Source organism: Sporosarcina limicola, from assembly GCF_014873855.1.
Taxonomy (GTDB): domain Bacteria; phylum Bacillota; class Bacilli; order Bacillales_A; family Planococcaceae; genus Sporosarcina; species Sporosarcina limicola.
Genome location: NZ_JADBEL010000006.1, coordinates 1 through 57,671, shown reverse-complemented (window position 1 = coordinate 57,671; position 57,671 = coordinate 1). Strand labels below are relative to the sequence as shown.

Genomic DNA, 57,671 nt, shown 5'->3' with positions numbered 1-57,671 from the left:
GTCGGAAAAAGAGTATTGCGTTTTCGCCATGCAGATAGGCAACATATCCCAGCCATTCTTTTCGATTTCCTGAAGGTTCTTCAATGCCTGATCCGTGAAGACAACGCCACTTCCACCATATACTTTCTGGACAATTGAACCTACTTTGTCACTTACGGATTGTTCGACACGATAGAGAGGTGCGAAGTTATTCGGTTCATTCAACAAGCTTAGTACCTCTTGCGCCAATGCGACACCACCTTCTCCCCCATGCTCCCAAACATCGGTCAATGCAATACGCACTTTGTTCGTTTTACACCATTCCATAATCGCTTCCAGTTCCGCAGGCGAATCCGTTATGAAACGATTTAGAGCGACTACAGGCTTAACACCAAAGGCAAGTATCGTCTCGATGTGCTTCGCCAAGTTCTCCATACCATTCATGACCGCTTCTACATTTTCTCCAGCTAATTTCCCTTTTGGTACACCCCCATGCATCTTTAACGCACGGACGGTAGCAACAAGGACAACAGCATTCGGAGCAAATCCTCCTTGGCGAGCTTTAATATTCATGAATTTCTCAGCACCCAGATCCGATCCAAATCCCGCTTCCGTAACAACAATATCAGCCAACGAACGTGCCGTGTTTGTTGCTATTAACGAGTTACAACCATGCGCAATGTTTGCAAATGGCCCCCCGTGGATCAAAGCAGGTGTTCCTTCGATTGTCTGAACAAGATTGGGCTTGAAGGCTTCTTTCAAAAGAAGCGCCAGTGCACCTTGGACACCGAGATCGGAAACGGTCACAGCTTCTTTGCTATACGTATAGCCGATAACAATCCGGGAAATTCTTTCTTTTAAATCATCTAGACTTATTGCTAGACAGAATATCGCCATGATTTCAGAAGCAACCGTGATGTCGAATCCGTCTTGCCTGGGTACTCCTTGTGTAGGACCACCAAGTCCAATCGTGATATTGCGAAGCGCACGGTCATTCATGTCAAGAACACGTTTCCAAGTGATTCTACGTGGATCAATTTGCAGCGCATTCCCCTGGTGAAGATGATTATCAATTAGTGCACTGAGGGCATTATTAGCCGTTGTGATGGCGTGAATATCACCGTTGAAATGTAGGTTGATCTCTTCCATCGGTAAGACTTGTGCATATCCACCGCCTGTGGCTCCGCCTTTCATGCCCATGACGGGACCAAGAGAAGGTTCACGTAAAGCAATCATCGTCTTTTTCCCAAGCTTGGACAATGCATCAGCCAAACCGACTGTAACAGTCGATTTCCCCTCTCCTGCTGGCGTTGGACTAATTGCAGTAACAAGGACAACTTTCCCGTTCGCACTATCTCGTGGTAGCTTGGAAACATCGATTTTCGCCTTGAATCTGCCGTACGGTTCAACTGCCTCTTCCGGAATACCAGCCTTTTCAGCAATCTCCCAAATCGCTTTCATCGTTGCCTTTGATGCAATTTCTAAATCTGTTAATGGAACAACTTTTTCTGTCAAATCTGCCCCCACCCTTCATGCCTTTAGTATACCTCACATTCACATAATATTCCAACACACTTTATGATTTCTAAAGTACTTTCCTATTCAGTAGAAAGCCGCCTTTATTTATAAATGCTTAATGCCACTTTACCAAAATGTCGGCTTTCTTCAACATGTTCAAACGCTTCCAATGCGTCGTCTAGTTCGAAAACTTTATCAATGACTGGATGCATCCTATATTTTTCAATATATGCCATCATCTCACGTAGCTCTTCCCGACTTCCCATCGTCGAACCAATTAATTGGTACTGTCCATAGAAAAATGCACGCAAATCCAAGTTGACTGTATCCTCTGTCGTTGCACCAAACACGACCATTCGACCACCTTTTTTCAATACATCGAGAGAACGGTTAAAAGTTGCCCGTCCGACACTATCGATAACGAGGTCAATCTTTTCATCTACTAGCTCATTTTTCCAATCGGCATTCGTATCCAACGCAACATCTGCCCCTAACTCCAGCGCTTTTTTCCTTTTTTCTGCATTCCGTGACGTCACAATGACACGAGCACCTCTATTTTTGGCAAATTGAATAAGAAACATTGCTACACCACTACCCGCTCCGGGAATAAAGACGGTTTCCCCTGCTTTCAACTCCCCTTTTGTAAATAAAGCACGATAACCCGTCAGTGCAGAAAGAGATAGGACAGCAGCTTCCTCCCATGATAAAAACGCCGGTTTCTTTTCAATCTGCTCTGCAGAAATAACAATCTTTTCAGCAAAGGTGCCGTTATCAGGCATCCCAAGAATATCAAAATCTTCCGGTGGCACATCACTGTTCGCATACCAGCGGAGCGCAGGATTGATGATCACTTCATCCCCCACTGAAAACGCCATTACCCCTTCACCAATCGACTCGACAATTCCCGCACCATCGGATCCCAATGTCAATGCATTCATTGCACTGCCTCTTCGCACAGGTATGTATAGATCACGTCGGTTCACCCCTGCCGCACGGAGCGCGACAACAACCTCACCTATTCTCGCAATCGGCTCCTTCATTTCACCGATTCGCAACCTTCCCTCTTCATGAACAAATGCTTTCATAACTCTCATCCTCCCTGAAAATATCATCGAGATACTTCCTACATCATACACAAAAATAGTATAGTTTCCACATTTCCCACACTAATGAACGCAAAAAAAACACAGGGGCCATTTGCTCACTGTGTTTCCTTTGTTAATTCTTTTTTCGTAATGTCACAACAATGATTTCCGGTTGATTAAAAAGTCGTATTGGAACGATACTGTTCCCCAAACCTCTACTGACAACCATTCGATTACCGTGCTTTTCATGGATACCCGATGTATATTTCGGGAACCATCCCTGTCCTGGAGAGACGAGACCGCCGATTCCTGGAATCCTAAACTGGCCTCCATGGGCATGCCCGCTAAACGTCACGTCAACTCCATGAGCGGTGTAGATATCAAATGATTCGGGACGGTGCGATAGCAGTATTTTGAACATATCATCGGGAACATTTTTAAACGTCTGTATGATTGAAGCTTCAACTACCTCGTCATCTTCCAGACTGCTCGACAGCGGATCCTCAATTCCTCCAATCGCGATATCGCTACCCGGGAACGATTTTATGATATGTGCTTCATTGGATAAGACAATGACACCCAACTTCTCTAGTCTATCTTTGATGTGTTTCGAATCACCCGTGGCAATTTCATGATTGCCCGTCACATAGTAAATCGGCGCCACGAACTGAATTTCTTCAATTAGACGGAGACTTTTTTTAAGATTATACCGATTGCTGTCGATAAAATCTCCAGTGATGAATATCGCACCAGGAGTAGCCATTTTCACTTTGTTGACAAGTTCAATATGATTATCCCCGAATTCCGCATCATGCAAATCCGAAATCTGGACAATCCTGAAAAGGTCAAATCCTTTAGGAATTTTATCTGAAACGACTTCATAGTGAGTCATGCCTACCGTCGTATTTTGTCGATGTATAAAAAGTACGACGAGAATTAGCACGATAATGCGGAGAAGCCAGCGAATTCCACTTTTCCGTTTGCCGCTAGTTGTTTTCTTTACTTCCATCACATCCAGCGTTTTTTTAACTTTGCAAGCTCTAATAGTTCAAGCACATCTTTTTTTGGTAGCTCCGTCAAAATTTCAAACAATTCCCTCTCAGCAAGTCTCCTGCCTTTTCCGCTTCTATATTGGTCTTTATTTAAAGCATCTACCTCAGTGTATAATTCCTCCGTACGACTTGGCTGTTTATCTGGTTCATCATCACGCTTAATATTCTCTCGTAGTTTATCAAAAAGCATATCACTATTTGAAGAACCCGTACTTTTAAACGCATTTGAAGTATGTCGATTGCCAAGGATTAGTTCATCAGTCGACACATTAAAACGTTCCGAAATTTTCGCTATCCAAGCAGCTGACGGAGCATTTTTCCCTTTTTCCCAATCCTTTATTCTACTTGCTGATGTCCCAATCGCCGCACCAAATGCCATCATTGATAGCCCACGTTGCTCCCGTAATGTTTTCAAACGTACACCAAAGTCCTCTTTATTCCAATCGTTCACATTTACTCCCCCTTGATCTTTCATTCTCTATCTCTATTATTTTTTATTTTACTGATTATGTCAACACATTTTTATTTTTCCATAAAGAAAGACTTCCATATGTGCGGAATATTCATCAATCGTTAATGGTTCTAAGATTTTCTAAAGTATTGAAATAGTGGTCTTGTAACGTACAAAATATATAAATGTCGACGTTGCCAAGACTAATAGTTCATCCAATCATCGACATGAAATCGTGCTTTAGACTGCATTTCTTCGACCGTAGGGACCCTTATAGTCAAATGCGGGATAAAACTTGTTAATAACCTGTTTTCTGACGATCATAGTTTTCTTCATTTTTCTTTATATATGCATTTATGATATCTTCATTGGAGAAACCAAGTTTTTCAGCTATCGCCCCATAATGAATCCAAATCTGTTTATACGCATCCATGGTAAGTTCTAATAGAAAACTATGAATCACACCAGTCGTTTTCAAGAATAACTGGGTTAAATCCCCTTCTACTTTTCCTTCAGGCCATTTTACAAGCGTGTCAAATCCTTTTTCAATACCTAGGGATAGGAGGAAATGAATGGAGTCCACGTACTCTTCCAATATCACAGCATCATCCGACGGCCCTTTTAAGCTCCAAAATTTAAAACAACGAGTTTCATTCGCGAGTTCTGCAAGCTCGATTAGAAGTGCTAATCCTTTTTCTTCGAAAACTCCAGTCTGTTTATCCCGATTATTTTGGATAAATGAATCCAGTTTACTCTGCATAGAAAATAATTTTGTCAATTGCATGAAAAAACCTCCACTAATTTTCGACTTTTTTGAAACCAAATTGTCTAGTCATCCGTATATGAGAGTAATAATTATTTAATTAGGGGGTCCTACTATGGGATTACTGATCCGCTTCGTTATCATCACCTTTATCGTTTACCTGTTCTACCGCGGGATTCGTTATCTATTAAACCCGAAGCGTAAGCTTGACGAAGCCTATGAAGAAGAGAAATATTTCTTTTATGATGATGTGAAAAATGTACGAAAAAACTTCTTCATTACGTACAAAGGTGCATTATTTGAAGGCGAAAAGTATTTGGGAACAAAAGATGATTCAATTGATGTTGTATCCATTTTCATTTGGGTAAAAGATGAAGCAAAACTTCAAGGATTCACGAAGGACGATTTTTATTTCCTGTCTTCCGAAGTCCTCTCTAACTACTCGAAAGCCCAAATTAGTTGGAAAAATCCGATTGAAGAATTATTAAGTACATGACTGAAGCCTGTTGTTTGAACGGGCTTTTTTTATACCTCCTTTACTCCCGACAAGTTTAAACCAAGAAGGTAAAGGATACCGATTCCGTGAGCAATTGCTAAAACAAGGAATCCAATTCGAAATGATGTATGTCTCGTCTTATGCCGGAATGTCTGCATACCGAAGTAAGCCCCTATTCCACCCCCAAGCAATGCCAATAGCCATAAACTTTTTTCTGAAATACGTTGTCCATGTTTTTTTGCCTGACGTTTGTCAAATCCCATTGCGACAAAAGCCCACACCGACATGATAAGGATCCAAATAAGAATCACAGTTTGCATTTCTTATCACCCTCTTTCTCTATCGTCATTTTACACCAAATATGAATAATAATGAAAGAAAAACCATTGAATTGTACTATAAAAACTATGAAACAAACAACCATTTCATCAAAAAAGCCGCCTTGCACCCAGATTTTCTCTGGGCTGCTTCGGCAGCTTAACTTGTCATTCTTATTTTTCGATTGATTTTTTTGCTACATCTGTAAGTTGGGTAAATGCTTGAGCGTCAGTCACTGCAAGATCAGCAAGCATTTTACGGTTAACATCGATACCAGCCACTTTTAAGCCGTGCATAAGTGTGCTATATGACAGTCCGTTTATGCGTGCAGCTGCATTGATACGTGTAATCCAAAGTCTACGGAAATCACGTTTTCTTTGACGACGGTCACGATATGCATAGTTAAGTGATTTCATGACCTGCTGATTTGCGACTTTGTAAAGTCTATGTTTTGAACCATAATACCCTTTTGCTAATTTCAATACTCGTTTATGACGTCGGCGCGTCACCGTTCCACCTTTTACGCGTGGCATAGTTCATTACCTCCTGCTTTTCTGTTCGATTGTTTGTTGATAATTATTTCATGTAAGTGATCATTTGGCGAATACGTTTGAAGTCGCCTGAAGAAACAAGTGAAGCTTTACGCAGGTGGCGCTTCGCTTTTGTCGGTTTGTTCGCAAAAAGGTGACTTGTGTACGCACGGCCACGTTTCAGTTTACCACTTCCGGTTTTTTTGAAACGTTTCGCTGAGCCGCGGTGAGTTTTCATTTTTGGCATGATCTGTTCCTCCTAAATCTTTCGTTGTTACTCTTTCTCGGCAGTTGGTGCAAGCACTAGGAACATGCTGCGACCTTCCATTTTCGGTCTTTGTTCAACCGTAGAAACGCCTTTACACGCTTCTGCAAAGCGATCAAGGACACGCTGTCCGATTTCCTTGTGCGTAATCGCACGTCCACGGAAACGGATAGAGCATTTCACTTTATCGCCTTTTTCAAGGAACTTGACGGCGTTACGTAATTTCGTTTGGAAATCATGCTCGTCGATAGTCGGACTTAACCGAACTTCTTTGAGTAGAATGATTTTCTGATTCTTACGTACTTCACGATCCTTCTTCTGTTGCTCAAATTTGAACTTCCCATAGTCCATGATACGAGCTACTGGGGGTTTCGCTTGTGGAGCGACAAGGACGAGATCCAAATTCACACGTGTGGCAATTTCAAGCGCCTCTATGCGGGATTTGATACCTAGCTGTTCACCGTTATGATCAATGATTCGCAGCTCGCGGGCACGGATGCCCTCGTTGACGTACATGTCTTTGCTAATAGTAATCCACCTCCGGATATTGTCTCGCGAATACATGGTTTGGGTATACCGACCATTCGGGCGGACCCACAGGTTCATCCAATAAAAAAAGGTAGACAAATTTGATTTGTCTACCCGCGTATGTGTACGTGCATCAAGATGCACGGCACGTTCACTCATGTGTTAACCTGTTAACAACGGTTAGGCGTCAATCAGGTGAGAAGCGGGTAGCCTCTTCTTATACCACAAACTGTATTCAGTCATTACTAACCTTATTTACTTTATCATAAGATAAAAAGATTGTCAACGACTTATTAAATAGTTGATACTTCATCTTTCAATTTAGCAAGAAACGTGTCGAACGGTATGCTTTCCGATTTCTGTTCGCCATATTTACGGACATTCACTTCGCCACTTTCGACTTCTTTGTCACCGATAACGAGCATGTATGGCACTTTTTGCATTTGTGCTTCACGGATTTTATAGCCTATTTTTTCTTCACGGCTATCAATGTTGACACGGAATCCCGCAGCAATGAACTTCTCGCGCACGTCATTGGCATAGTCGAAATGAACATCCGGTGATACCGGTATTACTTCAACTTGAACGGGTGCAAGCCATGTTGGGAATGCCCCTTTATATTCTTCAATAAGAAATGCGACGAAACGTTCCATTGTTGATACTACACCACGGTGAATAACAACTGGACGATGCTGTTTACCATCTTCGCCGACATATGTCAGGTCGAAACGCTCTGGAAGAAGGAAATCGAGTTGAACTGTCGACAATGTCTCTTCCATACCGATAGCAGTTTTCACTTGAACATCGAGTTTCGGACCATAAAATGCAGCTTCCCCGTCCGCTTCTACATAATCCAATCCGAGTTCATCCATCGCTTCTTTCAACATGCCTTGCGCACGATTCCACATTGCATCATCATCGAAATATTTCTCTTTATCTTCTGGATCACGATAAGAGACACGGAATGAGTAATCCTCAATGCTAAAGTCTTTATAGACGCCGATGACCAGTTGTACGACACGTTTAAACTCTTCCTTGATTTGATCGGGACGAACGAATATATGTGCGTCGTTCAATGTCATTCCACGAACCCGTTGCAGACCGGATAGTGCACCAGACATTTCATAACGGTGCATCGTTCCTAGTTCTGCGATACGAAGCGGTAAGTTTCTATATGAATGAATGCCATTTTTGTAAATCATCATATGGTGCGGACAGTTCATTGGGCGAAGGACGAGATCCTCGTTATCCATGCTCATTACAGGGAACATGCTATCTTGGTAATGATCCCAATGGCCCGATGTTTTATAAAGTTCCACGCTTCCTAACACAGGCGTGTAAACGTGATCATAGCCGAGTTTTTGTTCTTTATCGACGATGTAACGTTCGATGATGCGTCGGATTGTGGCTCCTTTAGGCAACCATAGAGGTAAGCCTTGTCCTACTTTTTTTGAGTTCATGAAAAGATCGAGTTCTTTACCGATTTTACGATGATCACGTTCTTTCGCTTCTTCAAGAAGTCGGAGATGTTCTTGTAAATCTTCTTTCTTAAAAAATGCAGTTCCGTAAATCCGTTGTAGCATTTTATTATTTGAATTACCTCGCCAATAAGCGCCTGCGATGCTTAGCAGTTTGAATTCCTTTAATTTCCCTGTAGCAGGGACGTGAACACCGCGGCAAAGGTCAAAGAAGTCGCCTTGTTCGTAGATAGATACTTGCTCGCCTTCAGGAATTGCTTCCAAAAGCTCTAGTTTATATTCATCGTCAATCGCTTTGAAACGCCTTTCCGCTTCTGTGCGAGATACGTCGTGGCGGATGATCGTGTTATTTTCACCAATAATTCTCTTCATCTCTTTTTCAAGTTCAGGCAAGTCTTCCGCCGTGATGGGTTGCGGAGAATCGATATCATAATAAAAACCATTCTCTATAGTGGGGCCAATACCTAGTTTCGCATCTGGGAATTTCCGTTTCACTGCCTGCGCAAGCAGATGGGCTGTACTATGACGTAAAATTTCAAGCGCTTCAGGCGATTGGGGTGTGATAATTGCAATTTCGCCGTCTTCCTTAATCGGCGTTTTTAAATCAATTAGATTGCCACTGAACTTTCCTGCCAACGCACTCTTACGTAAGCCTGGGCTAATAGAAGCTGCCACATCTTCCATTGTTGTGCCTTGCGGGAACTCCTTCACCGCTCCATCCGGAAATTTTAGCTTAATCATGTCTATCATTGTCATACACTCCTTTTATCTTTTCTGAAAAACAAAAAAGCCCCATCCCTGGAAAGGGACGAAGCTTTCGCTCGCGGTTCCACCCTTGTTCCTTCAATCCAACTAATAGTCATTTGGATTGATGAAGCTTTGCATCGGCTAACGGACCGGAACCGTCGACAGTTACTTTGAAAGTTCACCATCGCTGCTCTAAGGTGGTAAATCGATTATCTGTCCTTAAAGGGCTTCCAGCCAATGGCCCCATTCTCTGTAGGTTGACAAATCGACTATTGTCCTCATCACTGCATTTCAGATTATTAATTAAAATCGAGTATACGCCTGAATTCAATTAAAAGCAAGCCCCTTATTCAAAACCCGTCGAAAATCTCCACGAATTTGCTCTTTATTTTCCACGCCTATTTTCCCCTTCAAGTTGCACTGGGCTACTGATCATACGTACCCTTTCCATAATCCGTGCAGCTTTCACCACTTCTTTTTCACCACGTTGTGTATAGGTTAAGTGATGCTCCAGTTCATCGTAACTAAGGTTTGACGTGAAAAATGTTGGCAGTTTTTCAGCCATCCTAAATTGCAAAATTGTTCCGAGCACCTCATCACGTGTCCATGCAGACATTGTTTCTGCACCGATATCATCGAGCATGAGTACTTGCGCATTTTTCACGAATTCAATTTTTTCATTCAGCGACTGATCTTGGATTGACTGCTTCATATCCCGTAGAAATTCCGGAACATAAACAGCAACTGTACGGATTCGTCGATTAGCTAGTTCGTTTGCCAATGCGCCTAGGATGAACGATTTACCTATTCCAAATGGGCCAAAAAAGTATAGTCCACGTTCCGGAAGTGTACCGGTTTCATCATAGACATTCAAAAAGTTTTTCGCTGAACGGACAGCTGTCACCCTACTGTCATCGTAAAATATATCAATATTTTGAAGTTTTGCTGCCATGACATCTTTTTGCATATACATGCTGTCAACCATCCGTGAAATAGCGCGTGCATCCTCGTCTAGGAGTTTACTCGAACATTTTATATATTCCACATCTATAAGTCCACGTGATAGGACTAATTTCGGTTCAAAACCTTTCAGGAGGTTCGTACAACCTATGAGGTCCGAACATTTTCCACAATCATGGGAGGCAGTGGCATATTCGTATAATTTACCTAAACTACGGTCTACAACGTCTTTGTCAATTTCGTCTGAATGGTCCGACAGAAATTGTTGAACGCCTGGACTCCCCATCACTTCATTGCGCAGTTCTTCATAACGCGCAGCAAAAGCGGGAGCTTTGACAACCCGTTTCAATGTTTCACTTATCGGTTCCAATTCATTTCACCCCGTTTCCTGTGACTCCTAGTTCCTCCAAAAGTTTACGACGTTCTTCTGAGATGTCAGTCGCTTGTTTAGCAGATTTCTCCTTTTGTTTATCGTCTTTTTTATAAAACCATTCCGGCACTTTCTCTTCACGAGTCGGTTTCCATTTCGCTGTCGGTTTCTGTCCTTCATTTTTCCATTGGATATATTGGTCATGCTCTTTCCTTGAAATCTCCATTGCTGCCCTTACCGTCTGCACTTTTTTATTCATCCAATGGGAGGCAATCCGCTCAACATACTTGTTCGTGATTTTCCCATCATTACGAAGATGAACATATTGGAGAAGTACATTGACTACGCCCACTGGCAAGTCATGGGTATTGACAAGCCTTTCAGCAAGCTGAACATCAACAGATAGAGGTTCCTTGCCATTAATATCTCGAAGCATTTCAATAGGTGCAGTATTTTCAAGATAATCTACCAATTCATCATCTCGCGTCAAAAGTTCTGCTTGTTTCTTCGGAACTTCTTGGACATAAACTTTATGAAGTATCGGCGCTTCTTTCGAAACGTTCATTTTATAAAATTCAGCAGCGGCTTTTCGTAATCTCTCATCCGGTAACTTAAGATCTTCATCAAGTGCCATCATGATAACTTTCTGCATATCAAGCGAGGTCAGTGAGTAAAGGAATGCGAGTTTTACTATCGTTCCCTTCGAAACCGATGATAATGCAGTTTTGGGAACCATCTGCTCGGATAACCCTGAACGAAGAAGGTCAAAGTCGAAGTCCGAATTCAAAAATGGGACGCCTTTAGGTTCGTTTCGTCCTTCGAATTGCATTTCTCCAAAGTTTTCTATGCTATACCCCTGTTGAATGGGCGTGTATACATCAAGAAATGTCCGTGAAACATCTTCAAATCCCTTTTCATATCGAGCATCTAGTGAAAATCGGGTTCTTAAATTACGATAAGACTGCTCTCCGATTTTACTGAAAAGAAATGTCGATAATAGCGGATCTGCAAAAAAAGCCTTAGCATCCAAAGGTGGGAGTAGCTCATAAACAAATGCCCTTTCATCGTTATCTTTCTTCCTGTATGTACGCAATAATCCGATTGCTTCAAGAGAGATACGCGCTTCAAAAATCGTACCAAGCGGCATCGTTAAAATATTCATAAGGTGGTAGTGATTGTACTCATGTCTGGATTCCTGTTCGGCATCTGCCCAAAGCGTCATGAAAAAACTCATCGCGCCTGGGCCGATAAGTGGTTGATAAAATAATGTGAGGAGTTGCCGATCGTAATCCGAAAACGGATGTAGCAACCTAATTTTATATGCATCTACCGGCTGTAATTCTTTGTATAGGACTGTCATCGGAACCCCCCCTTTCTAGTTGAAAATCAAATTTTAATCTTTCTTTCGTTTCTGCAAACTTTGTAATTCATCTATGAACACAGTGACATCTTTGTATTGTCTATAGACTGAGGCAAACCTGACATAAGCAACTTCATCGACATCTGCCAGCTTTTCCATGACCATTTCTCCGACGTCATCCGAATTTATCTCCACGGTGCCAGCGCTTCTTAACTCTTTTTCAATCAAATAGACTATATTTTTCAAATCTTCAAGTGATACTGGGCGTTTTTCACACGCGCGTATTAGGCCCCTAAGTACCTTTTCACCACTAAATTCTTCCCGTGAACCTTCCTTTTTAACAACGACTAAAGGCATTTCTTCTACTTTTTCAAATGTCGTAAAACGAAACGCACATTCTTCACATTCCCTTCGGCGCCGAATAGACCTATTTTCCTCGGCAGGCCTGGAATCGACAACACGGGTTCCATTGTACTGACATGCTGGACATTTCATTATTGTATCCTCCGCTTTTCCATATATTATTTTAATTATAACAGAAATTAGCCTTTAATATCGAAAAAGCGATGAAAAGAGTTATACAATCGAAATAAAACCGTTCCGTAAATCGACAAGTTTCGACTTACAGAACGGTTTCTTTCACCTATTATGCATCCATTTTTGTTTTCAATGCTTTAGCAACTTTTTTCGTCAAGTCGACAACACGTGCGGAATATCCCCACTCGTTATCATACCATGCTAGTACTTTCACTTTGCGAGTTCCCATGACCATCGTGGAAAGACCATCAATAATCGCGGAATCCGTCGTCGTATTGAAATCGATAGAAACAAGCGGCTCTGTAGTGAAACGGAGAATGCCTGCCATATCGCCATTAGATGCCAACTTGAATGCATCGTTTACCATTTCGACTGTAACGTCTTTTTTGACATCTACAACGAGATCGACTAGTGAAACGTTCGGTGTCGGAACACGTAACGCCATTCCGTGGATCTTCCCTTCAAGTTCAGGTAGTACAAGTGCCAACGCTTTTGCCGCCCCTGTCGAAGTCGGGATGATCGACTGTGCACATGCACGGGCACGTCGAAGATCCTTATGTGGATTGTCCAAGTTCTTTTGGTCATTCGTATAGGCGTGAATAGTTGTCATCAAACCATTTTCGATACCAAATGTATCATTCAACACTTTGGCTACAGGTGCAAGACAGTTCGTCGTGCAGCTAGCGTTTGAAATGACATCATGCTTGTCGATATCCAATTTATCCCCGTTAACACCTAAAACGATTGTGACATCTTCATTTTTACCCGGTGCAGACAAGATGACTTTTTTCGCGCCCGCCTCAAGATGAAGAGCCGCTTTGTCACGTGCATTGAATTTACCTGTCGCCTCTATGACAATATCAACCCCAAGTTCTTTCCAAGGTAGATTGAGTGGATCGCGATCCGAAACGATTTTTACACGTTTCCCATTGACAATAAGCGCATCTTCTTCCGCAATGATGTCACCTTCGAATATGCCGTGAGTCGTATCATATTTTATCATATGAGCAAGAGTTTCCGATGGGTACATCGCATTCACCGCTACGATTGTCACTTCATCTTCCATTATCATCTGACGAAAAACCATTCGTCCAATTCGTCCGAACCCATTAATTGCTATAGAAGTTGTCATAAATAAAATCCTCCTGCATGTATGTTATACTTTTTATCGTTTATCCGTTCATTAGTATAACATATCTAGTACTAGAACATAGAGCTTGTGATGACATTCAGAACATTCTACTTTTAATAATTGAGCTAAGGCTTCGCATTCCACTCCGAAAGAATATGTGCAAGCTGTTGTTGTGTCTCTTCTATAGTTCCATTATTACGCAAGACCGCATCCGCTAACCGTTCCTTCTCTTGTATCGGCAATTGGGAACTAATCCGGGCATCAGCTTCTTCTTCGGATAGACGATTTCTTTTCATAAGTCTTTCTTTCTGAATGTCAGGAGTAACGGAGACAACGATGATTTTATCCACAAAGGACTGTAGCTTACTTTCAAATAACAGCGGTATGTCCATGATAACCGTGTTCGCCCCATCCATGATCCACTGTTCTTTTTGCCTACTCATTTCTTTACGGATAGCCGGATGAATAATTCTGTTCAATTTCATCCGCTCTTCTTCATTGCCAAAAATGCGTGCCCCAAGAACCTCTCGATTAAGGGAGCCACTCTTAGTTAGTACATCCTCGCCGAAATGCAATGCAATATCTGCCAATACAACACTGCCTGGTTCAACGACAAGACGTGCAATTTCGTCCGCATCCACGATAGGAAATCCCCTTTTTTGCAGTATGGCGGAGACGGTACTTTTTCCGCTCGCAATACTTCCTGTCAAACCGATAATCATGGGTCAACCTCCTACTCTGCGATGATTATTTCTGACAAGATGGGCAGTAGACAGATGTTCTGCCTGCTATTTTCATACTAGTTGTCATTTCACCGCATTCATAACAAACTTTCCGGCCGTACATTTTAAGCCTATCCTGCATCGTTCCTGCTTCGCCATTGATATTGCGATAATCTGAAATGGAACTGCCACCCGCATCGATGCTTTCCTGCAGAACATTGACAATAACCACGAACAATTCCGTCCTCCGCTTCAAACTAATCCGATCCACTGTCCTTGCGGGATGTATTTTCATTTTAAAAAGTGCTTCTGTTGCATAGATATTGCCGCAACCCGAGATGATATGCCCGTCCATAATAACCTCTTTGATAGGCTTCCGCGCGTATTTTGGTGTATCAGCCATCCTAAGAAAATGGGTGAGCGCACTCGCGTCAAAAGGCTCAGGCGCCATTTTTAATAGAGGCGGATGATCCGCTTCACAATCAATAAGTCTCATTTCCCCGAATCGGCGGATATCCGAATAAACGAGCAGACTACCATCATCCATTGTAAAGACAACATGGACGTGGTTGCGAAACTTCATTTCCCTAATTTCTTCCAGAGATTCGACTGCAAACCATGCCCCCGTCATGCCAAGGTGACTGACGAGGAGACAAGTGTACCCGTCTTTTATTAGATGAAAATAGATATACTTACTTCGGCGAGTGACATTCGTAATCGTCATCCCGACCATATCGGCAATAAAATCTTCTGTTGTAATCCCTTTCAAAACGGCCTCTTTGCCAAGTAATTTTGACTGTTTGACCGTATCTGAAATGGTTATCTCACGGGTTGTCCTTCCTGTCGCGACAGGTGCTAGTGCACGGACAACCCCTTCAACTTCCGGTAATTCAGGCATTTCTTCCCCTCACTTCGTTTCGTACCATGACAATCCGAAAGCCCAATCGACTTTAAGTGGCACATCGAGCATAATGGCGGATTCCATCACTTCCGGTACAATTTCTTTCAGTTTCTCAATCTCTTCTTCAGGAGCTTCAAAGATCAGTTCATCATGTACCTGAAGAAGCATACGTGTCTGCATCCCTTCATCCTTGAGTCTTTTAGCCATATCAAGCATCGCTTTCTTTATGACATCCGCTGCACTCCCTTGAATCGGTGTATTCATGGCTGTCCGTTCCGCAAAGCTTCGCAAATTAAAATTGGAACTCGTAATTTCAGGTAGATAACGTCTGCGATTCAGTAATGTTGTCACATAGCCGTTCCTCTTTGCCTCTGCAACGATATCAGCCATATACTGTTTTACCCCTGGGAAGTTAGCAAGATACGTGTCGATGAATTTCTGTGCATCTTTTCGAGTAATATCGAGATTTTGAGACAGTCCATAATCACTAATGCCATAGACAATTCCAAAGTTCACCGCTTTCGCAGCGCGCCTCATATCCGACGTCACAGCATCCTCCGTCACTCCAAACACATCCATCGCCGTCCTTGTATGAATATCAGCGCCGTCACGGAATGCTTCAATCAGTTTTTCATCATGGGACATATGTGCGAGAACGCGTAACTCAATCTGTGAATAATCCGCTGCGAACAAGTACCAGCCGGGTTCTGACGGTACAAATGCTGCACGAATTTTCCGTCCTTCTTCAAGCCTCACAGGGATATTTTGCAAGTTCGGATTGATGGAACTAAGACGCCCTGTTGTCGTAAGTGCCTGTTGGAACCGGGTATGGATTTTCCCATCCTCATGGATTTCTTTCAATAATCCTTCTATATACGTTGAATTCAGTTTTCCTAGTTGACGGTAATTTAGAATATGACTGATGATTTCATGCTCACTTTCAAGCTTTTCAAGTACATCAGCGGCTGTAGAGTAGCCTGTTTTCGTCTTTTTGATAGGCGTTAGCCCTATTTTTTCAAACAATAGGACACCAAGCTGTTTAGGTGAGTTAATATTAAATTTTTCACCGGCGATATCATAAATATCCGCTTCAAGTTTTGCTAACTTCGCAGTAAGTTCTGTACCAATCACCTGTAATGTTTCGCGGTCCGTCTTGACTCCAGTGGATTCCATCTGACCAAGAATCTTGGCAAGCGGTAGTTCAAGTTCATGGTACAGATTATATTGGTCGTTTTCTTGCAACTTCTGCTCGATAATAGGGCGCAACTCCCAGATTGCCTGCGCTTTCCTAGTCGCATGTTCGGCAACTATCGATTGATCAGGTAGCGCTTTTTTTGCACCTTTTCCATAGACCGCTTCATCTTGCCTGACGTCTGCATTCCCGAACTCACGTGTGATTGAAGCCACATCAGTGTAGGTTGTCGAAGGATTGACGATGTACGTAGCAAGAAGTAGGTCGAATTCAAATCCATCCGTTTCAATTCCATAACGTGCTAATGATGCAAATGCCGCTTTTGAGTCCGATGTGTATTTCTTGTTACTTGAATCCTGCAACCATTTCCTCAAAACGGTTGATTCTTTGGCAATTGCGAACGGGATATAGAAATTGCTTAGCTCATTCGCAATACTAATTCCAAGAATATCTGCTGTTAAATAGTTCTCATCCATCATTTCTATATGGATAGCCATTTCTTCAGAAAGCTGCGATTCCTTCAACTCTGCGATCACTGTGACATCGATATCTTGTAGTACTTCTTCTGCTTGTGGAGCGATTTTTTCAAGAAGTGTCCTGAATTTCAACTCTTGGTAGATGCTCGTCACTTTGTCCATATCCGGCCCTGTGTAAGCCAGGTCATCTACTGAAACGGTAATTGGTGCATTAACTTCGATTGTCGCAAGCTCTTTGCTCATGAACGCTTGGGCTTCATTCACCGTCAAATTTTCTTTCAGTTTTTTAGCCGTGATGTTATCGATTGATTTATACACGTTTTCGACTGATCCATATTCGATTAGAAGCTTGAGAGCTGTCTTCTCTCCAACGCCTGGGACACCTGGGATATTATCGGAAGCATCGCCCATCAATCCCTTCATATCGATGATTCGTAAGGGTTCAATGCCGTATTTCTCCATGATATGTTCAGGCGTATATTTCTCCATATCTGTTATCCCTTTACGGGTGATGAAAACGGTCGTATTGTTGCTTGCAAGTTGCGTCAAATCCTTATCTCCTGAAATAATAACCACCTCGGAACCGGCGGCGTCGCTTATTTTACTCAGTGTGCCGATAATATCATCTGCCTCGTAGTTATCTAATTCATATTGAGGGATATTATAGGCATCTAATAGCTTACGCAAATAAGGAAACTGCTCGGACAGTTCCGATGGTGTTTTCTGACGTCCACCCTTGTACTCCCCGTACGTTTTATGCCTAAATGTCGTCTTTCCCGCATCCCAGGCGACAAGAATATGCGTTGGTTTTTCATCGACAAGAATATTTTGTAGCATCATCGTAAAACCGTACACTGCGTTCGTATGGATTCCATTATCATTTGTTAGTAGTGGCAAAGCGAAAAACGCTCGGTAAGCAAGGCTATTTCCGTCTAGTAATACTATTTTCTTCTTCGTCATGCGCGTTTCACTCCTATTCATAAAAAAACGTCATCTTCATTCATCTTACCACGTGGGTGAGAAGAAATGAAAATGACGTCCCTTATCAAAATGTCCACATCCAAGTGACCCCTTAAGGTACATGGTTGCTGTTTTCTTTATTGTAAATAACCCGTTAGTACTTTAGCATACGGCGATTCGGCAGGAATGATAATCATCGTGTCTTCGCCAATTGTTTTCGAATACGACTGAAGTGTACGATACAAATTATAGAACTCAGGATCTTTTGAGAAGGAATCATTATAAATTTTTGCCGCTTCTGCTTCTCCCTCAGAATGAATGACGGCGGCTTCTTTCTTCGCCGTCGCTAGCATTTCTTGTACTTTGCGGTCTGTTTCCGCTTCAATTCGCTGCTTGTCGGCATCCCCTTCAGATAGATACTTTTGAGCGATTGATTGCCGTTCTGAGATCATCCGCGTATAAATTGATTGTTCGTTCTCTTCTGGAAGATCAATCCGTTTCATACGGACGTCAACAACTTCGATTCCAAAGTTCCCTTCGTTTAGATATTCATTGACACGTTCTGTGACACGATCATTCAGATTTCCACGCGAAGAGTCTCCATCATTGACAACATCGACATACTTGAGCTGACCTAGTTCCGTTCGGACGACAGAATAAATAAATTCTTCCATCCGCATTTCAGCATTGACAATATTACGCGCATTTGAAATCATTTTCTCTGGATCTGTGATTCTCCAAACCGCATAGTTATCAATGATGATTCGCTTTTTGTCCTTGGTATTAATCTCCTCTTCCGAAACGTTATGAGTCATATGGCTTTTTGGTAAGGTCGTCACACTTTGGATGAATGGAATTTTCATATTGATGCCTGGATCTTTCACAACCCGCTTGATCTCACCAAATTGGCGAACGATCCTGTATTCGTCCTGTTTAACAATATAGACATTGGCTACCAAAATGAGTACGAGTGCGAAAATGATAGTAATACCAACTGCGAGTTTCGCGTATTTTTTCACTTCGATGGGCGCTTTTGGCATTTTAACGGAACCTGGTGTTGACGGACTTTTTGTTTTCTGCTTCGCTCGCTGACGTTCAAGGAATTTTTCTTCAATGCTTTTGAACGGATTATTTTCGTTCGTCATTAGTTTCCACCCTCTTCCTTAGTCGTTTCCACTGGTGGAGGTGTCTGGTTTTCCAATTGCTGCAACGGTAAATATTTTACGGTTTCTCCATTATCATTCATGATATAGATTTTAGCTTTTGGCAGCACTTGTTCAAGCGTTTCAATGATTAATCGTTGACGAGTGATTGCTTTATTCTTCAAGTATTCTGCATGTAAATTATTAAAAAGTGCGACATCCCCGCGTGCCTGTTCGATACGTGCGGTTTTTTGACCGCTTGCCCGTGACTTGACGGCATCCTTTTCACCGATTGCTTCACTTTCCTTCTGATTCTCATATTTCTGTGCTTCGTTTATTTTCGTTTCTTACGTTTCACGTGCGTCTGTCACTGCTGTGAATGCGGCCCGGACTTCGGCGTTAGGTAACTCCACATCTTGGAGCTTGACACTTTGAACAATAATTCCTATATCATATTTCTTAATTAATGATGCAAGCAAATCCTTCGTTTTCGCTTCAATTTCCGCTTTTCCATCTGTCAATGCTGCATCTATTGTAGAACTTCCGATAACCGATCGTATGGAAGCCGAAGTTGCATCCCGCAGAATTTCTTGTGGATTTTGTGCGTTGAATAAGTATTTCTGGGGTTCAGTGATTTTCCACTGGACAACCAAATCGGTGAGGACGATATATTCATCCCCCGTAATCATTTTCGTTTCTTTATCATAAGACACAAGATCACCACTCTTATCCTGCTTATAGCCGAACCGAAGACTGTACGTCTCTTTTGATAGTACTTCCGCCTTTTGAATCGGCCATGGTAATTTAAAATGAAGTCCTGAATCTGTGATGGTGGTATCTGCTTTACCGAACGTGATAACGACAGCCTGTTCGGATTCATCAACTGTGTACCAAGTTGTGAAGGCAATGATTAGTAAGAAAAAGCCCAAAATCACCATTCCCATAGCGGTTGCTATTCGACGTGCGCTCATTAAAAAAGCCCCTTTCTCTCTATGTATATATCTTTTATACGTATGAACGAATTGAAAGTTTCATATTCAACGAAATGAAAAGAACGATCCCTAGTTATTGGATCGTTCATATCTTCTTTCGTATTGGAAGTTGGATACGGAATGTCGTCCCTACACCGATCGTACTTTCGACATCGATTGTACCACCGTGCGCTTCGATTAAATGCTTGACAATCGCTAAGCCAAGTCCCGTTCCTCCCGAATCCCGGCTTCTAGCACGGTCCACACGATAGAACCGTTCGAATAGCCGTGGTAGTTGGGATTGTTCAATACCAATCCCTTCGTCAGTAACATCAATGGCCACGTTACTTCCAGATTTAGTTCCTGAAATGATGACTTTCGTCTGTTCTTTCGAATAATTAATTGCATTTGACAGAAGGTTTACCATTACCTGAATAAGTCGGTCCGCATCTGCCTCGATAATGAGATCTCCCTGAATCTCTAAAACAAGGGAAATCCCCTTCCGTTCAAAGTTTCCTGAAGTAATCTTCAACGCGTCATCCATTACTTCTTTTACATTAATAAATGCGTATTGCAGGGAAAATCCTTCCCTTTCCATTCCCGACAATTCTAGTAAATCATCAATTAAAAGATGTAATCTGTCGCTCTCTTTTTGAATAATTTCAAGAAAATCCTTCAAAACTTCAGGTTCATTCATAGCCCCATCAAGTAATGTTTCAGTAAATCCCTTGATGGAGGTGACAGGTGTCCGAAGTTCATGTGAAACATTTGCAACGAAATCTTTTCTTACTTCCTCAAGATGAACAAGTTCAGTGATATCATGCATGACGACGACGATTCCAAGCCAGTTGCCATGCAGACCAATTACAGGTGCCCCGTAAACACTCATATAGTAAAGAGTGCCCCCTGCATCTATTCTGACCTGTTTTGCATGAACTTGTTCTGTCATAAATACATCTTCAATTAACTTTTCAATAGCCGGTGGTAATTCAAGATCTTTAAAAGTCTTGCCAAGAATTTCTTCTTTTGAAAATCCGAAAGTCTTTTCAAATACGCGATTTACAAGATTAACTGCACCTTCACGACCAAACATAAGTAGTCCGCTACCCATACTCTCAATTAATGTCTTCAATCGTTCTTTTTCCATTATCCGTAGTGTAGACATCTCCTGTAAATTGCTTGCAATCTTATTTATCGCAACTGCTAGTTCAGTGTCATATTCAGGATCATCTGTCTGTGCCCGGGCAAGATAATCTCCCTGTGCAAGTTGAATCGCTATTCTTGTCACTTTATCTATCGGCCTAGCGTATTGAAGCATCATTCGAGCGGCCATGAATAAGGATAATACGAATGCAATAAGTAACGTCATAATAAGATAAATCCAGTACTTCCTATGCAAATGAAGATTGATATCATCTATAAACAATGGGAAAAACTGACCTAGAACTATACCAAGACCAGTTAGTAGAACCGAGAGTAGTATAGCGCACGCAATTACGAGACGAGAATAGAGATCTCTCCTCACGCTTTCTGCTCCTCAAATTTATAGCCAATTCCTCTCACTGTCTTAATGAAAACTGGTTTCTTAGTATCTTTTTCGATTTTCTCACGTAAATGACTTACATGAACATCAACAATCCTTGTGTCTCCAGCGAAGTCATAGTTCCAAACTGCACTCAAAAGTTGATCTCGCGAAAGAACTCGGTTTTTATTCTGCATGAAATAAACCAGTAACTCAAACTCTTTCGGAGTGAATTCTAGTTCAACTTTATTTAAATAAACTTCGTATTGTTCAGGATGGATGGTTAATAAACCAGAACTTAGAACCCCTTTATCGTCAGTGCGATTTGTCCAGTCACCACTACGTCTTAAAACTGCCTTCACACGCGCTACGACCTCACGAGGGCTAAACGGCTTCGTCATATAATCATCTGCGCCAATCTCTAATCCGAGCACCTTATCTAACTCGTCACCTTTAGCTGTTAGCATGATGATGGGAATATCAATCCCGCGCTGCCTTAACGTTTTGCAAACATCGATTCCATCCATCTTTGGCAGCATTAAATCGAGCACTATCAAATCTGGTTTTTCAGTTTCTGCTTTCAGGACTGCTTCTTCCCCATCTGCCGCAGAAACTGTTTCATATTGTGCTTGTCTAAGATTGTATTCGAGTAACGTTCTAATCGGTTGCTCATCATCGACTATTAAAATTTTCTTTTTATCTGAACTCATCTACCATCAACACTCCCTATCAATCGTAACAGTTCAAGTTTAACAATAATCAGAAAAAAAATCGAGTAGCAGAAGCTACTCGATTTTTAAAGATTTTATTACGCAAGAACTTTCATAACTGCCCTAACAGATTCAGCAGAATTGGATAGTGCTGCTCTTTCTTCGTCAGTCAATTCAAGTTCAATTATTTTTTCGATTCCGCCAGCACCAAGCACTGTCGGAACGCCTATATAAATGCCATCAAGACCATATTCACCTTCAAGGTATGCAATTGAAGGAAGTACGCGCTTCTGATCTTTCAAAATCGCTTCAGCCATTTCAACAAGTGATGCTGCTGGTGCATAATATGCAGAACCGTTACCAAGAAGGTTGACAATTTCTGCTCCACCTTTACGTGTTCGGTTAACGATTTCTTCAAGTCGTTCAGCAGGAATTAATGTTTCAAGTGGAATGCCGCCCGCGTATGAATAACGTACAAGTGGTACCATGTCATCGCCATGTCCACCAAGTACGAAACCAGTAATATCTTTAACAGACAAGTTCAACTCTTGTGCAACGAACGTACGGAAACGTGACGTATCAAGAACTCCTGATTGTCCGATTACGCGTTCTTTCGGGAAACCTGATTCTTTGTATACTGTGTACGTCATTGCATCAACAGGGTTTGTCAATACGATGATTGTTGTGTTAGGAGAATGCTTTACAATTTCAGCTGTTACAATTTTCATGACTTTTTGATTCGTTTGAACAAGATCGTCACGGCTCATACCTGGTTTACGTGCAATACCCGCTGTGATGATGACGATATCAGAATCCTTTGTATCTGCGTAATCTGAAGTTCCAATAATATTTGCATCGAAACCTTGTATCGGAGCAGCTTCAAGCATATCGAGCGCTTTCCCTTTTGTCGAATTTTCCATTGGTGGAATATCGACGATAACCACGTCACAAAGTTCTTTTTGAGCAAGGAGGAATGCTGTAGTAGCACCTGTAAAACCAGAACCAATAACTGAGACTTTTTTACGTTTCATTGTCATAAGAAACTCCCCTTTTAATGTAGGTTCAACTATGTAAGAGGAGGACAAGCCCCCTCTGCTTATACGGTTAATCTTTAAATGTTATAGATTTTTAATCAATTCATCAGCGAACTCAGATGCTTTAACTTCTGTTGCACCATCCATCAAACGTGCAAAGTCATAAGTTACAACTTTCGAAGCAATCGTTTTCTCGATTGAAGCAGTGATCATCGTTGCTGCTTCGTTCCATCCAAGGTGCTCAAGCATTAAGACACCTGAAAGAAGGACTGAAGAAGGGTTTACTTTATCAAGTCCTGCATATTTCGGAGCAGTACCATGTGTTGCTTCGAAAATTGCATGACCCGTTAAGTAGTTGATGTTCGCACCAGGTGCGATACCAATTCCGCCAACTTGCGCAGCAAGTGCATCAGAAATATAGTCACCGTTTAGGTTCATCGTTGCAACAACGTCAAACTCTTTCGGGCGAGTCAAGATTTGTTGAAGGAAGATGTCAGCAATCGAATCTTTTACGATGATTTTACCAGCTGCTTCTGCGTCAGCTTGTGCTTTGTTCGCAGCATCTGTTCCTTCAGCGTCTTTAATTACATCATATTGGTTCCATGTGAAAACTTTATCGCCGAATTCTTGTTCAGCAACTTCATAGCCCCAGTTTTTGAACGCGCCTTCAGTGAATTTCATGATATTCCCTTTGTGAACGAGCGTCAATGATTTACGGCCTTCTTTAATGATGTAGTTAAGCGCAGCACGTACAAGACGTTTTGTGCCATCTTCAGAAATAGGTTTAATACCAATCCCAGAAGTTTCAGGGAAACGAATATTTTTAACACCCATTTCATTTTGTAAGAAGTCGATTACTTTCTTCGCTTCTGGAGTACCTTCTTTGTACTCAATTCCTGCGTAGATATCTTCTGTATTTTCACGGAAAATAACCATATCACAGTCTTCAGGACGTTTAACTGGTGAAGGAACACCTTCAAAGTAACGAACTGGACGTAGACAAGTATAAAGATCTAACTCTTGACGAAGTGCCACGTTCAATGAGCGGAATCCGCCACCGATTGGCGTTGTAAGTGGACCTTTGATAGCAATTAAGTACTCGTCAATCGTATCAAGTGTTGCCTGCGGAAGCCATTCTCCAGTTTCGTTAAATGCTTTTTCTCCCGCAAGTACTTCCTTCCAGATAAGCTTTTTCTTACCATCGTATGCTTTTTCAACAGCAGATTCCAAAACGCGTGAAGCTGCGTTCCAGATGTCCGGACCTGTTCCGTCACCGATGATGAAAGGGATTGTTGCGTGATCAGGAACGTTTAATACACCATTAGTTACTGTGATTTTGCCATTGTTAGTCATTATTAATTTCCTCCTAATTTCAAAATCATAGGCCCACATATATCTATGTCGCACTACTCATTCTTATATTATCGTTCGTTGATTGGTACGTACTTTTGCATTCCAGGTCCTGTGTAATCAGCACGTGGACGAATTAGTCTGTTGTTTGCATACTGTTCAAGTATATGCGCAATCCAACCAGATACGCGTGAAACTGCAAAGATTGGTGTGAACAAGTCGTGATCAATACCCAATGAGTGATAAACGGATGCCGAATAAAAGTCAACGTTTGGTGGCAAGTTCTTTTCGCCCGTCACGATTTCTTCAATCTTATCGGACATGTTATACCATTTTTCTTCGCCACGAAGTTCAGTCAATCGTTTAGACATTTCGCGAAGATGTTTCGCACGTGGATCACCTTTACGGTAAACACGGTGTCCGAAGCCCATGATTTTTTCTTTATTCGCAAGTTTTTCTTTGATGTATGCTTCGACTTTATCTTCAGAACCGATTTCCATCAGCATTTTCATCACTTGCTCATTTGCGCCTCCGTGAAGGGGGCCTTTAAGTGCTCCGATTGCAGCTGTAACACCGGAGTACATGTCTGAGAGCGTCGCAACACAAACACGCGCAGTGAATGTTGATGCATTTAGCTCGTGATCAGCGTGAAGGACAAGTGCCTTGTCAAGTGCTTCAATTGCAATCGCCTCTGGGTCTTTCCCAGAAAGCATGAACAAGAAGTTTTCAGCATAGCTAATACCCGCTTTTGGTGCCACGGGTTCTAGGCCTTTACGAATTCGTGCAAATGCAGTAACAATAGTAGCAATTTTCGCTTGCAACTTAATCGCTTTTTCGTAGTTTGCCTCATCGGACATATCTTCAGCTTTGTCATCGTATAATCCAAGAAGAGATACTGCAGTTCTTAGCGCAGCCATTGGATGAACTTCTTTGATTGGATACGTTTTAAAATGATTAAGCACTTCCTGCGGAACTGACATATTGTCTGCCAACTGTTTTTTCAACTCTGCAAGTTCTGCATCTTTCGGTAGACGTTGGTGCCAAAGAAGATAAATTACCTCTTCAAAGCTGGCATTCTCTGCGAGATCGTCAATGTCATAGCCGACATATGTAAGTGTGTCATCAATGATGGAACTGATGGCGGACTGTGTCGCTACGACTCCTTCCAACCCTTTGGTTGATGTCATGTGAATCGCTCCTTCTTTCAGTATGGCCGTTCAGTTCTGAAAAAAAGATAAGGACGGCCAATCTGCTTATAATGGATACCTATCCAAAATGCTTACATCGTCCATTATAATCAATTTAGTCCCCTTTGGGAATGGAAACGCCTATTTTTGTTTTTAATAGTGTAAAAAGGGGGCGTAAAATGTCGAAAAACCACCATAGTCAACAAGTTTTTCGCACAATTTTCATTAAATGGCTTCCTGTCATTTTAACTGGAATCGTCATTTTCACTGTTCCTCCCGCAGCCATCGCAATTATTATTGCCTATTTCACGGCTCCCATACTTTCATCCGTCCGCTCAATGACGAGAATTCCTTTGACAATTGCAACACTTTTTGTCATGGTACTTATGCTGTTTCTTTTTGGTGCTTTCACTTTTATTGCTCTCCACGGCCTCATTGATACCGTTCCTGCTATCGAACGTCAAATTGAGCCATTTACGAAGAATACCGATTTTGCAGGCAAACTTTTTGCTATCCTCGAAGAAAAAGTTGTACAGTACGGACATGCAATTTTAGAGTATGCGGTTTCACTGATTAGCACTGTTTTTCAACAATTGTTCAGCTTATTTATTTTTCTTGTTGCCTATTTTTTTGCTTTACGTGAATCCGGAAAAAACCGTTTTTGGTTTCTCATCTATTTTCCCACCACTATTCGCAAACCCGCGAGAAGGATGTTTTTAGAAGCCGGTAAACTGATTGGGACTTTCTTATCAGTAGAAGCTCGGTTATTTCTTCTTACATTCACAATCATTACAGTTGGATTCTTCTTCCTACGGTTCGATTCACCGGTTGGAAACGCCTTTCTTGTTTCTCTAGCAGATAGTTTACCGTTTCTTGGAATAGGTTTGTTTTTTCTACCTATGGCCGCATTTTTCCTTTATACAAATAACATGTACGTCGGGATTTCTCTCATCTTACTTTATCTATTCACCCTGACGACACGTCAAATGGCGGAGTCCTATATGTGGGCTTCCACGTTCCAATTGAAACCCATCCATGCATTCTTCATAACGGCTTGTTCAGTCTATCTGTTTGGGTTACCCGGTATTTTACTCACGCCATTCCTTCTTTTTGCCGCACTGAAAGTTAAACAACATCCTTTGTTTAACTCATGACAATACGGCCATTCTTCATCTTTTTATAGAGCCATTTCTGGATGATTGGCCGGATACTATTTCTTGGGCCACTGAATAATAAGAGAAAGCCGATGAAATCCGTTATGAAGCCGGGCATAAGCAGCAAAATACCTCCAATGAGAATACAAACACTATCAATCAGCGCATCCCCAGGTGTCTCCATAGTCGCCATCCGTCTTCTAAATTCAGTCAACGCTTTCATACCTTGTCGTTTAGCGAGATACGCACCCCCTATCCCTGTCAATAAAATAATTGAAATCGTTGGAATCAAACCTAGTGTTTTTCCAGAATAGATGATTAACGCAAATTCCGAAGTCGGTACAACGATGAAAGCAAGCATAATCCATTTCATAAATACATTAACCTCCTAAAAAGGCTGCTTGCCGAGTTCTTTCGGAAGCAGCCTTTTGATAATTAGCTTAGAGTACGCTAGCGCGTCCATTATAAACTACGCCCGATTCAGCATCCATCGTGATTTCAGTGCCATGTCGGATAATCTCTGTAGCATTTTCAATTCCTACGATAACTGGTATACCAAGACTAAGTCCTACAATTGCGCCATGGCTTGTCAGTCCGCCTTCTTCTGTGATAAGACCCGCACATTTTTCAATAGCAGGCATCATATCCCGATCAGAAGCGTTTGTTACAAGAATTGCCCCTTCCATATCGTACGCCAATGCTTCTTCTGCATTTTTGGCTACAACCGTTCGACCGTAAGCGACACTCTTACCAATCCCTTGCCCACGCGCAAGCATATCGCCAATGACATGAATCTTCATCAAGTTCGTCGTCCCAGCTTTACCAACAGGAACGCCCGCAGTAATGATGACAACATCCCCATGACCTACGTATTGATGTTTAACACTTTCTTCAATCGATTCTTGTAAAATTTCATCGATTGACTCTACCTTTTGTCCGACAATCGGGTAAACTCCCCAGACTAGGGTCAGTTTTCTTGAACAAGTCTCGGAAGACGTAACGGCGATGACTGGGCAACCTGGTCTATATTTAGCAATCATTTTAGCTGTATGGCCACTTTCAGTCGGCGCAAGAACCGCTTTCACTTTCAAATTAATAGCTGTGTAGGCTGCAGCTTGCCCAATTGCTTCCGTCATATTGCCTTCTTTTTCACGTCGACGCACAGAGACAACAGAACGGTAATCGATTGCATTTTCTGTCGTACGTGCAATCCTGTCCATCGTTAGAACGGATTCGACCGGATAGATTCCAGCAGCCGTTTCCCCTGACAACATGATTGCATCGGTTCCGTCCAGTATCGCATTTGCCACATCACTCGCTTCTGCACGTGTAGGGCGTGGATTACGTTGCATGGAATCTAGCATTTGTGTAGCAGTAATTACCGGTTTTCCTTCTTTGTTACATTTTTCAATCAACTTCTTTTGAACAAGTGGTACTTCCTCAGCAGGAATTTCCACACCAAGATCGCCACGCGCTACCATGAGGCCATCAGAGACATTGATAATTTCATCAATATTATCGACACCCTCTTGATTTTCGATTTTCGGAATGATTTGCAAATGTCCGCCATTGTTATTCTCTAAAAGTGCACGAATTTCCATTACATCAGAAGCACGTCTAACGAACGACGCAGCTATGAAATCGACGCCTTCTTTTATTCCAAACAAGATGTCCGCTGCATCCTTTTCAGTCAACCCTGGAAGTTGAATAGAAACACCTGGAACGTTGACACCTTTTTTGTTTTTTAATGTCCCTGAATTGACTACTAATGTATGAATAAGTCCAGATCCTTCATCTTTCCCAGTCACTTCGAGTTGGATTAGACCGTCATCCAAGAGAATGACAGCACCCTCTTCAACATCTGTAATAAGTTTGTCATAAGTGACAGAAAACACATCTTTATTCCCTTCGACTTCTGTCATAGAAATAGCAATTTTCTGTCCTGTAATAAGATCAATTTGACCATTTTCCATAGAATGGGTTCTAATTTCAGGTCCTTTCGTATCCAGCAAAATACCGACAACTTTTCCTTTATCACGCGATACTTTTTTAATCGTGTCAATACGCGCTTTGTGTTCTGCATGATCCCCATGAGAAAAATTCAAGCGCGCAACATTCATGCCTGCATCAATCAGTTGAGCTAGTAATTCTGGTGACTCACTTGCAGGTCCGATTGTACAGACTATTTTTGTCTTCCTCATCAACTATCGCCTCTTTTACTATTATTGAACAAATTATTAAATTGATAATTCCCTGGACAGTTTGTACATTTCCACGTCAAAGACGTTCGGTTTTTCAAAAACATCTTTTAAATCATAGTTTACCACCACATGATTTCGCATGCCAATTGCTAAACCTCCACGTCCTTCTTTCAAAACCTCGACTGCTTTTGCACCATACTGACTTGCGATGACACGGTCACGTGCAGAAGGAGAACCTCCACGTTGGATATGTCCTAGTACAGATATACGCGTTTCAATCCCCGCCTCGACTTTTAAGCGTTCGGCAAGTTCAGCAGCCGACATTACCCCTTCCGCGACCACGATGATGCTGTGCCTTTTCCCACGACCTGTACCGCTTTTTAAACGTTCTATAATAGCAGGTAACTCATACTTTTCCTCAGGGATTAAAATGGTTTCAGCCCCTCCTGCAAGGCCCGACCATAACGCAAGATCTCCCGCATTACGGCCCATCACCTCGATGATGAACGTTCGTTCATGTGAAGTTGCTGTATCACGAATCTTGTCAATTGCATCAATAACTGTATTCAACGCCGTGTCAAAACCGATTGTAAACTGTGTACCATTGATGTCATTATCGATCGTTGCGGGAACACAGACACATGGACATCCAAGTTCCGTCAGTTCTAACGCTCCCCTGAACGAACCATCCCCACCAATGACGACAAGACCTTCAATGCCATTCAATTTCAACTGTTTCATGGCTTTCTCGCGGCCTTCAATCGTCCTAAATTCTTCACTTCGAGCTGAGCGAAGCATCGTTCCGCCACGTTGGATAATGTCACCTACCGAGCCAAGTTGCAGAAGTTCGATTTTCCCTTCAATCAATCCTTGATAGCCATTGAAAACACCCGCCACTTCAAGCCCCTCGTAAATTGCCTTCCTTACGACCGCACGGACAGCTGCATTCATGCCCGGCGCATCTCCTCCACTTGTCAAAACAGCAATTTTCTTCATTACATTCACCCCTACAATTTATCGCTAATTCTTTCAATGAATCACGAAAAGATGCGGTCACCCGCATCCCTATTATTCTGAAAAGACTCCGATTCCGCGGAATTTCATGTATCGATTCTCAACAAGCTCTTTTCCATTCATTGATCCTAAGCTTTCCAATGAAGCACGGATTGCATCCCTAATATATATAGCTTGTGCTTTCGGGTCACGATGTGCGCCCCCAAGAACTTCGGGAATCATATCATCGATAATTCCCATTTCTTTCAAATGAGGTGCCGTTATCTTCATAGCTTCAGCCATCTGTTTCCCAAGAGAAGAATCTTTCCACAAAATAGAAGCCGCCCCTTCTGGTGAAATAACCGAGTACCATGAATTCTCAAGCATAAGAATGTGATTAGAGACGCCAAGCCCCAACGCTCCACCGCTGCCTCCTTCGCCTATGACAATCGAAATGACTGGCACTGTAAGTCCCGCCATCTCAACAAGGTTTCGAGCAATCGCTTCGGCCTGGCCACGCTCTTCAGCTGCCTTCCCCGGATAAGCGCCTTTCGTATCGATGAAACAAATAATCGGACGATTGAATTTCTCCGCTTGTTTCATAAGACGTAGTGCTTTCCGGTAGCCTTCTGGATGAGGCAAACCGAAATTTCGTTTCACATTCTCTTTTGTATCTCTCCCACGCTGTTGACCAATGACTGTTATTGGCGTCTTGTCGAACGAAGCGATTCCACCAACAATTGCTGCGTCGTCAGCATACGTTCGGTCCCCATGCAACTGCATGAAGTCTTCAAATAACGCATCGATATAATCAAGGGATGTCGGACGCTCAGGATGCCTTGCCACTTGGACTCGATCCCATGCTTCCATGTTCCCGTATATTTCTTTTTCCAAGTTTTTCAACCGATTTTTGAGCGTTTCAACTTCGTCAGATAAATCGATTGAATTGGTCTCTGTGAAATCCTCTAGTTCTTTGATTTTTTCACGTAGTTTGACGATTGGTTCTTCGAATGTCAACGTTTTACTCACTTCAGTTCCCCCCCTTCACATGAAGTCGCAGAATCCTCGACAGTATTTTCTTCATTTCTGCGCGGTGAACAACTGCATCCAACTGTCCGTGCTCAAGAAGGAACTCTGCGGTTTGGAAATCGTCGGGTAACTTCTCCCTGACCGTTTGTTCGATAACCCGTCTGCCAGCGAATCCGATAAGTGCTTTTGGCTCAGCAATATTAATATCGCCCACGGATGCAAAACTTGCTGATATGCCCCCTGTTGTCGGGTGGGTCATAACAGAAATAAACAATAGCCCTTTTTCTGCATAGCGTTTTAGCGCAACACTCGTTTTCGCCATCTGCATAAGTGATAACACACCTTCTTGCATCCTAGCGCCACCACTTGCTGAAAAGATGATCAATGGAATTCCAAGTCCCGTCGCTTTTTCGATTGCGCGTGTAATTTTCTCTCCAACAACGGATCCCATTGACCCCATACGAAAGTGGGAATCCATTATCGCAACAACAACTACATGCCCATCGATTTTACCTGTTCCTGTAAGAACTGCTTCATTCAAACCGGTCTTCTTGGCATCCGATTCGACTTTCTCGGTGTAGCCTGGAAAGTTAAGCGGATTCTCAGTTTTCAAATGATCATCCATCGACTCGAATGATCCTTCATCAAAAAGACAATTCACCCTTTCGTACGCTGTCATCTTCAGATGATGATCGCATTTTGGACATACCTTCATCGTCTTCATCAGATCTTTGGTTAAGATTATATGTTTACATTTCGGACATTTTGTCATAATCCCTTCCGGAACATCATTTTTTGCATCAGTAGAAGGAATCGTCATTGTTGTCTTCTTCTTTTTGTTTTTCATGAATATATCCCGAATCATTCCTCTTTTTCCCCTCTTTCCCCTTCAACTAGTTCTATCCATTCCGAATAGGCTTCCAGCGTTTTCTCTTCAGTGCCTTGGTGCAAATTCTCCAGTAAACTCTTAACGATGTCTTTTTCACTAACGCCCGTCATTTTATCAAACGGAACTTTGCTATATTGTTTCAATAAAAACCAGATTTTCAAAGATAATCTGTTCCCAGTTGCAACAATCATTTCTCGAATAACATCTTCACGAAGAATTTCCCCATCCAACTCGATTTTAGCGAGTAAACTTTCCCATACAGGCAAGGTATGTAATGCGCTATCCTTGCAAACCGACACAATCGCAGCTTTTTCATGAATCCTACGTGTCTTTTGTACATCGCTAATAGAGTCAGGTTGTTGCATGATAAATGCCGCAAGAACTTCAACAAGTTGATGTTTCTTAAAATCTGCTAGGAATGTCCCTTCTCCCCGTCGTGTTTCGATGAGTCCAAGTAGTTCCAGACTTCGTAATGCTTCGCGTATCGTAGACCTTCCTGCCTGTAGCCGCTCTGCCAATTCCCGTTCCGACGGTAATTTACCACCCGTTATAATGCCTTCTTCTTTAATAATCGATTTAAGTTCACCGACAATATCAAGAAACATTTTCGATGGAGGTTTTGGTTTCTGCATAATGGGCTCCTCTGAAATTCAACATGAGTATAAGTGGTCAGACCACCTCTATCTATAAGCATACAGAAAAGAATGAACTTCGTAAAGTGGGAAATGGAAAGGGTTAAGTTCATAACAAGTTTCCCGATTCATTAAAAAGGCTTGTCCACACTATTAACAAGATTTTTATTTACTTTCTGTCCGCTGAACGAGTATTTGCGCCTTTCCTCTACGACGTTCAACAATCCCTTCAACATGAATCATCGCCATTTCGATAAGATGAGAACTCGAAGTAGTGTATTGCTTCGGGAAAAATGTACAGGAAATCTGATCCGTGTTATCTTGAACCGTAACAAATGCCATCGATTCCCCTTTTTTCGTACGAATATGCTTAATCTCTATAATAAGACCTACGATTTTCACAGATTTCCGATCCGGATATGTCAAAACCGAAGAAATATCCCCGTATTCTCCAAGCACCCTCTTTTTAACTTCTTCTGCAGGATGTTCAGAAAGATAGAAGCCGAGCACTTCCCTTTCGTATTCCAGCAACATCATTCGTGGCATCGTTCCACCAGGAGAATACTTTGGACTTGCAACTGAAAAAAAGGCTTCACTTAATAAGTCACCCTCTTGGTCTGGTCGAACGAATAATGCGTGTGAAATTGCCGCATTGATTGAAGTGAGAAGTACAGCCCGAGTTTCCCCAAAATCATCAAGAGCTCCCGCTTTTATGAGTGGGCGAATTGCTTTCTCGGTAAAATAACTCCCCCCAAGATTAGCCGCCATATCGAATAGCGTCTTCCATTTCCCACTAGTCTTTCTAGCTGCTTTAAGGGCATTATAAAATATCGGTGTAACGCCTTTGATGGCACTAAGCCCAATACGAATCGAATCCTTTTCAACTGCATACATATACTTACTCCGTTTGATAGAAGGGGGTAATATCTGTACATTGCGTGATTCAGCTTCACGCATTAACGCCATTGTCTTATCATGATTCCCTGTGGTTGATGACAGAAGACCCGCATAAAAGTAGGCTGGTTTATTCGCTTTTAAATAGGCAAGACGGTAGGAAATAAGTGAATAGGCAACAGCATGACTTTTTGGAAATCCATAATCCGCAAATTTTACGATAAGATCATAAACTTCGATGGCTGCACTTTCTGGAAATCCATTATTCACCGCATTTTGTGTAAAATGAACGCGTTCTTCCTGAAGAATATCACGGTTCTTTTTACTAATCGCCCTTCTCAATAAATCTGCTTCACCCATTGTAAACCCAGCTATATTGACCGCAATCTGCATAATTTGTTCTTGATAAACAATGATTCCGTACGTTTCCACCAATACCGATTCGAGTTGCGGATGCGTATAGGCGATGGCCTCATTATTATTCTTCCTCCGGCTAAAAAGTGGGATATTGTCCATCGGTCCCGGCCGATACAATGCCGTTATAGCAAAGATATCTTCGAACCTATTTGGCTGGACGATTCGGAGTGTATCTCTCATCCCGTCTGACTCAAATTGAAAAACCCCCGCCATATCACCAGACCTGAAAAGTTCAAATGTTTTTTCATCATCCAACGGGATTTTCTCGAAATCTAAGCGGACCCCGGTATCATAAGTCATCATCGCCCTGATACGGTCTAATAAAGTTAGATTACGTAGACCCAGAAAATCCATTTTCAACAATCCTTGTTCTTCCACATCGCCCATCGACCATTGCGTCAAGTAAATTCCATCCGCGCCATCTTGTAGAGGAACCGTCTCGACAAGTGGGATTGGAGATAGAATCACACCCGCCGCATGTGTTGATGCGTTCCGCGGCAATCCCTCAAGCAACGTTGCTGCATCGAACCACTTGCTCCGTACAGGATCGATTGCAATCCAGTCACGAAGCGCTTTGGACTCCCTAATGGCATCTTCTAGCATCACGCCATGTCTATTCGGAATTTCCTTCGATAGAAATGCCATCTCTTCATTCGAAAAATCAAATACGCGTGCGACGTTACGCGTGACAGACCGTGCAGATAGCGTACCGAATGTAATGATTTGTGCAACATTTGCTTTGCCATATTTTTGCGCTACATAGTCAATCACTTCCGCACGACGATTATCCGCAAAGTCGATATCGATATCAGGCATGCTCACTCGCCCCGGATTTAAGAATCTTTCAAAAATAAGACCGTATCTTACAGGATCAACATCTGTGATTCCAAGCGCAAAGGCAACCAGTGAACCGGCGGAAGATCCTCTCCCAGGACCAGTCAATATATCGTGTTTTTTAGCATAGCGAATAAAATCTTCGACGATGAGGAAGTAATCAGCAAACCCCATCTGACAAATGATTTCAATTTCATAGCGTAGGCGATTTTGATAAGATTCTTCTATACTTCCAAGTCGACTTTGCAGCCCAGCTACACAGTTCTTTTCGAGTAAAGTTGTAGCTGTTTCACCTATCGGAACTGGAAATAACGGCATCAATGTTTTACTTGGTGGAAGGGTCGCATTGCATGATAATAGGATTTTTGCTATGTTTTCAAGCCACTCGGGTTTGTCTGAGAACCATTGTCCAAGTTCGCTCTCTTCGGGGACATATGCGTCTTTAACCATACTTACAGGCCTTGCAGGATCATTCAATTTGAAACCTGTCCGTATCGCCTCTGCAACCTCATATGCGAAAGCATCTTCTTTTGCTACATAACGGGATTCATGAATAGCGACGATGGTCGTATTCGTTTCCCCTGCAATCGCTTCAATTCCACCTTCGTCTGGATGGATTGTTCCGCCCCGTCTGCCAACCCCAATAAACACGATAGAGTTTCCACAACCATTCATAATACGGTGGAATTCTTCCTTAGTGCGCAGTGTATCCCACGAAACGTCCGTTAATGGACAGATTATAATACAGCCCGCACTATACGCTTTTAACCATTGAAGGGGTAGCATCCCGGAATCCCTCGTCGAAATTGCACTACTCATTTTTAGTAGGTTTCTAAATCCCTCATCGTCTTTTGCATAGACATATAAAAGGACCACTTCCCCTTCACCAACATCCAGCAAAACGGACAATCCGATAACAGGATGAATCCCGTGTTTTACCATCACTTTATAAAATGAACGGATGCCATATAATTTGGAGTTTACGATTGCAACAGATCTAGCCCCTCTCCTTTGCAGAAGCGGGGCTAGACGATCAAGTTTTATAATTCCACGTAGAAGGTCTGCGCCGGTCACTACTTGCGGATAGACAAGTTTCAATGCAATCCCTCCGCTCAATTATTTCGTAGCACAAAGTTCCTTTAATTTTTCAATCACCTGATCCGCTTCTTCCCATGAATAAACGGACGCTCCAGAAGCAAGAGGATGTCCGCCGCCTCCAAATTCTGCAGCAAGTGTATTGATAACGGGGCCTTTCGAACGTAACCTCACCCGGATTTGATCTTCCTCTTCGATGAAAATTGTCCATGCGCAAATCCCTTTAACATTCCCTAACGAACCAACAAGCTGAGATGTATCTGAAGCTGTCACGTTAAATTCGACAAGTATTTCCTTATTCAACTTGATGAAAGCGGCTCCGTTGTCGTCCATCGTGAAGTTCTGATAAATATATCCTTGCAGATGAAGTAAGTCACGTTCGACCTCATACATACTTGTAAACAACGCTGTACGATCGAAATTATATTTGATGAGTTCGCTTGTTACTTCGAACGTTTTAACAGTAGTACTTGGGAAAATGAAACGACCCGTATCCCCTACAATTCCCGCAAATAGGAGTCTAGCAGCATCTACGTTCATTTCCCAACCAAAGGACTCTTTACCTTCTTTAAACAAGGATACAATCATTTCGGAAGTAGAGCTTGCAGTCGTGTCAACCCACTTCACGTCGCCATAAGGATCCGCATCAGGATGGTGATCGATTTTCATAAGCAAATCACCTTCCATATAAAACTCTCCGTCTATCCGTTGTGTGTTACCAGTATCGGTGACAATAACTAATGCTCCGTTGTAATCCTCCCTATTGACTTGGTCTTGTAGAGCTAAGTATGAAAGTGATTTTTCATGCGCCCCAACAGCATAGATCTGTTTTTCGGGATAATTCGCCCTTAACAACTCCTTCAACCCTACTTGAGATCCATAGGCATCTGGGTCAGGTCTTACATGACGATGGATAATGATCTTATCGTACTTTTCAATTGTGTCAATGATTTGTCTTTTCAATTCCGATTCCTCCAAGCTTCGATATATTCCAGTCGCAATCTGTTTCAAAAGCCGCTACAATGTAAGAAGTTCTGTATGTAATGGAGGGCTTTCATGCAAAGTTTAAATTTAGGTTTAATGTCGAATTTCATTTTCGTATGTCTCATTATCGTTTCTGCGGTCTTCTATTTTTATTTCAAAACACGGCAATTCCGCACGAGTCACATGTTTCCGATTCGCAAAAAAATGTATGCAAGTATGGCTGGTTATTCCCTCGGCGGGTTGCTGCTATTCTTCGGAATCAATCAACTCATCCTATTCAGCGGATTAGCGACATATGTAATCGCCACCATTTTCATCGTATTCGGGGCCTATGTCCTCATATATAATTACCGTACCTATCAACATTATAAACGTTTCGTTGCGGAAGAAACGGAACTAAACAAAAACTGATGCGTTTCAAAAGCATCGGTTTTTCAGTCTACAGGATGTAGATCATACAGCCAAGAAGGGATTGAACATCATCCCTCTCGGCTGTAACACGTTGTGGTGAACTTAAGCTGCTTTCACTTTCAGACACTTGGGCTTTTACCTTAGCGTTCAAACAGCTGATACATAATCATTGCCTTTGCAACAATCTCACCTTCAGTAAAGACATCAAAATCAACTTTGGCAAATCTCCGGCTTATATGGAGAATACGGGGTTCTATTACGACTAAACTTCCAAGTTGGACGTGTTTGATGAAATAGAGTGTCATATTTTCAGGAACACTTTCTCCACGTTTCCGCATTTTCACTACTCGATTACCTACTTCTGTTATAAGGGTCGTCATAGCCCCATACGACAATGAACCAAACTGATTCGTTACTTGAGGGATAACTGTGAATTCGAATAGATGCGGTTGATCTGGAATTATCTTTATCTGATTTTTCACAATGTCATCAATTGTCTCACCTTGTTGAGGTTGGCGTTGTGTCATTTGAAATGCTTTCAAGACATCCTGTCGACTTATAATCCCTACAAGCAGTCCCGATTCTGTAACAACAGGCATTAGGTCAATGCCTTCCCAGATCATACTGTGCCCCGCGGATGCTACGCTCGTCTTCCCTGTTACAGTAATCGGATGACGCGTCATCACCTTTTCAATCAATTCATCTTCCGACTTCCCGATTGCATCCCGTGAAGTAATGATTCCCACAAGATTCCCATTACTTTCAACAACTGGATAACCCGAATGGGATGTCTTATGATTTACGTCATTGAAATGAGTTACTTTTTCTTTCGCTAACAATGTGATTGTTTCTGTTAGTGGCGTCACGATATCTTCTACTAGCAGAATTTCTTTTTCAATTAACTGATCATAAATTGCTCTATTTAACATCGTAGCAACGGTAAATGTATCGTAACTTGTTGAAATAACGGGTAGCTCCAGTTCGTCAGCTAATTTTTTCACGTCATCGGATGCATCAAAACCACCTGTGACAAGCACAGCTGCACCTGCTAAAAGCGCCGTTTCATGTGCCTTTAATCGGTTTCCGACAATCAATAAGCTCCCTGCGTCAATATACCGCATCATATCTTCTAGTTGCATTGCTCCGATAACAAACTTCGTCAACGTTTTATGTAGACCATCACGTCCACCTAGTACAAGTCCATCAACAATATTAAGCACTTCCGCAAACGTAAGCCGCTCAATATTCTCCTTTTTTTTCTTTTCAATCCGGATTGTGCCGACACGTTCAATCGTATTTACAAACTTCTGATTTTCCGCTTCTTTAATCGCGCGATAAGCCGTCCCTTCACTGACGGAAAGAGCTCGGGCAACTTGCCTAACTGATATTTTTTCACCAACTGTAAGTCCTTCAATATATCGTAAAATCAATTCATGCTTTGTCGACATGTCTTCACCTTTTTCTCTATCATGACCTAAAAGTCATTTTACCACAAAGTACTTGAAAAAAGCGCAAGCAGTCAATCAGAGGGGAACATGACACCTATCTACCTCTTTTTATCTTCCACAATCTTATTATACTAAAAATTTAGTCCGTAGTTAGATACGAAAGCAAGAAATCCTCTTTTTTGTTATAATAGTACTATACGAAAAGGAGGAGATTTAATTGGGTAAAATTAAAGAAATTCAACAGTTCCTACAGAAGGAGAACATTGACGCAGCATTCATCACGACACCTGATAACGTATTTTACGTATCCGGTTTCCATAGCAATCCACATGAACGGCTTCTTGGCGTCATGGTATTCAAAGATGCGGAACCGTTTATCATATGCCCATTCATGGAAGTTCCTGATGTGAAGGCGGCAGGATGGTCTTTCGAAGCTGCTGGTCACGAAGATACAGAAGATGCGTGGGATGTCGTTATGGACGCTGTTCGCAAACGTAGCGCTCTTCCTACTTCAATTGCAATTGAAAAATCACACTTAACTGTGGAGCGTCTTGAGCGGATGGGACAATTGTTCACTGGGACTGAATTTTTTCGCCTTGATGAGCAACTAAACAACATGCGAAATATTAAAAGTGAAGATGAACTTGTCAATTTGCGGAAAGCAGCGGAATTAGCTGATTATGCAATCGAAGTCGGTTGTAGGGAAATTGCGGAAGGTAAAACAGAACTAGAAGTACTCATGGCTATCGAATTTGAAATGAAGAAAAAAGGTGCAGAGAAAATGTCGTTCGATACAATGGTTCTATCCGGACTGAAAACAGCATCTCCACATGGGACTCCGGGAGACCGCAAAATTCAACAAGGAGATTTCATTCTTTTTGACCTTGGGGTTGTCTATAACGGCTATTGTTCAGATATGACAAGGACCGTTGCGTTTGGGGAACCTACAGCTGAAATGCGAGAAATTTATGAAACAGTTAGAGAAGCTGAACAGGCCGCAGTCGACTTGGTACGCCCTGGTGTCAGAGCAATGGATATCGACAAGGCTGCTAGAGATGTAATCGATGCGGCAGGATACGGAGACTATTTCACTCATCGGATTGGTCACGGACTAGGAATCTCTGTCCATGAGTTTCCTTCGATGACAGGTACAAATGAACTTGTCATCGAAGAAGGAATGGTCTTTACAATTGAACCAGGTATTTACCATCCTGAAATTACAGGCGTACGGATTGAGGATGATGTCGTCGTTACAGCAGATGGTGTGGAAGTTCTCACTAAGTTTCCCAAAGAACTTCTAATTATCCAACCATAAAAAAATGTTGTCCGCATAGATAGGCATGCGGACAACATTTTTATTATTATTTATTCAATAATGTTTCTGCCGCCACATACTCAATTCCTTGAGCGTCCGCTACAGCTTTGTATGTTACATGACCTTCCAAAGTGTTAATGCCTTTTTGAAGTGAAAGATTATCTAAACAAGCTTGTTTAAACCCTTTATTCGCAATTTGAAGTGCATATGGAACTGTAACGTTTGTTAGAGCTGTTGTTGATGTTTGTGGTACTGCACCTGGCATATTCGCAACTGCATAGTGAACAACACCATGTTTCACATAAGTTGGTTCATCATGCGTTGTAACGCGATCTGATGTTGCGAAAATACCACCTTGGTCGATTGCGACGTCAACGAGGACAGATCCTGGTTTCATCGATTTCACCATCTCTTCTGAAACTAGTTTCGGTGCTCTTGCTCCAGGGATCAATACTGCTCCGACAACAAGATCTGCATCCCTAACAGATTCAGCAATGTTGAAAGGATTTGAAACAAGTGTTTGAATGTCATTACCAAAAATTTCATCCAACTGACGCAGACGATCTACAGATAGATCGAGTACAGTCACTTGCGCACCCATACCGATTGCAATACGTGCAGCATTCGTACCCGCTTGTCCACCACCGATTACCGCTACTTTACCACGGGATACGCCTGGAACTCCTGAAAGTAGAATTCCTTTTCCGCCTTGTGTTTTTTCAAGATATTGTGCACCAATTTGTGTTGCCATACGTCCAGCAACTTCACTCATCGGCGCTAAAAGTGGTAGTGAATTATTCGGTAGTTGAACAGTTTCATAAGCGATACCGACTACTTTCTTATCAAGAAGCGCTTTCGTCAATTCCAATTCAGGAGCAAGATGTAAATATGTGAAAAGGATAAGTCCTTCAGAGAAATAACCGTATTCAGATGCTACTGGTTCTTTCACTTTCATGACCATTTCCGCTTCCCATGCTTGTGCAGCGGTTTCTACAATTTTCGCCCCAGCTGCAATGTAATCTTCATCTGTAAAACTTGAGCCTAAGCCTGCGCCCTTTTGGATGAATACTTCATGACCAGCAGATTTCAGGTTAAAAGCTCCTGCCGGCGTCATTGCAACACGGTTTTCATTATTCTTAACTTCTTTTGGAACACCAATACGCATTGTTTACTCCTCCTATAAAAATATAATTTTTTCGTTGGTCGTCCGACTATTTCACGTGCAGACCAATGCACAGATAATTTTATCAGATAGTAACTAATATTGCTTCAATAATATAATCCGCCGAATATTCAGAAGATAAAATACGTAATTATTCGACAACCTTATACAAATCCTCTCATAAAAACTGTAACAACTTTGTCGAAATTACAAATTTATATTTTTTTCTTTTTTAGATTAAGAGGATTTATTAATTTCAATACCGAAGAAGAAGTAGTATAACAACTATTATAATAGATGGAGTGATGAAAATGACACTAGTATACAAACAAATTCTAGTTGCTGTTGATGGGTCGGAGGAATCTAAGTGGGCTTTCAAAAAAGCGGTTGCGATTGCTGATCGAAACGAGGCAACCTTAAACTTAATCAATATTATCGACACACGTTCATACGCAGCAGTTGAAGCTTATGATCGATCAATTGCAGAGCGTGCACAAAAGTTTGCTGAAGAGCTGCTTAGCGATTACAAATTAGAAGCTGAAAAAGCTGGTTTACAACATGTCAAAGTTTTCGTTGAGTACGGTTCTCCAAAAACGATGATTTCACGTGACCTTTCAAAAAGATTAGAAGCTGACCTGATTATTTGCGGAGCAACAGGGTTGAACGCTGTTGAACGTTTCCTAATTGGAAGTGTTTCTGAAAATATCGTTCGTTCTGCAAAATGTGACGTTCTAGTCGTACGTACACCTGAAGAATGATTAAAAAGAGCTACCCTTAAAATGAGAGGGTAGCTTTTTTTTATTATATTATTGATTGCAGCTTTATAATTTGCGAAGAACAAACTTACTCCCCAGCCCATAGATCAATTTTCTGAAGGAAAAGCGACATGGCTTTCTTGTCAGTCATACTCGGAACTTTCGCTAGAAGGACATCAGGTGTCACTTTCATCTCAGCGAAGGGTTTTTGAAGGATTAATATACTTTTCACATACGCTGCATTTTTAAATAACGAATCAGGCAACTGAATTACTGCCCTGATAATGGTTCGTTTTTTTAAAAACGGATGCAATAAAGCCGCTTGTTCTGATTCGAACAAGTTTGCTGGAATAATGAATAATCCATACCCCCCTGGTTTCGTATGATTCATTGATTGCTCGATGAACAGGTGATGCGAGTAGGCATGGCCTTCAGTCGGCATTAATTCGTATTGAAGTGCATTATCATCATCTGGATAGTACCCTACAGGCAAGTCGCTTACTGTAATATCAACCGGGTCGACGAGTAACGGTCGAAGTGCATCCTGAACATAGAACGTAACAGGATGTTCCAATAGTTCTGCCGTAACTGCTGATAACCGTACGAGTAAGTCGTCAATTTCTACGGCGGTTGCAGTAACTTCATTACCGATTGCATTCATGACCGTATAGAGTAAATTCCCTGTCCCAGCAGCTGGATCTAAGAGTGAAATATCCTGATTACCTTTTGCTAATTTACCGGCTATATGCCCAATAAGCATGCCCATCGAATCCGGGGTCATTTGGTGGTGTGGCTGCGCATTTCTCTTCATTCCTTTTAGGACTGCAAGTTGAATACCTCTTCGAATTTCCTCTTTTGTCGGTATTTCCGAAAGTGCAGGTTGCGCTCCACCAGACAGCCATTCACGGCAGGCTTCGATTACCGCTTCGAGGTATAGCTTTTCAGATTCCTCTGTATACGTATCAATGAATGCGAAAATCTTTTCTGTATTCGTCGTCATTCTCATCCCTCTATTTACAAAACCCACCCGTCTCCGAGTGGGTTTCACGTTATTTCATTAATTGTTTTACAGCCTCAATCGCCTTTTCATAATCCGGGTGATCTGTACCTTCGCCAACATACTCAACATAGGTCACTTTATCATCTTTATCGATGATGAATACAGAACGTGCAAGCAGACGAAGTTCCTTAATAACAACACCATATGCTTCGCCGAATGACAAATCACGGTGATCGGATAATGTCTGAACATTTTTCAGTCCTTCCGCTGCACACCATTTTGCTTGAGCAAACGGTAAATCTACGGAAATCGTCAGAAGTTGGACGTCATCTCCAAGAGACGAAGCTCCTTCGTTGAATTTCCGGGTCTGTGTCGAACAGACACCCGTATCGATTGAAGGGATTACACTAATGAGTCGAATCTTACCTTTCGAATCTGCAAGTGTTACTGGACTCAAATCGTTTGCAAGTACTGTAAAGTCAGGCGCAATATCCCCTATTGCAACTTCTTTTCCGAGCAATGTAACAGGATTATTTTTGAATGTAACGTTAGCCATTATGACGCCTCCTTTTCACCCTATCTTACTAAATAACAGTCCCTTCTTGCAACTGTTGTCCATCGGTCGGTTTAAGATACCTAACCTGAACCTCTTTTTCATAAGCATGTTCATGTTCAACGACCGTATCTGCAAACAAATCATGCATTGCCTCTTTCTTCGGCATAAAGATGATAAGTAGATAAGGGATGACAAGCATTTTTGAGATGAAACGCCCTATGACTTCGCGGAAAATCACTGTGCTCCATGTCAATTTCCCACCATTCTTCGGAACTACTTTAATACCCATGACCATTTTCCCAACAGTTTGCTGGAAAAATCTCGTCATCAAGGTAAAGTACAGTAAAAACAAAATCAGTAGCGTAACTTTGTATGGACTAAATAATAAAAAATACGGGTTTGATATTTCAATATCCACCACTCGAAAAATTGGTTTAATCAAAATCCCACTGATTGCACCCACTACAAGAAGATCAATCATATAAGCCCATAACCGTGTCCAAAAGCCTGCATTTTTCGCGCGAAAATGCTCTATTTGAACCGTTTCATAATCCTGGTTCCGTTCTGATACCAAGGGTTTTTCCGATAGACTCTGCTGTTGTTCGATATGTTCAGACATCTTCATCCCCCTTATCTTTCACCATACAAATACATCATCCGTGGCGCGTTATAATCTGATAACAGTTTACCAATCAATTCCGATTCGATATTGCTGCCGAATAGGTTGCCTGCCTTAACCCCAAACACTGAAGCCCAACTGTCCGATGCTGTATATTCGAAAACAGTGGCATTTTGAAGGTCAAAGTCTTCTTTCAAAGCAGCTATAACATCACCTGTCTTGCCGGAGGCATCTGCGAGTCCTGCTTCAATAGCTTGTCGACCATTCATGATACGGCCATCTGCTACTTTTTTTACATCGGCTTCACTCATTCCACGACCTTCTACAATGATATCGACGAAACGCTCATAGGAATCATTTATCATTTCCTGAAGCATTGCACGTTCATCATCTCTCATTTCGCGCGATCCACTCATGATGTCCTTATACGGTCCTGTTTTGATTGTATTGAAATCGATGCCGTATTTCTCAGCCAATTTCGCATAGTTGACACTTTCCATAATGACACCGATGGATCCTGTAATCGTTTCAGGATTGACAAAAATTTTATCTGCAGGTGCCGACACATAATAACCACCTGAAGCTGCCATTCCCCCCATTGAAACGTAGAGCGGAATATCTTTCTCTACTTGAATCGCCCGAATTGCATCATAAATATCAGCTGATTCAACGACACCTCCGCCCGGAGTATTCACTCTTAGCACAACACCTTTTACACTGTCGTCCTCAAGAACATCATTCAATTGATTCATGAAAAATTGGTGATTATAACCGCTTCGAGCAACGAATGGCGATGCACTCCCTGTATCTTGAATGATGCCATCCAGTGTTAGTACTGCGATTTTCTCCCGATTGCTTCCCTCCTCTATAACCGTTTCACTATAACCTGATGACATGGCCATCATTTCTTCGAAGAAACCATTAATGTTCCTTGTAAATATGTACGATAACGAGTTGACGCCCACTGAAACAAAAATAAGCGCTGCAGCGACGATGATTGCAATCCATCGTTTCATTGTCATTCTAGATTCCTCCCTATTTTTCAACACACACTATCCTATACGTTTGGGAAGCTGGAAATGTTTCACTTTAAAGACTTCTTTTCATTTTCAACACTTCTAATACTTTAGATATAGTAAATAATAGAAGAGCTAACCAAATAAACGAGAATGATAGTAAGTCAATTGTACCAAATGTTTCTCCATAAATCACAACGCCGAGAAACAGCATAATTGTTGGAGAAATATACTGGAGAAATCCTACCATATAGAGAGGCATTTGCTGAGCGCCTTTCGCAAACATGACTAATGGTATAGCAGTTACAGCACCTGTAAAAATGAGAAGTATGTCTGTTTTAATATCTAAATGAATAAATACAGCACTTCCGTCCATGAATAACCATATGTAGTACCCTATCGCTAGCGGGGCAATGAACATCGTTTCGATGGTGAGTCCCCGTAGCGCGTCCAGTTTAATCTGTTTCTTCACAAGACTGTAAATTGCGAAAGTCATCGCCAATACCAGTGACAACCAAGGGAATTCTCCGTACGAAACTGTCAAAATAACGACCCCAGTTACCGCAAGTATAAATGCAATTTGCTGAGCGTGTGATAATTTCTCTTTCAAGAAAAAAATTCCTAGAAGTACAGATATAAGTGGATTCATATAGTACCCTAAACTTGTTTGAACAAGGTGACCATGATTTACTGCCCATATGTAGATGAACCAGTTACTTGTTACCAATATCGATGCAAAAAATAATGCCCAAAAATTACGTTGAGACTTCCAAAGTGACTTTAAGTCTTCTATTAAATGGCGGCCATTTTTCATGAGTAGCACAAGTAATAAAGTCATAATAAATGCCCAAAAGACTCGGCTCACTATTATCTCTGCGCTTGAGACGTGTTCGAGACTTTTCCAGTAAATCGGCAAAATTCCCCAAATAACATATGCACCAACCGCCCAGAGGACACCGCCTTTTTCCGTTTGCATAACTTCATCCCCTTTTTTTATTTACCAAAATAGTAAAGTGAAATCTCAATTATCTAGGGTTTCCCCATCTCTCCCTTACGCTTCTTTTGTTTGCTTCAAGCCTTAAAACGGGAATATTACTCCCGTTAATGCTAGATAAATTCATTATAATACCATCAAACAAGAAGGTAAAGACAGAAAAATTACTCGACAATTCAAATAAAAAGCCGCTAGTGGTACGGGATTAGCACCCCATACTACTAGCGGCTTTTTGCAACCAAATCATTGTTGTTCTTTTTTCCTTAGTTCTATACGCATTATTTTCCCAGATGCCGTTTTTGGAAGTTCCCCCAAAAACTCGATTTTACGCGGATATTTATACGGGGCAGTCAATTTTTTAACGTGCTCCTGCAATTCTTCTACGATTCCTTGTTTGTTTTGCATAGCAGGTTCACGTAGCACGATAAACGCCTTCACAATGTTCCCCCGCACTTCATCTGGGCTTGCAACGACTGCACATTCTCGGACTGCTGGATGTTTAGTTAACGCGTCCTCAACTTCAAAAGGTCCAATGGTATAGCCAGAACTTATAATAATATCATCTCCCCGACCTTCAAACCAAAAATAACCCTCCTCATCCATTTTAGCTCGATCACCTGTTAGGTAATAATCACCGCGGAACTGCATTTTCGTACGTTCAGGATCTTTCAAATATTCTTTGAAAAGGGCAGGTGTCGATATATGTACGGCGATATCCCCGACTTCCCCAGTCCCAATCAAATTACCTTCGTCATCTATAATTGCTACTTTATTACCCGGAGTCGGTTTCCCCATCGAACCTGGCCTAGCTTCCATTCCAAGCATCGTTCCAACGAGTAGGGTATTTTCTGTCTGTCCATATCCATCCCTTACTTGTATAGAGAATGTCTCATCAAATATTTCTATCACTTCACGATTCAATGGTTCTCCAGCTGATACTGCACTTCGAATGGAAGAAAGGTCATAATTCTTAAGATTGTCCGCTTTTGCCACGAATCGATATTCAGTCGGCGTGCAGCAAAGCACATTCACTCTATACGTTCCGATCAGCTCCAAATACGTTTTAACATCGAATTTCCCATCATAAACCAAGCCTGTCGCTCCGCTTCCCAATACAGAAAGGAATGGTGTCCATATCCACTTTTGCCAACCTGGTGCCGCGGTTGCCCAAACGATATCCCCTTCTTCGATGCCAAGCCAACTTGCTCCAGTAGTCCGTAAATGTGCATAACCCCAACCGTGTGTATGTACAACACCCTTAGGTTTTCCAGTCGTCCCGGATGTGTATGAAAGAAATGCCCTATCTGTACTGTTCGTTTCAGGTGCGGTAAATTCCATTGAGGCAGTTTCCATTTGTTCTGTTAATGAATACTGTCCCTCCCCGGCCTGTCCAACAATAAAAAGTTGAACATCATCCATATTGTTGACCTCAGTAAATTGATCAGCGAAAGCTTCAAAAGCTACGATAGCTTTCGCATCACTGTGTGCCAAACGGTATTCGATATCCGAAGGCCTTAGCATTTCAGAACTCGGGATCACAACAAGTCCTGCTTTAAGAGCTCCAATATAGGTGACATACGCCTCAATCAGCCGCGGCACCATCACAAGAATAACGTCCCCCTTGTCAAGTCCATTCTCCCTAAAAACATTAGCCGCTCTGTTCGCTGACTCCATTAATTTATCGTATGTAATTTCTTTCTTTTTCCCTTTACCATTTACATATAGAAGTGCTTTTTTACCGACGCCTGTCGCATGTTTTTCAAATTCGCTAACAAGATTATATAGCTTAGGAGCTACAAGTTGTTCATGATTCATGATTGTTCCCTCTTTTCTTTATTAACCAATTATACAAGAACTTATCAAAAAATTCAAAAGTAATTCATTTTTCCGTTTCAATAATTGTATGTTTTCTAATCCACGGTTAATACTTAGATGAAACGAAAAAACTGCTCCGGATAAAGTTCCGGAACAGCTTTTCATAGTTAAACTTATTTTTGGTAACCGCTCATTTGTTGTTGAGCCTGTTGCACTAATCGCTTTGTAATTTCTCCGCCGACGGATCCGTTGGCACGCGATGATGCATCTGGTCCAAGCTGAACTCCAAATTCCTGTGCAATTTCATATTTCATTTGGTCAAGTGCTTGTCTTACGCCTGGAACGACAAGCTGGTTTGAATTTCCGCTGTTGTTGTTCGCCATGATTACCACCTCCTTGTGCATATAGAATGGTTCGAATCCGGAATTTCATGCAGAAGTTTTTTGTGGTAATTTTTTCATTGATTATAACAAATCTTCGAAATCCGTATTTTGTTGACGTGGTAATTGATACATTGTCCGTTTTGCGACCGCTTCTTCGATCATCGGTGCAAAGTCGGTAAAGCTTTCATAATACGCGACTTTTTCAAGCCGTGGTTTTGTTTTTGGGTTTGATGGTGTAAAAATTGTACAACAGTCCTCATAGGGTCTAATTGAAATATCATAAGTTCCAATTTTTTGTGCAATATCGATGATTTCAAGCTTGTCAGATGAGATAAGTGGCCTCAAAATCGGGGTTGACGTTACTGCATTGATTGCAGTTAGGCTCTCAAGTGTCTGACTTGCCACTTGCCCAAGGCTTTCACCTGTTATAATTGCCAATGCACCTATTTCCATTCGTACCTTATCGGCGATTTGAAGCATCATTCTACGTGTAGTTGTCATCGAAACATTATCAGGTATTTGAGTAACAATTATCTGCTGAATTTCCGTGAAGGGAATTATATGCAGACGAACTGCCGCTCCAAATGAACTTAACTTTTCGGCTAAATCCACCACTTTTTTCTTCGCCAGTTCACCCGTGAACGGTGGACTTGCAAAGTGAATTGCATCAATTGAAACGCCGCGTTTCATCATTAGATAGCCTGCTACAGGGCTGTCAATGCCTCCTGAAAGCATAAGAAGCGAGTGACCATTGGAACCGACTGGCATACCTCCAGCACCTTCATATACTTTTGCTGTAAGGAAAGCGCCTTCTGCTCTTATATCTACACGTAATAAAATATCCGGTTTCTTCATCCTCACCCCGAGCTCCGGGAAACTTCGTAAAACATGCGCTCCGATTTCTTGTTGCAACTCATTTGTCTCAAGCGGGAATGATTTATCTGTACGTCTTATTTCAACTTTAAATGTTTTCCCTATTGTTTCGCTTGCACCGATTACATCAAGTGCTTTATTTTTTATCGTCTCAAGTGTCGCCTCACATTTCGCAACTGGACTGAATGACTGAATGCCAAAAATATACGGTAATCTTGCAATGGCTTCTTGCATGTCTTGGTTATCGTCAGCGAAGAGAAACATTCTGTCTCGTTCAGGTCTAATAACAACCGTTGTTAAATCACTTAAAGCATCTTTGATATTATTCCTCAATTTCCGTACAAATACATTGCGATTCCTACCTTTTAAAGATATCTCGCCATAACGTATGAGCAATTCATTCCATTCCATTACTTATTTCCCCTTTCCAAGCAGTTTCATGAATCCAGTAAATACGTGCTCGAACTCTTCCACATGCTGTTCTACATTATTTTTTCCGAAACTAACACGAATCACGCCGTTTTTATATTTCTCAGGTACCTTAATTGCTTCTATAACATGTCCTGCATTCCTATTTTTCGATGAACAGGCACTTGAAGTTGAAATAATAATCCCGTTATCCTGAAAATAATTGACTGCAACCTCGCCTTTAATCTTAGTAAAAGCAACAGATAAAATATGTGATGCCCCCTTTTCAGGTACAAGGATCAACACATCATCAAATGGCTTCATAAAATTAACAAGACGATCTCTCCATTGACTGAATTCATTGCGCTGAACATTCGTTTCACTCATTCGCATCGCCTTTGCTAGCGCAACTGCATCTGCAACAGATACTGTACCGCTTCGTAAACCTTTTTCCTGACCCCCACCGAAATTAATGGCCACCGGTGTCAATCCTTTTCTCATTGCAAGTAAGCCAGAGCCTTTCAGGCCATTTATTTTATGTGCTGAAATTGTAACGATATCTGGGCCATCACCGTTTAGCAAAACAGGTACTTTTCCAAAGCTCTGAACTACATCTGAATGGAAAATTGCTCGTGAATATTCTTTGATAATTTGCGCACATTCAGAAATAGGTTGTATGGATCCAATTTCATTATTAACATGCATGATGCTGACAAGTATCGTATCTTTCCTAAGCAAATCTTGCAATTCATTTAGGGAAATCACACCTTGTTCATCTACTGATAAGTAGTCGATTTGAAATCCTTTTTTCGCCAAACTCTCCACTGCGTGAAGAACTGAAGGATGTTCAATCTTTGTTGTGATAATGTGATTCCCTCTAGACTGAAGAGCCTGAGCATAACCAATAATCGTTATATTATTTGCTTCGGTTCCTCCCGAGGTGAAAATGACTTCTCCGTCAGGTGCACCCAAAATTGATAAAACTTGTTCCCTGGATTTTTCAAGAAGTGCTTCGGCTTCCTTTCCTGCTATATGTAACGAAGAAGGATTCGCATAATACCGTTTATTCACTTCGATGAATGATCCGAGCACACTTTCGTCAGGGGGTGTTGAAGCGCTGTTATCAAAATAAATCATGGGTACTTTCCTTCCTTTCATTAACTCAACTATATGCGTAACAAAGCCACCTGCACATTGCGCACCGGTGGCCATTTATCTGTCAATCATCCTTAGACCTGTTCTTTTACAAGTTCTTCAATTCGTATCATTGCGCCTGGTTCTACTTTTTCTACAGCTGTAGCTGCTTCTTCCAACGCTTTTGCATAACGGAATAGTCTAAATGACTCTTCCGCCTCGACAAGACGGCCATGCATTTCAGGATTGGACGCACGATACCTGTTGCCATATTGGATAATCCGTTCGATAAGCATAACATTTTCGAGTAATTCTTCAACTTTTACAGAAACTTCAGTAACAGATTCCTTTGCGTTTTCCAAATAAGAATCAACGATACTCATATTGAGCGGCACTTCCTGCAAACTTTGCGTCACAATATAAATCTGTTCGTCTGCTTCTTCAAGACGTGCTTCTATATCATCCGGGATGCCCGGTATATTTCCTTTATGAAGCATTCGGTCTGTATTTTGCAATTTCCGCGACAGTTGTTCAAGTTCGGAACGGACACTATTTTCACCAATTCGTAAATTCTTCATACGGTTTGTGAAGCTTTCTTGCTCTTCAGATATTTGCTCTAGCTCTTCTGAAATCAAATTCAACTCTTCTTGTAAACTCGAATAAGCAGAAGCTTGTTCTTCGATTCGAGTTGTAAGTACATCAAACCGCTTTTCTATTCCTTTCAACTTCTTAAGCGACAATTGTGGGATTTGCGCTTCTTTTTCATCAAACCTATAGCTTTGTTGAACGAAAACTGCCTCATTTGAAGTCTCTTTTGTCAACTCCATAATGGCAGAAAAATTATCAGCAATTTCCTTGTAATTCTCATCGACATAGTGTTTCGCATTAACTTCATTTTCTAGTGCATCATAAAATGAATCTATGCGGTCATTTATTTCACTACTACGCTGTTGAACGGATTCAATATGAAGTTCAGCCAATTGAGACAACATCTCTTCAAGCTCAATTTCAATGTCACTAAGGTGTTTCAACAATTCAAGATGTTGTATATAATAGACCTGTTCTTCCATTTCTCGTATCCCATTTTGAAGTTCCCGAATCGATGCGGGAATCTTGTTTTGCAAATCTGTGAGTAATGATGGGATTTGATGAATGAGCGCAAACACACGATTCCCTTCAACCGATAATGAGATAACAATTTCTCGAGCGAGTAAATAGTTCCCATTTTTAGTCAATTCATCATATTCTTCAAATTTCGGATTAAATGATTCAAGTTCTCTTTCTAATGGTCCCGCAGTCATACCAAAGGAATGTTGGTGTGCAAGTACAGTTTTTCGAGCCGCACGATATTGCTCTTTCAACTGTTCCATCTCAATTCGATTCTTCTCTTCGCTACCAACAAGTTCGTTCAATTCTTGTAGGATGTCGGTCATTTTTTTATCGCAAAATCTAATATGTTCATGGATTTCTTTTTCAATTCCAGTTGCTTTTCCAAAACGAAAACGATCTACCATATCTTCCACATCGAATAACAATGTATCAATCTTCGGCATATGTATGTCCATTACTTCTGTCCATTCGATTCGCCAACGTTCAAATTTTTCCTCAGTTTCACCCGTCATATTCAACTGTTTCACTTTTGTCATTTCTTCCAATATTGGCTTATGTTGAATCTGTAGTTTCTCCTTCTCCAACTTTCCAATTTCCTGAATATGTTTACGCCTGAACAAGAAGGCAATTGTAGTCACTATGATTAACACTAAAATTACAGTGATGAAGATTTTCATCGTGGTCCCCCTATTCCGAGTCACTTTACCATGATATTATTCTATATAATACCACGTTTAAAGACTTTTAGTTGAGAATTCGAATGATTTATAGCGAAAAATCTATTTTCCACCCATAAAATCCGGAATATTGTTTTAGATTCGATTATAAAGGTATAATTCAAATTAATGATTTTCAGAAAAGAGGGTCTCTATAATGTTTGTTGGAAACGATTATTCACTAGATGGAAAAGTTAAATATGATCAACTCGTTGGTCAATTGGATGCACTGTTGACCGGTGAGAAAAATAAGTATGCGAACCTTAGTAATGCCTCCGCATTACTCAATCAATTTTTTGATCAGGTCAATTGGGCGGGCTTTTACTTAATGGAAGATGGAGAGCTTGTGCTAGGACCTTTTCAAGGTTTACCAGCATGCATCCGAATCCCTCTTGGAAGAGGCGTCTGCGGAACTGCTGCAAAACATAAAGAATCGATTATCGTTCCTGATGTCAATGCTTTTCCAGGTCATATTGCCTGCGACAGTGCATCCCAGTCAGAAATCGTTGTCCCCCTCATGAAAAATGGTGTAGTGATTGGCGTTTTGGACATTGATAGTCCCGTACTAAATCGTTTTACAGAAGAGGATCGCGAAGGACTAGAGCAGTTTGCCAAAGTCCTGACGAAACATATTTAATGAACAAACTGCCCTGGCAACGGATTGTCCAATCGCCAAGGCAGTATTTCTAATTTCGCATTTATTCAGTGGGTACTGCTTCCATAACTGAGAATGCTGATTTCATATCTCGGATAAGATCGTCGGCATATTCGAGACCAACAGAAAGCCGAAGCAATGAATCCGTTATTCCCATACGAATACGCTCTTCTTTCGGAACGACAGCATGAGTCATCGTAGCAGGGTGTTGGATGAGGGTTTCCGCATCTCCAAGGCTTACCGCAATTTTAATGAGGGAAAGGCTATCCATAAATAGCTGAGCTCCTTCTTTCCCTCCCTTAATCGTAAATGAAATCAGTCCGCCTCCTGCACGCATTTGGCGTTTTGCGATTTCGTATTGGGGATTATCTTGATCGAATGGATAGAAAACCTCTTCAACAAGGTTCTGAGTTTTTAAATAAATGATTAATTTTTCCGCATTCGATGTATGGCGTTCCATGCGAACCGGTAATGTTTTCAATCCACGGATCAAAAGCCACGCATCAAACGGAGATATGATGCCACCGTAATCTTTCTGTACAGACATTCGGATTGACTCCATCTCTTCCTTATCTTTCCCAACGAGTAGTCCTGCGATTACATCCCCGTGGCCATTAATATATTTTGTTGCACTATGGAGGACGAAATCCACACCAAAATCGATTGGATTCTGCAAATACGGCGATGAAAAGGTATTGTCAACAACGACTCTGAGTCCGTATCGTTCGGCAACATTCATAACCGCTTGGAGATCAACGAGTTCCATCGTCGGATTGATAGGTGTTTCTATATATATACAGACAGTTTCCGGCTTGATAGCCTGCTCAATCTCTTCTTCATTTCCCATTCGGATAAGGTCGTGCGTAATATTGTATTTTTCTTTAAGAATACCAAGAAATCCGAATGTACATCCGTAAATTCCCCGCGAACAAAGGATATGATCTCCCGCTTTTGTCAGATGAACAAGAATTGAACTAACCGCAGCCATACCTGATCCAAACGCTAATGTACCACCCCCATTTTCGAGCGCTGTCATCCGCTCTTCCAAGACATGTACAGTTGGATTTCCGAGTCTGGAATAGATATTCCCCTTTTCCACACCCGAAAATCGATTTTCACCCTGAACAGCAGTGTCAAACGAGTATGTCGATGTTTGATACAACGGGACTGCTAGGCTGCCATGGTGTAACTTATCTTCATAACCTTCATGTATAACGACTGTATCTTTATGATAATCTTGTTCTTTCATTTCCATTCATCCTCTCTCGGTTGCAAACGCTTACATTTATTATCTACCATTTTATCATGTTATTCGTGAAAAGGAATAGTGACAACCTCTCACCCACCTATTTGAACTACACAAGTGATTGAAAAGTAAAGACCAATCCTATCACTGTTTGTTGAACGATATATCTTGACTCTTCCTTTCCTAATTGGTATGATGTAATTTGTGTAAAATAGTTGCAGCAGTTGTGTGTTCTAGATTGACTAGTCTATTCCTTTTACAAGGTGTATCACGTAACCCCCTGGCTGCGGAGGCGAAGATGCAAGATGATAGAATGGCATTTAGATTGAACACATCTGGTTCTTATTTTACAACAAAATAAAACCAAAAAAGAGGAGGAGTCTTTCATGGCTCGTTATACAGGTCCAGCTTGGAAACTTTCCCGTCGTCTTGGAATTTCACTTTCAGGCACTGGAAAAGAAATCGAAAAACGTCCTTACGGTCCAGGACAACACGGTCCTAACCAACGTAAAAAGGTTTCTGAATACGGAATGCAATTACAAGAAAAACAAAAACTTCGTTTCATGTTCGGTGTAAACGAACGTCAATTTAAAACAGTGTTCAACAAGGCAGGTAAAATGCCTGGTAAACACGGTGAGAACTTCATGATTCTTCTTGAAACTCGCCTTGATAACATTGTATATCGCATGGGTCTTGCACGCACTCGTCGTGCATCTCGCCAACTAGTAAACCACGGTCACGTTATGGTTGATGGTAAACGCGTTGACATCCCATCTTACGCTGTTAAACCAGGTCAACAGATTTCTCTTCGTGAAAAATCACAAAACCTTGATGTCGTAAACGAAGCACTTGAAGTGAACAGTTATGTTCCTGAATACGTTTCATTCGACAACGATACAAAAGTCGGTCAATTTGTCCGTCTACCTGAGCGCAGCGAACTTGCAGCAGAAATTAACGAAGCACTTATCGTTGAATTCTACTCACGTTAATTAATACATGTTGCAAACAGCAGAATCTAAAACCTCGGAAGTTGAGTAAAATCAACGTTCCCGGGGTTTTTTCTTATTAATCTACTTTGAAACCAAACCCCTTGAAACGAAATGAATTGGGGGACGTTTGGGAGAGACTTAAAAGTAGGCAGACGCACGTATTCATAAATTTAAACGGCTACCTTCTCAAATGAGTTGGTGGCTGTTTTATTGCATGAATAGAATTACTCAATTAACAGCCAATCTTGAAATAGAGAATCATCTTCTAAATCAAAATAGTATTTTGTGAATCTCACAAATTCTTTAGAATTAATCTCTTTATATTTATAAAACTGATAATAATTTTTTAAAAATTTTTCTGCTTCTTTTATTCCCCCATTTTTTTCAAATAATCTCCACAACATTACGGGGGATTTTCCATAAACATATGAATTCATATCGGACTCGTATAGATCGAGTGGTAAATTTACTGGAAGCTCTAGGTGTTCAATTTGTTTGTACACCGATTCATAAGGTACGCTCTGTTTCGATTTCGAAAAGTGGAATAGGCCAGTAGCAAATCCAACGAAACCTTCATCTAACCAAGCATCATTATATGGGTCGTTGCTGATCATCCCATAAAACCATTGATGAGCAATTTCATGAACCACCATACTTTTAAGTACAACGGGATCGACAGGACCACTATCATAAATTTTATGAGCTGTCACAATGCCCGGATATTCCATACCTAATCCATCTAGTACAATATCTAATTGCTTAAAAGGGTAGGGGCCTATAGTTTCTTGGAAGTAATTCAATGCATCGGAAGCCTCTTCCCCTATTTCCCTATATAGTTCCTCTTTTTCTTCCTCAAATCAAAATACTCTTACAGAAATGTCCCCCGCTTTCTCCACTAGTACTGGATTCTTTAAAACAGCAAGAAATATTTCCTTCACTTTCTTGATTTCAAATGAACCTTTGTTTGCGCCGGGAAATACTTCTTTATCAAAAGAAGATACCAATGTGTGCTCTTCAGGAATTTCATAGGATAATTTAAAATTGCTAAATGCGGTATGGTAGGTCTCTCCTCTATCCCTGTACTCTTCCTTATTCCATTGATGATCTCTATATGTGGCAAGCATTGGATAAAATTGAGCTAAATGAAAATTCTCGTTACTCTTCGTAAATCTTAAACTCTTTTCAGGAAGGGTTAGTTCATAGGAAAAATCCACTATGATTTCTTGATTAGGTTCCAATTCTTTCATAAGTGGAATGTTTAAAGTATCTTTTTCTAGTGTATAGTCTGCTTTTTCTCCATTGATTGAAATCGAATGAAAATCAACGATGGAAGGATGTTCCAGTTGGGGTGAAACACTTTTTGTAAACATATTTGGTATGAAGTAAAAGATTAAGTGTTCCCACTGATCCATAGATAGATTTTTGATAACTACGGTTGATTTTAATTGAAACTTTCCATCTTTGTTCATAGTTAGTGAAATATCGTATTCACTAAAATTACCGGGACTTATCTCTACCGGTATAAATTCTTCTTTACTCGCCTTTTCAGCAACCTTTGACCCTACATTCCCAACTTGTTTATTTAACTTCCAGGCAGCGAAAAATACAAATAATAAAACTAAACATATGATTCACACCCAAAAAGCTGAATTCCCTTCGAACACCGCTTCGGCTACCACTTGAAAGGTGCCTTCGCTAATTTCACATTAAAATTATATACTTCAACCTATATAGAACGAAAAAGTGATAAAATAGTCGTAACAGCAACTAATTGGAGGTTTTCCCTATGTTCAGGCCCGGAAGAAAAGAGCAACAATTTTCTTTAGATGATCGATTTCTAACCTTTCCAAAATATATTGTGGAAGCACTTCAAAAAAGTTTTGCCGAGGACTTCTTCACAAATATCTTTTTGAAGATCAATGAAGATCATTTTTCCGTGCTGTATAGCGAGACTTTTAGCCGTCCAAATAAACCCGTAAATATCCTAGTCAGCCTACTAATCCTCAAAGAATTACACAACTTAACTGATGAGGAATTACTGTCTTCCTTCTTTTTCGATTATCGATATCAGTATGCCTTAGGCATTGAGGATTTCGAAAAGGAAAAAATCTGTATAAACACGCTAACAAACTTCCGTCAACGTTTAGTTGAATATGAAGTGACTACAGGAATCGACCTACTCAAAGCCGAGGTAGATGCATTGTCTGC

At 41.4% G+C, this 57,671-nt stretch carries 54 protein-coding genes and 1 pseudogene (1 of these 55 running past the window's edge); 8 read left to right on the top strand and 47 right to left on the bottom strand.

Translation table 11 applies throughout. The features are described 5' to 3' along the window. From H4683_RS07445 to H4683_RS07425, 5 genes are all read right to left on the bottom strand, one after another. Nucleotides 1-1,494: the 5' portion of a formate--tetrahydrofolate ligase gene (locus tag H4683_RS07445; RefSeq protein WP_192598224.1), read on the bottom strand. 186 nt of this gene lie to the left of the window's left edge; only the first 1,494 of its 1,680 coding nucleotides appear in the window; it begins with the start codon at nt 1,492-1,494; its stop codon lies beyond the left edge, outside the window. A 104-nt stretch (nt 1,495-1,598) separates the two neighbouring features. Further along, nucleotides 1,599-2,582: a zinc-binding dehydrogenase gene (locus tag H4683_RS07440; RefSeq protein ID WP_192598223.1), complete on the bottom strand. Its 984-nt coding sequence runs from the start codon at nt 2,580-2,582 to the stop codon at nt 1,599-1,601. A gap of 133 nt (nt 2,583-2,715) precedes the next feature. Next, on the bottom strand, nt 2,716-3,591 hold the full coding sequence (locus H4683_RS07435) for a metallophosphoesterase (protein WP_192598222.1): 876 nt from the start codon (nt 3,589-3,591) through the stop codon (nt 2,716-2,718). Continuing rightward, nucleotides 3,591-4,085, bottom strand: a complete 495-nt coding sequence (locus H4683_RS07430) for a helix-turn-helix domain-containing protein (protein WP_192598221.1) — start codon at nt 4,083-4,085, stop codon at nt 3,591-3,593. The genes H4683_RS07435 and H4683_RS07430 overlap by 1 nt, the downstream gene beginning before the upstream one ends. Before the next feature lie 298 nt (nt 4,086-4,383). Beyond that, the gene (locus tag H4683_RS07425) at nt 4,384-4,869 is read right to left on the bottom strand and encodes a dUTP diphosphatase (RefSeq protein WP_192598220.1); all 486 of its coding nucleotides are present in this window, start codon (nt 4,867-4,869) and stop codon (nt 4,384-4,386) included. Between the two features lie 94 nt (nt 4,870-4,963). Here H4683_RS07425 and H4683_RS07420 point away from each other — a divergent pair, with 94 nt between their 5' ends. Beyond that, on the top strand, nt 4,964-5,344 hold the full coding sequence (locus H4683_RS07420) for a sigma-w pathway protein ysdB (RefSeq protein ID WP_192598219.1): 381 nt from the start codon (nt 4,964-4,966) through the stop codon (nt 5,342-5,344). A 29-nt stretch (nt 5,345-5,373) separates the two neighbouring features. Here the strand turns inward: H4683_RS07420 and H4683_RS07415 are convergent, their stop codons facing one another. The 19 genes and pseudogenes from H4683_RS07415 to citZ all read right to left on the bottom strand — a co-directional run bounded on the left by H4683_RS07415 (nt 5,374) and on the right by citZ (nt 25,736). Further along, nucleotides 5,374-5,664, bottom strand: a complete 291-nt coding sequence (locus tag H4683_RS07415) for a DUF1294 domain-containing protein (protein WP_192598218.1) — start codon at nt 5,662-5,664, stop codon at nt 5,374-5,376. Nucleotides 5,665-5,835: 171 nt separating this feature from the next. Further along, nucleotides 5,836-6,195: a 50S ribosomal protein L20 gene (rplT, locus tag H4683_RS07410; protein ID WP_192598217.1), complete on the bottom strand. Its 360-nt coding sequence runs from the start codon at nt 6,193-6,195 to the stop codon at nt 5,836-5,838. Nucleotides 6,196-6,238: 43 nt separating this feature from the next. Beyond that, nucleotides 6,239-6,439 (bottom strand): 50S ribosomal protein L35, encoded by a 201-nt coding sequence (gene rpmI / locus H4683_RS07405; RefSeq protein WP_067207701.1) that lies wholly within the window; start codon nt 6,437-6,439, stop codon nt 6,239-6,241. 27 nt (nt 6,440-6,466) lie between these two features. After that, on the bottom strand, nt 6,467-6,985 hold the full coding sequence (gene infC, locus H4683_RS07400) for a translation initiation factor IF-3 (protein WP_338062426.1): 519 nt from the start codon (nt 6,983-6,985) through the stop codon (nt 6,467-6,469). Nucleotides 6,986-7,278: 293 nt separating this feature from the next. After that, nucleotides 7,279-9,213, bottom strand: a complete 1,935-nt coding sequence (gene thrS / locus H4683_RS07395) for a threonine--tRNA ligase (protein ID WP_192598216.1) — start codon at nt 9,211-9,213, stop codon at nt 7,279-7,281. Between the two features lie 382 nt (nt 9,214-9,595). Next, nucleotides 9,596-10,540 (bottom strand): primosomal protein DnaI, encoded by a 945-nt coding sequence (dnaI, locus tag H4683_RS07390; protein WP_192598215.1) that lies wholly within the window; start codon nt 10,538-10,540, stop codon nt 9,596-9,598. A gap of 1 nt (nt 10,541) precedes the next feature. Continuing rightward, nucleotides 10,542-11,900 (bottom strand): replication initiation and membrane attachment family protein, encoded by a 1,359-nt coding sequence (locus tag H4683_RS07385; protein WP_192598214.1) that lies wholly within the window; start codon nt 11,898-11,900, stop codon nt 10,542-10,544. A gap of 33 nt (nt 11,901-11,933) precedes the next feature. Further along, a complete protein-coding gene (gene nrdR, locus H4683_RS07380) occupies nt 11,934-12,395 on the bottom strand; it encodes a transcriptional regulator NrdR (protein ID WP_192598213.1) in 462 nt (153 codons plus the stop codon). A gap of 151 nt (nt 12,396-12,546) precedes the next feature. Next, entirely contained in the window at nt 12,547-13,569 is a 1,023-nt protein-coding gene (locus H4683_RS07375) for a glyceraldehyde-3-phosphate dehydrogenase (RefSeq protein WP_192598212.1), read from the bottom strand. Nucleotides 13,570-13,694: 125 nt separating this feature from the next. Further along, on the bottom strand, nt 13,695-14,291 hold the full coding sequence (coaE, locus tag H4683_RS07370) for a dephospho-CoA kinase (RefSeq protein WP_192598211.1): 597 nt from the start codon (nt 14,289-14,291) through the stop codon (nt 13,695-13,697). A 25-nt stretch (nt 14,292-14,316) separates the two neighbouring features. Next, nucleotides 14,317-15,189, bottom strand: a complete 873-nt coding sequence (gene mutM, locus H4683_RS07365; RefSeq protein WP_192598210.1) for a bifunctional DNA-formamidopyrimidine glycosylase/DNA-(apurinic or apyrimidinic site) lyase — start codon at nt 15,187-15,189, stop codon at nt 14,317-14,319. Nucleotides 15,190-15,198: 9 nt separating this feature from the next. After that, nucleotides 15,199-17,820: a DNA polymerase I gene (gene polA / locus H4683_RS07360; protein ID WP_192598209.1), complete on the bottom strand. Its 2,622-nt coding sequence runs from the start codon at nt 17,818-17,820 to the stop codon at nt 15,199-15,201. A 137-nt stretch (nt 17,821-17,957) separates the two neighbouring features. Continuing rightward, nucleotides 17,958-18,965 (bottom strand): protease modulator HflC, encoded by a 1,008-nt coding sequence (hflC, locus tag H4683_RS07355; RefSeq protein ID WP_192598208.1) that lies wholly within the window; start codon nt 18,963-18,965, stop codon nt 17,958-17,960. Beyond that, nucleotides 18,965-19,933 (bottom strand): annotated as a pseudogene (hflK, locus tag H4683_RS07350) (FtsH protease activity modulator HflK). Before hflK ends, hflC begins: the two are co-directional and overlap by 1 nt. 106 nt (nt 19,934-20,039) lie before the next feature. Beyond that, nucleotides 20,040-21,458: a two-component system histidine kinase PnpS gene (gene pnpS, locus H4683_RS07345; protein ID WP_192598207.1), complete on the bottom strand. Its 1,419-nt coding sequence runs from the start codon at nt 21,456-21,458 to the stop codon at nt 20,040-20,042. Further along, on the bottom strand, nt 21,455-22,165 hold the full coding sequence (locus H4683_RS07340; protein WP_192598206.1) for a response regulator transcription factor: 711 nt from the start codon (nt 22,163-22,165) through the stop codon (nt 21,455-21,457). The genes pnpS and H4683_RS07340 overlap by 4 nt, the downstream gene beginning before the upstream one ends. A gap of 98 nt (nt 22,166-22,263) precedes the next feature. After that, nucleotides 22,264-23,202, bottom strand: coding sequence for a malate dehydrogenase (gene mdh, locus H4683_RS07335; RefSeq protein WP_192598205.1), 939 nt, complete (start codon nt 23,200-23,202; stop codon nt 22,264-22,266). An 81-nt stretch (nt 23,203-23,283) separates the two neighbouring features. Then, nucleotides 23,284-24,552, bottom strand: coding sequence for an NADP-dependent isocitrate dehydrogenase (gene icd, locus H4683_RS07330; RefSeq protein WP_192598204.1), 1,269 nt, complete (start codon nt 24,550-24,552; stop codon nt 23,284-23,286). Between the two features lie 68 nt (nt 24,553-24,620). Beyond that, nucleotides 24,621-25,736, bottom strand: a complete 1,116-nt coding sequence (citZ, locus tag H4683_RS07325) for a citrate synthase (protein ID WP_192598203.1) — start codon at nt 25,734-25,736, stop codon at nt 24,621-24,623. 179 nt (nt 25,737-25,915) lie between these two features. On the opposite strand from citZ, the gene H4683_RS07320 reads away from it, so the two are divergent. Beyond that, nucleotides 25,916-26,890 carry an AI-2E family transporter gene (locus tag H4683_RS07320; protein WP_192598202.1) on the top strand — a complete coding sequence of 325 codons (975 nt, stop codon included), beginning with the start codon at nt 25,916-25,918 and terminating at the stop codon, nt 26,888-26,890. On the opposite strand, the gene H4683_RS07315 is transcribed toward H4683_RS07320, so the two are convergent. The 8 genes from H4683_RS07315 to H4683_RS07280 form a co-directional block, all read right to left on the bottom strand. Then, nucleotides 26,880-27,263, bottom strand: coding sequence for an FxsA family protein (locus H4683_RS07315; RefSeq protein WP_192598201.1), 384 nt, complete (start codon nt 27,261-27,263; stop codon nt 26,880-26,882). The two genes, H4683_RS07320 and H4683_RS07315, sit on opposite strands and share 11 nt — an antisense overlap. A gap of 67 nt (nt 27,264-27,330) precedes the next feature. After that, nucleotides 27,331-29,091 (bottom strand): pyruvate kinase, encoded by a 1,761-nt coding sequence (gene pyk / locus H4683_RS07310; protein WP_192598200.1) that lies wholly within the window; start codon nt 29,089-29,091, stop codon nt 27,331-27,333. 36 nt (nt 29,092-29,127) lie between these two features. Then, the gene (gene pfkA, locus H4683_RS07305) at nt 29,128-30,087 is read right to left on the bottom strand and encodes a 6-phosphofructokinase (RefSeq protein ID WP_192598199.1); all 960 of its coding nucleotides are present in this window, start codon (nt 30,085-30,087) and stop codon (nt 29,128-29,130) included. A gap of 72 nt (nt 30,088-30,159) precedes the next feature. Then, entirely contained in the window at nt 30,160-31,113 is a 954-nt protein-coding gene (locus H4683_RS07300) for an acetyl-CoA carboxylase carboxyltransferase subunit alpha (protein ID WP_192598198.1), read from the bottom strand. Between the two features lies 1 nt (nt 31,114). Next, complete coding sequence (gene accD / locus H4683_RS07295; RefSeq protein WP_192598197.1) at nt 31,115-31,978, bottom strand: acetyl-CoA carboxylase, carboxyltransferase subunit beta; 864 nt, start codon at nt 31,976-31,978, stop codon at nt 31,115-31,117. Continuing rightward, the gene (locus H4683_RS07290; RefSeq protein WP_192598196.1) at nt 31,975-32,634 is read right to left on the bottom strand and encodes a FadR/GntR family transcriptional regulator; all 660 of its coding nucleotides are present in this window, start codon (nt 32,632-32,634) and stop codon (nt 31,975-31,977) included. The genes accD and H4683_RS07290 overlap by 4 nt, the downstream gene beginning before the upstream one ends. Nucleotides 32,635-32,799: 165 nt before the next feature. Continuing rightward, nucleotides 32,800-35,877, bottom strand: a complete 3,078-nt coding sequence (gene dnaE / locus H4683_RS07285) for a DNA polymerase III subunit alpha (protein ID WP_192598195.1) — start codon at nt 35,875-35,877, stop codon at nt 32,800-32,802. An 18-nt stretch (nt 35,878-35,895) separates the two neighbouring features. After that, entirely contained in the window at nt 35,896-36,837 is a 942-nt protein-coding gene (locus H4683_RS07280; protein WP_192598194.1) for a DHH family phosphoesterase, read from the bottom strand. A 93-nt stretch (nt 36,838-36,930) separates the two neighbouring features. Here H4683_RS07280 and H4683_RS07275 point away from each other — a divergent pair, with 93 nt between their 5' ends. After that, nucleotides 36,931-37,269, top strand: a complete 339-nt coding sequence (locus H4683_RS07275; RefSeq protein ID WP_225941957.1) for a YtpI family protein — start codon at nt 36,931-36,933, stop codon at nt 37,267-37,269. 140 nt (nt 37,270-37,409) lie between these two features. On the opposite strand, the gene H4683_RS07270 is transcribed toward H4683_RS07275, so the two are convergent. Next, nucleotides 37,410-38,717, bottom strand: coding sequence for a DRTGG domain-containing protein (locus tag H4683_RS07270; protein ID WP_192598193.1), 1,308 nt, complete (start codon nt 38,715-38,717; stop codon nt 37,410-37,412). Between the two features lie 217 nt (nt 38,718-38,934). Between H4683_RS07270 and H4683_RS07265 the strand changes: the two genes are divergently transcribed. Further along, entirely contained in the window at nt 38,935-40,032 is a 1,098-nt protein-coding gene (locus H4683_RS07265; protein WP_192598192.1) for a M24 family metallopeptidase, read from the top strand. 46 nt (nt 40,033-40,078) lie between these two features. Here the strand turns inward: H4683_RS07265 and ald are convergent, their stop codons facing one another. Then, nucleotides 40,079-41,197 (bottom strand): alanine dehydrogenase, encoded by a 1,119-nt coding sequence (gene ald, locus H4683_RS07260; RefSeq protein WP_192598191.1) that lies wholly within the window; start codon nt 41,195-41,197, stop codon nt 40,079-40,081. A gap of 308 nt (nt 41,198-41,505) precedes the next feature. Between ald and H4683_RS07255 the strand changes: the two genes are divergently transcribed. Continuing rightward, nucleotides 41,506-41,952, top strand: coding sequence for a universal stress protein (locus tag H4683_RS07255; protein WP_192598190.1), 447 nt, complete (start codon nt 41,506-41,508; stop codon nt 41,950-41,952). An 85-nt stretch (nt 41,953-42,037) separates the two neighbouring features. Here the strand turns inward: H4683_RS07255 and H4683_RS07250 are convergent, their stop codons facing one another. The 10 genes from H4683_RS07250 to ezrA all read right to left on the bottom strand — a co-directional run bounded on the left by H4683_RS07250 (nt 42,038) and on the right by ezrA (nt 52,534). Next, nucleotides 42,038-42,949, bottom strand: a complete 912-nt coding sequence (locus tag H4683_RS07250; protein ID WP_192598189.1) for a class I SAM-dependent methyltransferase — start codon at nt 42,947-42,949, stop codon at nt 42,038-42,040. A 49-nt stretch (nt 42,950-42,998) separates the two neighbouring features. After that, complete coding sequence (gene tpx / locus H4683_RS07245) at nt 42,999-43,505, bottom strand: thiol peroxidase (RefSeq protein WP_192598188.1); 507 nt, start codon at nt 43,503-43,505, stop codon at nt 42,999-43,001. Between the two features lie 28 nt (nt 43,506-43,533). Then, nucleotides 43,534-44,124, bottom strand: coding sequence for an RDD family protein (locus tag H4683_RS07240; RefSeq protein WP_192598187.1), 591 nt, complete (start codon nt 44,122-44,124; stop codon nt 43,534-43,536). An 11-nt stretch (nt 44,125-44,135) separates the two neighbouring features. Continuing rightward, nucleotides 44,136-45,146, bottom strand: a complete 1,011-nt coding sequence (gene sppA, locus H4683_RS07235; protein WP_192598186.1) for a signal peptide peptidase SppA — start codon at nt 45,144-45,146, stop codon at nt 44,136-44,138. 67 nt (nt 45,147-45,213) lie between these two features. After that, a complete protein-coding gene (gene rarD / locus H4683_RS07230; RefSeq protein WP_192598185.1) occupies nt 45,214-46,116 on the bottom strand; it encodes an EamA family transporter RarD in 903 nt (300 codons plus the stop codon). Nucleotides 46,117-46,377: 261 nt separating this feature from the next. Beyond that, nucleotides 46,378-47,949: an acyl-CoA synthetase MbcS gene (gene mbcS, locus H4683_RS07225; protein ID WP_192598184.1), complete on the bottom strand. Its 1,572-nt coding sequence runs from the start codon at nt 47,947-47,949 to the stop codon at nt 46,378-46,380. A gap of 173 nt (nt 47,950-48,122) precedes the next feature. Continuing rightward, nucleotides 48,123-48,332, bottom strand: coding sequence for an alpha/beta-type small acid-soluble spore protein (locus H4683_RS07220; protein ID WP_192598183.1), 210 nt, complete (start codon nt 48,330-48,332; stop codon nt 48,123-48,125). An 81-nt stretch (nt 48,333-48,413) separates the two neighbouring features. Then, a complete protein-coding gene (gene thiI, locus H4683_RS07215) occupies nt 48,414-49,616 on the bottom strand; it encodes a tRNA uracil 4-sulfurtransferase ThiI (RefSeq protein WP_192598182.1) in 1,203 nt (400 codons plus the stop codon). Nucleotides 49,617-49,619: 3 nt separating this feature from the next. Further along, complete coding sequence (locus H4683_RS07210; RefSeq protein ID WP_192598181.1) at nt 49,620-50,750, bottom strand: cysteine desulfurase family protein; 1,131 nt, start codon at nt 50,748-50,750, stop codon at nt 49,620-49,622. Nucleotides 50,751-50,842: 92 nt separating this feature from the next. Then, nucleotides 50,843-52,534, bottom strand: a complete 1,692-nt coding sequence (ezrA, locus tag H4683_RS07205; protein WP_192598180.1) for a septation ring formation regulator EzrA — start codon at nt 52,532-52,534, stop codon at nt 50,843-50,845. Between the two features lie 196 nt (nt 52,535-52,730). Here ezrA and H4683_RS07200 point away from each other — a divergent pair, with 196 nt between their 5' ends. Then, entirely contained in the window at nt 52,731-53,210 is a 480-nt protein-coding gene (locus H4683_RS07200; RefSeq protein WP_192598179.1) for a GAF domain-containing protein, read from the top strand. Nucleotides 53,211-53,271: 61 nt separating this feature from the next. Here H4683_RS07200 and megL read toward each other — a convergent pair whose 3' ends face one another. Next, a complete protein-coding gene (megL, locus tag H4683_RS07195) occupies nt 53,272-54,477 on the bottom strand; it encodes a methionine gamma-lyase (RefSeq protein ID WP_192598178.1) in 1,206 nt (401 codons plus the stop codon). Nucleotides 54,478-54,860: 383 nt separating this feature from the next. Here megL and rpsD point away from each other — a divergent pair, with 383 nt between their 5' ends. Further along, nucleotides 54,861-55,463 (top strand): 30S ribosomal protein S4, encoded by a 603-nt coding sequence (gene rpsD / locus H4683_RS07190; protein ID WP_192598177.1) that lies wholly within the window; start codon nt 54,861-54,863, stop codon nt 55,461-55,463. Nucleotides 55,464-55,687: 224 nt separating this feature from the next. Here rpsD and H4683_RS07185 read toward each other — a convergent pair whose 3' ends face one another. Beyond that, on the bottom strand, nt 55,688-56,263 hold the full coding sequence (locus H4683_RS07185) for a M1 family aminopeptidase (protein ID WP_192598176.1): 576 nt from the start codon (nt 56,261-56,263) through the stop codon (nt 55,688-55,690). Between the two features lie 57 nt (nt 56,264-56,320). Next, nucleotides 56,321-56,932, bottom strand: a complete 612-nt coding sequence (locus tag H4683_RS07180) for a gluzincin family metallopeptidase (RefSeq protein ID WP_192598175.1) — start codon at nt 56,930-56,932, stop codon at nt 56,321-56,323. A 317-nt stretch (nt 56,933-57,249) separates the two neighbouring features. Between H4683_RS07180 and H4683_RS07175 the strand changes: the two genes are divergently transcribed. Then, the coding region (locus H4683_RS07175) for a transposase (protein WP_192598174.1) at nt 57,250-57,671 on the top strand (422 nt) is incomplete at its 3' end.

What these genes read in the sequence shown, in the direction of transcription:
- H4683_RS07440 (WP_192598223.1), bottom strand. Translation starts at nt 2,582, where the DNA reads ATGAAAGCATTTGTTCATGAAGAGGGAAGGTTGCGAATCGGTGAAATG.
- H4683_RS07435 (WP_192598222.1), bottom strand. Translation starts at nt 3,591, where the DNA reads ATGGAAGTAAAGAAAACAACTAGCGGCAAACGGAAAAGTGGAATTCGC.
- H4683_RS07425 (WP_192598220.1), bottom strand. Translation starts at nt 4,869, where the DNA reads ATGCAATTGACAAAATTATTTTCTATGCAGAGTAAACTGGATTCATTT.
- H4683_RS07420 (WP_192598219.1), top strand. Translation starts at nt 4,964, where the DNA reads ATGGGATTACTGATCCGCTTCGTTATCATCACCTTTATCGTTTACCTG.
- H4683_RS07415 (WP_192598218.1), bottom strand. Translation starts at nt 5,664, where the DNA reads ATGCAAACTGTGATTCTTATTTGGATCCTTATCATGTCGGTGTGGGCT.
- rplT (WP_192598217.1), bottom strand. Translation starts at nt 6,195, where the DNA reads ATGCCACGCGTAAAAGGTGGAACGGTGACGCGCCGACGTCATAAACGA.
- rpmI (WP_067207701.1), bottom strand. Translation starts at nt 6,439, where the DNA reads ATGCCAAAAATGAAAACTCACCGCGGCTCAGCGAAACGTTTCAAAAAA.
- thrS (WP_192598216.1), bottom strand. Translation starts at nt 9,213, where the DNA reads ATGATAGACATGATTAAGCTAAAATTTCCGGATGGAGCGGTGAAGGAG.
- H4683_RS07385 (WP_192598214.1), bottom strand. Translation starts at nt 11,900, where the DNA reads ATGACAGTCCTATACAAAGAATTACAGCCGGTAGATGCATATAAAATT.
- nrdR (WP_192598213.1), bottom strand. Translation starts at nt 12,395, where the DNA reads ATGAAATGTCCAGCATGTCAGTACAATGGAACCCGTGTTGTCGATTCC.
- H4683_RS07375 (WP_192598212.1), bottom strand. Translation starts at nt 13,569, where the DNA reads ATGACAACTTCTATAGCAATTAATGGGTTCGGACGAATTGGACGAATG.
- coaE (WP_192598211.1), bottom strand. Translation starts at nt 14,291, where the DNA reads ATGATTATCGGTTTGACAGGAAGTATTGCGAGCGGAAAAAGTACCGTC.
- mutM (WP_192598210.1), bottom strand. Translation starts at nt 15,189, where the DNA reads ATGCCTGAATTACCGGAAGTTGAAGGGGTTGTCCGTGCACTAGCACCT.
- polA (WP_192598209.1), bottom strand. Translation starts at nt 17,820, where the DNA reads ATGACGAAGAAGAAAATAGTATTACTAGACGGAAATAGCCTTGCTTAC.
- hflC (WP_192598208.1), bottom strand. Translation starts at nt 18,965, where the DNA reads ATGACGAACGAAAATAATCCGTTCAAAAGCATTGAAGAAAAATTCCTT.
- H4683_RS07340 (WP_192598206.1), bottom strand. Translation starts at nt 22,165, where the DNA reads ATGAGTTCAGATAAAAAGAAAATTTTAATAGTCGATGATGAGCAACCG.
- mdh (WP_192598205.1), bottom strand. Translation starts at nt 23,202, where the DNA reads ATGACAATGAAACGTAAAAAAGTCTCAGTTATTGGTTCTGGTTTTACA.
- icd (WP_192598204.1), bottom strand. Translation starts at nt 24,552, where the DNA reads ATGACTAACAATGGCAAAATCACAGTAACTAATGGTGTATTAAACGTT.
- citZ (WP_192598203.1), bottom strand. Translation starts at nt 25,736, where the DNA reads ATGACATCAACCAAAGGGTTGGAAGGAGTCGTAGCGACACAGTCCGCC.
- H4683_RS07320 (WP_192598202.1), top strand. Translation starts at nt 25,916, where the DNA reads ATGTCGAAAAACCACCATAGTCAACAAGTTTTTCGCACAATTTTCATT.
- H4683_RS07315 (WP_192598201.1), bottom strand. Translation starts at nt 27,263, where the DNA reads ATGAAATGGATTATGCTTGCTTTCATCGTTGTACCGACTTCGGAATTT.
- pyk (WP_192598200.1), bottom strand. Translation starts at nt 29,091, where the DNA reads ATGAGGAAGACAAAAATAGTCTGTACAATCGGACCTGCAAGTGAGTCA.
- pfkA (WP_192598199.1), bottom strand. Translation starts at nt 30,087, where the DNA reads ATGAAGAAAATTGCTGTTTTGACAAGTGGAGGAGATGCGCCGGGCATG.
- accD (WP_192598197.1), bottom strand. Translation starts at nt 31,978, where the DNA reads ATGATTCGGGATATATTCATGAAAAACAAAAAGAAGAAGACAACAATG.
- H4683_RS07290 (WP_192598196.1), bottom strand. Translation starts at nt 32,634, where the DNA reads ATGCAGAAACCAAAACCTCCATCGAAAATGTTTCTTGATATTGTCGGT.
- H4683_RS07275 (WP_225941957.1), top strand. Translation starts at nt 36,931, where the DNA reads ATGCAAAGTTTAAATTTAGGTTTAATGTCGAATTTCATTTTCGTATGT.
- H4683_RS07270 (WP_192598193.1), bottom strand. Translation starts at nt 38,717, where the DNA reads ATGTCGACAAAGCATGAATTGATTTTACGATATATTGAAGGACTTACA.
- ald (WP_192598191.1), bottom strand. Translation starts at nt 41,197, where the DNA reads ATGCGTATTGGTGTTCCAAAAGAAGTTAAGAATAATGAAAACCGTGTT.
- H4683_RS07255 (WP_192598190.1), top strand. Translation starts at nt 41,506, where the DNA reads ATGACACTAGTATACAAACAAATTCTAGTTGCTGTTGATGGGTCGGAG.
- H4683_RS07250 (WP_192598189.1), bottom strand. Translation starts at nt 42,949, where the DNA reads ATGACGACGAATACAGAAAAGATTTTCGCATTCATTGATACGTATACA.
- tpx (WP_192598188.1), bottom strand. Translation starts at nt 43,505, where the DNA reads ATGGCTAACGTTACATTCAAAAATAATCCTGTTACATTGCTCGGAAAA.
- H4683_RS07240 (WP_192598187.1), bottom strand. Translation starts at nt 44,124, where the DNA reads ATGTCTGAACATATCGAACAACAGCAGAGTCTATCGGAAAAACCCTTG.
- sppA (WP_192598186.1), bottom strand. Translation starts at nt 45,146, where the DNA reads ATGACAATGAAACGATGGATTGCAATCATCGTCGCTGCAGCGCTTATT.
- rarD (WP_192598185.1), bottom strand. Translation starts at nt 46,116, where the DNA reads ATGCAAACGGAAAAAGGCGGTGTCCTCTGGGCGGTTGGTGCATATGTT.
- mbcS (WP_192598184.1), bottom strand. Translation starts at nt 47,949, where the DNA reads ATGAATCATGAACAACTTGTAGCTCCTAAGCTATATAATCTTGTTAGC.
- H4683_RS07220 (WP_192598183.1), bottom strand. Translation starts at nt 48,332, where the DNA reads ATGGCGAACAACAACAGCGGAAATTCAAACCAGCTTGTCGTTCCAGGC.
- thiI (WP_192598182.1), bottom strand. Translation starts at nt 49,616, where the DNA reads ATGGAATGGAATGAATTGCTCATACGTTATGGCGAGATATCTTTAAAA.
- H4683_RS07210 (WP_192598181.1), bottom strand. Translation starts at nt 50,750, where the DNA reads ATGATTTATTTTGATAACAGCGCTTCAACACCCCCTGACGAAAGTGTG.
- ezrA (WP_192598180.1), bottom strand. Translation starts at nt 52,534, where the DNA reads ATGAAAATCTTCATCACTGTAATTTTAGTGTTAATCATAGTGACTACA.
- H4683_RS07200 (WP_192598179.1), top strand. Translation starts at nt 52,731, where the DNA reads ATGTTTGTTGGAAACGATTATTCACTAGATGGAAAAGTTAAATATGAT.
- megL (WP_192598178.1), bottom strand. Translation starts at nt 54,477, where the DNA reads ATGAAAGAACAAGATTATCATAAAGATACAGTCGTTATACATGAAGGT.
- rpsD (WP_192598177.1), top strand. Translation starts at nt 54,861, where the DNA reads ATGGCTCGTTATACAGGTCCAGCTTGGAAACTTTCCCGTCGTCTTGGA.
- H4683_RS07180 (WP_192598175.1), bottom strand. Translation starts at nt 56,932, where the DNA reads ATGAACAAAGATGGAAAGTTTCAATTAAAATCAACCGTAGTTATCAAA.